Source organism: Burkholderia sp. Ap-955, assembly GCF_011753045.1.
In the GTDB taxonomy this organism is placed as follows: domain Bacteria; phylum Pseudomonadota; class Gammaproteobacteria; order Burkholderiales; family Burkholderiaceae; genus Burkholderia; species Burkholderia lata_D.
Genome location: NZ_VWWH01000017.1, coordinates 57,672 through 112,206, shown reverse-complemented (window position 1 = coordinate 112,206; position 54,535 = coordinate 57,672). Strand labels below are relative to the sequence as shown.

The window sequence follows — 54,535 nt, the reverse complement described above, 5'->3', positions numbered from 1 at the left end:
CACGCACGGCGCCGCCCGTCGGCAAGGATCGCGCCCACAGGCGGATTCGGTCGGCAAGGCGCCGCGGTAACGGAAAGTTGGTTGAAAAGAATTTGATCGGCAGCCCGACGGCGCGAAGTGCGTCCGCGCAGGCTGCCGGTTGCGAAAATTACGGCGTTGCGCCCGATTTGGCCCCGCGAAGCGTGCGGGGCCTGGCGACGTCAAACCAGGGAAGTACACCCCAGGCGGGAAAGTCGGGCTGGATTCGATACTCCCCGCTGCGGCCCGAGCCGCAGCATCTGCCGCCCGTTGGCACGCGCGTCGCACGACGACGCGCCCCGCGGCAGTGCCCGGCCTCAGGCTTAGCGCGCTTTGACAGCGTGCGGTGTGTGGACGCCGTGCTTTGAAGCCGTGTTCGCAGGTGCCCTATGGCCGCCGGCCCCGTCTTTCGGGCCCAAGCGCCTCTTCAGGCAATTCTCCCCGCCATCGTTCCCGCTCCAGCGTGCTCGTGACAACACAACAAGGCGCGGCCTGCCGTCGTTCCCGCCCTCGCGACTGACAACCGCGAGGCGCCGCCAGCAGAGCCGCCTGGAGTCGTTCATGAAACGCATGCTGTTCAATGCGACGCAGCAGGAGGAGCTGCGCGTCGCCATCGTCGATGGGCAAAAGCTCATCGACATCGACATCGAAACCGCCGGGCGCGAACAGCGCAAAGGCAATATCTACAAAGGTGTCATTACCCGCATCGAGCCGTCGCTCGAAGCGTGCTTCGTCAACTACGGCGAAGACCGCCACGGCTTCCTGCCGTTCAAGGAAGTCGCCCGCCAGTACTTCAAGGACGGCATCGACATGCGCTCCGCGCGCATTCAGGATGCGCTGCGCGAAGGCCAGGAGCTGATCGTCCAGGTCGAGAAGGAAGAGCGCGGCAACAAGGGCGCTGCCCTCACCACGTTCATCTCGCTCGCCGGCCGCTATCTGGTGCTGATGCCGAACAATCCGCGCGGCGGTGGCGTGTCGCGCCGGATCGAAGGCGACGAGCGTCAGGAACTGCGCGAAACGATGGCGCAACTGCAGATCCCGGACGGCATGAGCATGATCGCCCGTACCGCGGGCATCGGCCGCAGCGCCGAGGAACTGCAGTGGGACCTGAACTACCTGCTGCAACTGTGGCGCGCGATCGAAGCGGCGTCGCAAAGCGGCAACCCCGGCCAGCCGATGCTGATCTATCTGGAATCGAGCCTCGTGATCCGCGCGATCCGGGACTATTTCCAGCCCGATATCGGCGAAATCCTGATCGACACGAACGAAATCCACGATCAGGCCCGCGCATTCATGGACATCGTGATGCCGGACAACGTCGCGAAGGTGAAGCGCTACCACGACGACGTGCCGCTGTTCTCCCGCTTCCAGATCGAACACCAGATCGAAACCGCGTACTCGCGCACGGTGCCGCTGCCGTCGGGCGGCGCGATCGTGATCGACCACACCGAAGCGCTCGTCGCGATCGACGTGAACTCGGCGCGTGCGACCAAGGGCGCGGACATCGAGGAAACGGCGACCCGCACGAACCTCGAAGCGGCCGACGAAGTCGCCCGCCAGCTCCGCCTGCGCGACCTGGGCGGCCTGATCGTGATCGATTTCATCGACATGGAATCGGCGAAGAGCCAGCGCGAAGTCGAGCAGCGCCTGAAAGACGCGCTCAAGCATGACCGCGCGCGCGTCCAGATGGGCAAGATCTCCCGTTTCGGCCTGATGGAACTGTCGCGCCAGCGCCTGCGTCCGGCCCTGTCGGAAGGCAGCCACGTGACCTGCCCGCGTTGTAACGGCACCGGTCACATCCGCGATACCGAATCGTCCGCGCTGCAGGTCCTGCGGATCATTCAGGAAGAAGCGATGAAGGAAAACACCGCGGCGATCCACTGCCAGGTGCCGGTCGAGGTGACCGCCTTCCTGCTCAACGAAAAGCGTCAGGAAATCAACAAGATCGAGTCGCGCTTCAAGGTCGGCATCGTGCTGATCCCGAACAAGCACCTCGATACGCCGCACTACAAGCTCGAGCGCCTGCGCCACGACGACGCCCGTCTCGACGATCCGCGCGCGTCCTGGAAGATGGCCGAGGAAGCCGCCCGCGAACTCGAGTCGGAAACCGGCTACAGCAAGCGCGCGGCGGAAGTGAAGCCGAAGCAGGAAGCCGCGGTCAAGGGCATCACGCCCGAGCGTCCGGCCCCGAGCGCGGCACCGCAACGCCCGGTCGAACCGGTTGCAGCGCCCGCGCCCGTCGCGCAGGCCAGCGGCGGCTTCATCGGCTGGCTGAAAGGTCTGTTCGGCGTATCGCCGGCGCCCGCACCCGCACCGGTTGCTCCGGCCCCGGCGAAGGAGCAGGCAGCCCGTCCGGCTCGCGGCGAACGCACCGAGAAGTCCGAGCAACGCGGCGAACGCGGCGGCGATCGCAACCGCAACCGTCGCGGCGGCGCCCAGCAGGCGCAAGGCGGCCGCGACCAGGTCGCGGCAGGCCGTGGCCAGCCGCAACGCCAGGAGCGCGAAGGCAAGGAAGTGCGCGAACCGCGTGAGGCTCGTGAGCCGCGTGAAGGCCGCGAACCGCGCGAGGGTCGTGAACCGCGTGAAGGTCGCGAGAACCGCGAAGGTCGCGAGGGCCGTAGCCCGCGCGAAGGCCGCGAGCCGCGTGAAAACCGTGAGCCGCGCGAACCGCGTGAGAGCCGCGAACCGCGTGAACCGCGTGAACCGCGCGAGCGTGTCGAGCAGCCGGAAGGCGTCGAAGCAGCAGGTCGTGGCGAGCGCCAGGAACGTCGCGAACGCGGCGAGCGCCGCAAGCCGACCCAGCATGCGGCAACGCTGGAAACCGTCACCCGTGGCGAAACCCATCCGGAACAGGAAGCCGACAAGGCCGTCGCAGAAGCCCTGCCCGGCGCCGAACTGGCAGCCGATGCGGAAGCCGGCGCGCGTGATGGCGAGGAACGTCGCCGTCGCCGTCGCGGCCGCCGCGGCGGTCGTCGCGAGCGCGAGGAAGACGGCGCAGTCGTCGACCACGCCGAGCAAGGCGCAGAAGGCGAAGTGACGGTGCAAGCAGTGACGCCGGAAGCACCGGCTGCTGCCGAACCGGCCCACACGGCCGCACCGGCAGTCGTCGTGGCAGCCGCCGCGGCAAGCGCCGTCGTCACCGAAGCCGTGGTCGAACGCCACGCCGAACCGGCAGCACCGACCGCTGTCGAGCCGCAGCCGGCACCGGTACACGTCGAAGCAGCGCCGGTCGAAGCAGCAGTGGTCGTCCAGGCGGCAGAACCGGCACCGGTCGCACCGGCCGTCGATACGGAAGCCGGTCCGGCTCCGGTCGCGGTTTCGCCGACCGACGCGTTCGAAGTGCCGGCGGCACCTGTCGCCGTCGCGGCGCCGCAGCAGGCACCCGTCGAGCAGGCCGCGCCGGCTGTGACGACCGAAGCCGCTCCGGTGGCTGCGGAGCCGGCCCATGTCGAAGCGGCGCCGGTCGAGGCCGCCGCCGCACCGGCACCGGCACCGGCTCCGGCCCAACCGGCAGCCGAGCCCGCTTCGGCGAGCCTGGATACCGTGCTGGAGCAGGCCGGTCTCGTCTGGGTGAACACGGACGCAGGCAAGTTCGCCGCTGCGCAGGAAGCCGCGTCGCGCCTCCCGCGTCCGGCTCGCGTGCCGCGCGAACGCAAGGCGCTGCCGCCGGTCGATCCGGCCCCGATGCAGCAGGTCGAAACGACGCATCACTGATCGACGCATCGTCCGACCAGGAAAAGCCCGCCTCCGGCGGGCTTTTTCATGTCCGCGCTGCGGGTTTCCGCCCACCGGACCGACCCGCCGCTTGCGGCTAAAATAGAGGTCTGGTTCGCACTTCTTTCAACATGTCCCGACGCATCATTCCCCTCGCCGACGTCAGCGGGATGCCGGACGTCTCCGGCGTCGCGCACGCCCCGGACGGCACGCTGGCCGACACGTTCGCCAGGCCGCTGCGCGACCTGCGCATTTCGGTGACGGATCGCTGCAACTTCCGCTGCGTGTACTGCATGCCGCGCGCCGTCTTCGACAAGGACTACCCGTTCCTGCCGCACAGCGCGCTGCTCACGCACGAGGAAATCGAACGCGTGGCGCGACTCTTTGTCGCACATGGCGTCGAGAAGATCCGCATCACGGGTGGCGAGCCGCTGCTGCGCAAAAATCTCGAATTCCTGATCGAGCGCCTCGCCCGCCTGACTACGTATGACGGCCGCCCGCTCGACCTGACGCTCACGACCAACGGTTCGCTGCTCGCACGCAAGGCGCGCGCGCTGAAGGACGCCGGGCTCACGCGCGTGACGGTCAGCCTCGACGCGCTCGACGATACGTTGTTCAAGCGCATGAACGATGCCGAGTTCGCGAGCGCCGACGTGCTCGACGGCATCTTCGCGGCCCAGGCCGTGGGCCTCGCGCCGGTCAAGGTCAACATGGTCGTGAAGCGCGGCACCAACGACAGCGAAATCCTGCCGATGGCCGAGCGTTTCCGCGGTACCGGCGTGATCCTGCGCTTCATCGAATACATGGACGTCGGTACATCGAACGGCTGGAACATGACCGAGGTGCTGCCATCGGCCGACGTCATCGCACGGATCGCCGAACACTTCCCGCTCGTGCCGCTCGATCCGCACACGGCGGCAGAAACCGCGCAGCGCTGGGGCTATGCGGACGGCGGCGGCGAGATCGGCGTGATTTCGAGCGTCACGCAGGCCTTCTGCGGCGACTGCACGCGCGCGCGGCTGTCGACCGAAGGCAAGCTGTATCTGTGCCTGTTCGCGTCGACCGGCCACGACCTGCGCGCACTCGTGCGCGGCGGTGCGAGCGACGCCGAGATCGCGACCGCGATCGCCCGCATCTGGCAGGCCCGCACCGACCGTTATTCGCAGCTGCGCGGCAGCGCGTCGGCCGACGCCGCGCCCGACGGCGCCGGCAAGCGGGTCGAGATGTCGTATATCGGCGGCTGACGCACGCTGCCCTTCCCGCCCGCTTACCATGCCCGCTTCCGCCTCTCCCTCGATCGCCGGCCTGCTGCTCGCAGGCGGGCGCGCCACACGCATGGACGGCGTCGACAAGGGTCTGCAGTTGCTCGACGGCACGCCGCTCGCGTTGCACGTGCTGCGCCGGCTCTCGCCGCAGGTCGACGAGACGCTGATCAGCGCGAATCGCCATGCCGATCGCTATGCCGAACTCGGTGCGCCATTCGACGCGCGCATCGTCGCGGACGAAACCCCCGATTTCCCCGGCCCGCTCGCGGGCCTGCTCGCCGGCATGCGGGCGGCACGCGCGCCGCTCGTCGCGTGCTCGCCATGCGATACGCCCTATCTGCCGGCCGACCTCGTCGCACGGTTGCAGGCGGCGCTCGACGCGCAGCAGGCCGACATCGCCATGGCGGTGACCGTCGACGCACAACACGTGCGCTCGCCGCAGCCGACGTTCGCGCTGCTGCGCACGTCGCTGGCCGACGATCTCGCCGTCCGGCTCGCCGCCGGCGACCGCAAGGTGCGTGCGTGGTACGCACGCCACAAGACGGTCGAAGTCGAGTTTCACGACGAGCGTGCGTTTTACAATGCCAACTCCTGGCAGGAACTCGCCGCACTGGCCCGCCGCTGACGGCACCCGTGCGGTTCCCGCCCGCCGCACGCGAAACCCGCGCCCAGGCACCCTCCTCGCGCCACCGGCCACGAACCCGATACGCCTTGCGGCGCAGTCCGACTGATGATCACGCAATCCTCGCCCGCCCCCCGATCCGCACCCGATTCCGATGCCCCGCTGTCGCTCGCCGAAGCGCAGGCGCTCGCGTGCCGCTTCGCGATGCCGGTCGACGCGTGTGACACGGTGACGCTGCGCGATGCGCTCGACCGCGTGCTCGCGTCCGACGTGAACGCCCCGTTCGACATTCCCGCGTACGACAACTCGGCGATGGATGGCTATGCGTTCGACGGGAGCACCGGCTCGCACGCATCGCAGCAAGCGGAGGTCGCGCTGACGGTCGCCGGCATCGCGCTCGCGGGCCATCCGTTCGACGGCGCGGTGGCGGCCGGATCATGCGTGCGCATCATGACGGGCGCGCCGATGCCGGCCGGCTGCGACACGGTGATTCCGCAGGAACGCGTGCGCGTCGACGGCGACACGATCCACTTCGCCGCGCACGACATCGCGCGCGGCGCGAACTGCCGCAAGGCCGGCGAGGATCTCGCGCGCGGCGCGTGCGCGCTTGCCGCAGGCCGCATCCTGCGGCCGTCCGATCTCGGCCTGCTCGCGTCGTTCGGTGTCACCGAGGTTTCGGTGCGCCGGCGCGTGCGCGTCGCCGTGTTCTCCACCGGCGACGAACTGCGCGAGCCCGGCGAGCCGCTCGGCCCCGGCGCACTGTACGACAGCAACCGCGGGATGCTGATCGCGATGCTCGAAAGGCTGCATGTCGACGCGGTCGATCTCGGGATCGTCCGTGACGACTCGGCCGCGCTCGAAGCCGCATTGCGCGGCGCGGTCGCCGCGCAGGCCGACGCGGTGATCACGTCAGGCGGCGTATCGGTCGGCGAAGCCGACTTCACGCGCGACGTCATGGCACGGCTCGGCGACGTGACGTTCGCCAGCCTCGCGCTGCGTCCCGGCCGGCCGCTCGCGTGCGGCACGCTCACGCGCGCGGCCGAAGGCGCCGGTCACGCACTGTTCTTCGGGCTGCCCGGCAACCCGGTCGCGTCTGCCGTGACGTTCTACGCGATCGTGCGCCCCGCGCTGCTGACGCTGGCCGGCGCGCAGGCCCAGCCGCCGGCGATGCATACGGCACTCAGCACGCAAGCGCTGAAGAAGCGCCCGGGCCGCACCGACTACCTGCGCGGCATCGCGACGCGCGCCGCCGACGGCCGCTGGCACGTCGCACCGGCCGGCTCGCAGAGTTCCGCGTCGCTGAGCGGCCTCTCGGCCGCCAACTGTTTCATCGTCCTGGGCCACGATACCGCGGCAGTCGACGCGGGCACCCCGGTCGACATCCTGCCGCTCGACGGCCTGATCTGAATTCCACACTATCGGTATATTTCTACGGGGGCAATCCGCACATGAAGAAACAAATTTCATCGATCGCCGCGGGGCAGACCGCAAAAGCGCTGATCCTCGTCTACCTGACGTTCAGCGTGCCGATCGTGTTGCTCGGCATTCTCGTCGCGTACGTCCGCTATGGGATGGTCGAACTGAGCACGATCCTGAGCGCGCTGCTGCTGAACGCCATCCTCGGCTTCGTGCTGCTCTGGATCGCATGCCACGCGTACAACTGGGTCGCATCGCGCTTCGGCGGCATCGAGATCGTGCTGTCCGACCCGCCGGAAGAAGCGTGAGCGGCACACCGCTGATCCGCGCGGCCCAAGCACGCGACGTCGGCGCGATTCTTGCGCTGATGCGCGAGCTGGCCGAGTTCGAGAAGCTCACGCACCTGTTCGTCGCGACCGAGGCCGATCTCGCCGACGCGCTGTTCGGCGAGCAGCCTGCCGCCGAGGCAAGGGTGGCCGAGCACGACGGCGCGATCGTCGCGTATGCGCTGTTCTTCCACAATTATTCGACGTTCCTCGGCCGTCGCGGCCTCTATCTCGAGGACTTGTACGTGCAGCCGTCGCAGCGCGGCACGGGTCTCGGCACCGCGATGCTGCGTCACCTCGCAGCCTTGGCCGTCGAGCGCCGTTGCGGGCGCTTCGAATGGTCGGTCCTCGACTGGAACCAGCCGGCGATCGATTTCTACGAAAAGATGGGCGCAACCGTGCTGCCCGACTGGCGCATCGTTCGCGTCACGGGCGACGCACTGGACACGCTCGCCGGGCATTGACCGCGAGCCGGCCACGCCGGCCATCGCGTCAAAAGAAAACGGGCGCCGCGGCGCCCGTTTTTGCTTTCCGGCCGATGTCGGCCATGTGCGTCATACGTCGTCCGCATCGGCACCGTCGGCCCCTTCCGCACCGAGCAGCCCTGCCGCCGTATCGCCCGGCAGCGCCTCGACCTGCTTCAGCTTGCGGTTCATCACGCGCGTGCGCTGCTCGGCGGCCTCGATCGAGCGCGTGACCGTTTCGAGCTGCGACTTCGTGCGCGCGAGCACGTCGCCGAACTTGCCGAACTCCGTCTTCACCGCCCCGAGCACCTGCCACACCTCGCTCGACCGTTGCTCGATCGCGAGCGTGCGGAAACCCATCTGCAGGCTGTTCAACAGTGCGGTGAGCGTCGTCGGGCCGGCGACCGTCACGCGATAGTCGCGCTGCAGCAGGTCGGTCAGCCCCGGGCGACGCAGGATCTCCGCATAGAGCCCTTCGGTCGGCAGGAACAGCAGCGCGAAATCGGTCGTGTGCGGCGGCGCGACGTACTTCTCGGCGATCGTGCGCGCCTCCAGCCGCACGCGTGCTTCGAGCGCGCGGGCCGCGTCCTCGACCGCCACCGCATCGGCACGCTCCTGCGCGTCGATCAGCCGCTCGTAGTCTTCACGCGGGAATTTCGCGTCGATCGGCAGCCACACGGGCGGCGCGTCGCGCGTGCCGGCTTCGCGCCCCGGCAGCCGGATCGCAAACTCGACGCGCTCGCTGCTCTTCGGCACCGTCGCGACGTTCTTCGCGTACTGCTCGGGCGTCAGCATCTGTTCGAGCAGCGCCTCGAGCTGCACTTCGCCCCAGGTGCCGCGCGTCTTCACGTTGGTCAGCACCTTCTTCAGGTCGCCCACGCCTGCCGCGAGCGTCTGCATCTCGCCGAGCCCGCGATGCACCTGCTCGAGCCGGTCCGACACGAGCTTGAACGATTCGCCGAGTCGCTGCTCGAGCGTCGCATGCAGCTTCTCGTCGACGGTGCGGCGCATCTCCTCGAGCTTCGCCGCGTTGTTCGTCTCGATTTCCTTCAGCCGCTGTTCGAGCGTCGCGCGCACCTCGCCTATCCGGCGGTCGTTCGCTTCGGTCAGTTGCGTGAGCTGCCGGTTCAACGTGTCGCCGAACAGCCTGAGCGCGCCCGTCTGCTCCTCGCGCGCCTGCTGCGCCTGGCGCTGCACGCTTTCGCGCATCGCGTCAAACTGCTGCGCATTGCCGGCGACGAGCTTGCCGAGCTGCTGTGCAAAACCCTCGATCTGGTTGTTCTGCACAGTGGCCACGCTCGTCAGTTGCGCGGCGAGCGTCTGCTGAAGCTGCGCGAAGCTGCCGGCCAGCTCGGTGCGCGAACCGCGCGCGTTCTCGACGATCTCGCCGCGCAATTCGCGTTCGAGCCGCTCGACCGCGCGCGCCTGCGCATGCGCGGCGTCCTCGATCTGGTCGCCCAGTATCGCCGCATCGTCGTGGCGGCCACCGCCACGCATGAGCGCGACGATCGCCACCGCAAGCGCGACGGCCAGCACGACGACCGCCGCAAGCAACAACGTCATCGTCATGCGCGCGGCTTCCCGATCACGTCAGGGTTGATCGGATTCGGCGGCTGCCCCGCGCGCGGCCCCTCGCCCAGCGCGGCGATCAGGTTGTCGGCGGCGAGGTTCGCCATCGCGCGGCGCGTCTTTTCGGTCGCGCTCGCGATATGCGGCGTCAGCACGACGTTCGGCACCTCGAGCAGCGCCGGATGGACCGTCGGCTCGCCTTCGTACACGTCGAGGCCGGCCGCGGCGATCGTCCCGTTGCGCAGCGCGACGGCCAGCGCTGCGTCGTCGACGATCCCGCCGCGCGCGATGTTGGTCAGCGTCGCGGTGGGCTTCATCTTCGCGAGCTCGGCCGCGCCGATCGTGTGATGGTTCTCCTTCGTGTACGGCAGCACGAGCACGACGTGATCGGCGCGGGCGAGCAGCGCGTCCTTCGACACGTATTCGGCATTCAGCTCCGCCTCGATCTCGGGCGCGACCCGCGACCGGTTGTGATAGATCACCTGCATCCCGAAGCCGCGCGCGCGGCGCGCGAGCGCCTGGCCGATGCGCCCCATCCCGATGACGCCGAGCGTCGAGCCGTAGATGTCGTTGCCCAGGAAACCGTCGTACGCCCACTTCTGCCAGTGGCCGGCGCGCAGCCAGTGCTCGGACTCGGCGATCCGGCGGGCCGCGGCCATCATCAGCGCCCAGCCGAAATCGGCGGTCGACTCGTTCAGCACGTCGGGCGTGTTGGTGCCGAGCACGTTCGCTGCGTTGAACGCGGCCATGTCGAAATTGTTGTAGCCGACCGCCATGTTCGCCACGACGCGCAGGCGCGGCGCTGCCGCGAGCTCGGCCGCGCCGACCGGATCGCCGGCCGTCAGCGCGCCGTCCTTGTCGGCCAGACGCGCGGCAAGCGCGTCGGGAGCGAGTGCGTCGCCGTTGTTCCAGTCGACGTCGAAATACTGCTTGAGCCGCTCGATCACGTCCGGAAAGATCGGACGCGCGACCAGGATCTTCTGCATCGCCATCTCCGCATGCCGCGGGCGGATCGCAGCGCGCCGTGCGCCACTGGAACCACCCGCTCTAGGTTGAAAATCGTCAGCTTACGCCGTGAAGAAGATCCACGACGTGAGCAGGAATACCGGTATCAGCACGACCAGCGCCCAGCCGAGATACGCGAAGAAGCTCGGCATCTTCACGCCGCGCGATTCGGCGATCGCCTTCACCATGAAGTTCGGCGCGTTGCCGATATAGCTGTTCGCGCCCATGAACACCGCGCCCGCGGAAATCGCGGCGAGCGTCGACGCGCCGGTCGTCATCAGCGACTGCGCATCGCCGCCCGCGAGGTTGAAGAACACGAGATAGGTCGGCGCATTGTCGAGGAACGACGACAGGATGCCCGTCGCCCAGAAGTACATCGCGTCGATCGGCTTGCCGTCCGGCCCCGTGACGAGATGGACGATCTGCGCGAATGCGCCGTCGGCACCGGCGCGCAGGATCACGATCACCGGCGCGATCGTCACGAAGATCCCCGCGAACAACTTCGCGACTTCCTCGATCGGCGCCCAGTTGAACGCGTTGCCCTCGCGCGCGGAACGCGGCGTCAGCGCGAGCGACGCGAGCGTCACGCCCACGAGCGCGACGTCGCGCACGAGATTCTGCAACGCGACGTGCGTGCCCCACACGTCGAACGCGATGCCCGGCTTCCAGATACCGCTCATCAGCACCAGGCCGATCACGGCCGCGAGCAGGACGAAATTGATCTTGCCGTCGATCGACAATCGCTCGCTGTCGGGCGTCGGGTCGAGCACGGCCGGCTGCTCCTCGCCGCCCTTCCGGTAGAAGTACGTATCGAGCGCGAAGAACAGCGTCAGCAGCACGACGCAGATGAACAGCATCGGCAGTGCGAGGTGCGTGGTCGTCCAGAAGAAGCTCACGCCATTCAGGAAACCGAGGAACAGCGGCGGATCGCCGAGCGGCGACAGCGAGCCGCCCGCGTTCGCGACGAGGAAGATGAAGAAGATCACGACGTGCACGACATGCTTGCGGTTGTCGTTGGCGCGCAGCAGCGGCCGGATCAGCAGCATCGCGGCGCCCGTCGTGCCCATCACGCTTGCGAGCAGCGTGCCGAGCGCGAGGATCGCGGTGTTCAGCTTCGGCGTGCCGTGCAGGTTGCCGTTCACGCAGATACCGCCCGCGACCGTATAAAGCGCGGTGAGCAGCACGATGAACGGAATGTATTCCTCGAGCAGCGCATGCACGAGCGTGCCGAACGCGGTGCCCGCGCCGAATGCGAACGCGAACGGGATCAGGAACACGACCGCCCACCCGGCCGCAATCTTGCCGAAGTGGTGATGCCAGAACACGGGGGCGACGAGCGGGAACAGCGCGATGGACAGCAGGATCCCGGCGAACGGGATGCCCCAGAGAGCGGACAGCGTGGCACCGTCGAGCGTTGCGGCCGATGCAAGCGCGGGGACGGCGCCAAGCGCGATCCCCGACGCCATGCCCGCCCAGGCGGCATGTCGTTTCATGCAGAACTTCCTTGTTCGAGTGGTAGTGGATGCAGCGGGCGCGTCATGCGCCCCGGACGACGATCACGTGAACGCGGTACGGGCCGTGCGCGCCCAGTACGATGGTCTGCTCGATATCGCCCGTGCGCGACGGGCCCGATACGAAGTTGACCGCGCGCGGTAATTCGCCGCGCTCCGAGCGCATCAGCGCAAAGGCGTCTTCATGACCGGCGACGATCCGCGACGCGGGAACGATCGCGATGTGCGTTTCCGGCAGCAGGCCGGCCGACGCATAGGTGTCGGGGCCGGACAGCAGCACCAGCGAGCCCGTTTCGGCAGTCGCGCAAAAGCAGCCGGTGAGGCCAACCAGATCGCCGTCGCGCGGCTTGCGGCATTCGACCGACAGGCCCGCACCCGCCCAGTCGAAATCGGCCAGCGTGCGCCACGCGATAGCCTGCGTCGGCAAGCCGTGAGCGGAAAGGTAACGAGCCGCGGCGGCCGGTACGTCGGCAAGCGTCGCGACTTCGTCGATCGTCGTCGACAGGCGTACCGCTTCGTCGACGAATGCAGCGACGAGATCGGCCGGCGCCGGCGGACGCGGGCCCTCCGGATGACGGGCGAGATAGTCGGCAACGCCGTCGCGCTCGGCCGCATCGGGTTCGGCCGCACGCCCCTGCGCCGCGCGAATGCGCGCGAGGATCTGGCGACGGGCAGCGGAAGTGTCCATGAACGGTCCTCGTGACGTTGGCGGGCGATACCGTCGGATTATACCGGCCGCCCCCGCCGCCACGCAGCTTTGGCCGTTCGGCCGACGCTTACTTCGACGCGTCTTCCTCGACCGGCTGCGCGATGCCGAACACCTGGCGCAGGTACGCGAGATACGCCTTGTCGTCGCACATGCTCTTGCCCGGCGAATCCGACAGCTTCGCGACCGGCTGGCCGTTGCAGCGGACCATCTTGATCACGATCTGCAGCGGCACGTAGCCGAGATCGTTGGTGAGGTTCGTGCCGACGCCGAACGCAAGCTTGCAGCGGCCGCGGAACCGTTCGTACAACTGCATGACCCTCGGGATGTCGAGTGCGTCCGAGAACACGAGCACCTTGGTCCGCGGGTCGCAACGGTTCGTCTCGTAATGACGCAGCATCCGCTCGCCCCATTCGAACGGATCGCCCGAATCGTGGCGCGCGCCGTCGAACAGCTTGCAGAAGTACATGTCGAAGTCGTTCAGGAATGCATCCATCCCGTAGACGTCCGACAGCGCGATCCCGAGGTCGCCGCGGTATTCCTTCGCCCACATCTCGAAGCCGTAGATCTGCGAATCGCGCAGCCGCGGGCCGAGCGCCTGGCAGGCCTGCAGGTACTCGTGCGCCATCGTGCCGAGCGGCGTGATGCCGTGCTTCATCGCATACAGCACGTTGCTGGTGCCCGCGAACTGCGGGCCGAGGCCGTCGCGCAGCGTGAGCGCGACTTCCTCGTGCCAGACCTTCGAGAAGCGCCGGCGCGTGCCGTAGTCGGCGATCTTGCAGTCGGCGAATTCGGGCTTCGCACCGAGCAGCTTGATCTTCTCGCGCAGCCGCTCGCGGCCTTCGCGATAGTCGGGCTCGCGCTGGGTATTGCGGAAATACACTTCGTTGACGATCGCGAGCACCGGGATCTCGAACAGGATCGTGTGCAGCCACGGCCCCTCGATTACGACGTCGATCTCGCCATTGCCCTTCGGCGACGGCGTGATCGAGATGTACTTCTCGTTCAGGTGGAACAGCGCGAGGAAGTCGACGAAATCGCTCTTGATGAAGCGCATCCGCCGCAGGTAGTCGAGTTCGACGTCGGAAAAGCGCAGCGAACAAAGGCCGCGCACCTCGTCGCGAATCTCATCGATGTACGGCACGAGATCGACGCCCGGCGTGCGGCACCGGAAACGGTATTCGACGTTTGCAGCGGGGAAGTGATGCAGGACGACCTGCATCATCGTGAACTTGTAGAGATCCGTGTCGAGCAGCGAAGTGATGATCATGATGACGGCAGCGCCAATATCGTGACCGGCGCCGGCGCACCGCGCGCCGCCCGGTCTGTGGGTCATGTTACCCGAATGCGGGCCGGACCATCGTGAAACCGCCTGCCGCCCCGCTCCGGTCGCACCGCCCGTTCCGGCGTACGCGCGACACGCACTGCCGCTGGTGTGCCCCTTCAGCGCCCCCTGGGCGGCCCCCATAAACTAATCACGAAACGATATAAGCCGGATAGCCGACCACGCCATGCGGGTTTTGCGCTTCAGTTACAATGCCGGTTTTGGCGCAACCGCCACCCCATATATACCGCCAAGCAGGAGCGTTTTAATGACTCACGTTGTGACCGAAGGCTGCATCAAGTGCAAATACACGGACTGCGTGGATGTGTGCCCGGTGGATTGCTTCCGTGAAGGTCCCAACTTTCTCGCCATCGATCCGGACGAGTGCATCGACTGCGCCGTGTGCGTCGCCGAGTGCCCGACCAATGCGATCTATGCCGAAGAAGACGTTCCGGGCGACCAGCAGCAGTTCACCGCGCTGAACGCCGAGCTGGCGAAGGACTGGCCGTCGATCACGAAGACGAAGCCGGCACCGGCCGACGCGGACGAGTGGAAGGACGTGCAGGACAAGCTGCACCTGCTCGAGCGCTGATCGCGCAGCGGCCGCAGAAATTTTTTTGTGCGCCGCGGCTCAAAAGTGTTGACGACCTGATCAACGCTCCATATAATCTCGTTTCTCTGCTGTTGTTGTTTGTTCCCCGATAGCTCAGTCGGTAGAGCGCCGGACTGTTAATCCGTAGGTCCCTGGTTCGAGCCCAGGTCGGGGAGCCAAAAACGCAAAGGCCCGTTGAAAGTGGACGGGCTTTTTGCTGGTAGACAAACAAGCATGCAGATGTACCGATTTATTCCCCGATAGCTCAGTCGGTAGAGCGCCGGACTGTTAATCCGTAGGTCCCTGGTTCGAGCCCAGGTCGGGGAGCCAAATAGCGAAAGGCCCGTCATTCGACGGGCCTTTTGTTTTTCCGGCCCACCATTCCGCTTTCATCGCCCGGTCGCGCGCATGCTAGAGTCTCTGTCCCGCATTCGCATCCGGTTCCGTCGATGAAGCACCGCCTCCTCCGCTCAGCCCCCTTCGCCCTCCTGCTTTCCGCATTCGCCGCGGCACCGCTCGCGCACGCGGAGGAAGTCGGCAGCGTCAACACCCATTTCCGTGTCACGGGCTCCGATCGCGTGGTCGTCGAGGCGTATGACGATCCGATCGTGAACGGCGTGACCTGCTACGTGTCGCGCGCCCGCACCGGTGGAATCAAGGGCACGCTCGGCGTCGCCGAGGATCCGAGCGAAGCGTCGATCGCATGCCGGCAGGTCGGCCCGATCAGCTTCAAGGAGCCGCTCAAGCAGCAGACCGACGTGTTCAGCGAGCGCATGTCGTTCATCTTCAAGACCCTGCACGTCGTGCGCGTGGTCGACGCCAAGCGCAATACGATCGTCTACCTGACCTACAGCGACCGCATCGTCAGCGGCAGCCCGAAGAACGCCGTCACCGCGGTACCGATGCCGGCCGGCACGACGATTCCGGTCAAGTAAAGCCCGCGCCTGCCGGGCGCGCGAGCGATACACTGTCGATTCGACCGCTTCCGCGCCCGATCATGTCCGCCACCCGCCTTCCCGACTCCGCACGCTACTGGCGCACGCCGCTGCTGCCGGACGCGGATCTCCTCACGGCCACCTATCGCGATCACACGTTCGCACCCCACTGGCACGACGCGTACACGATCCCCGTGATTCTCGAAGGTGCGGAACGCTACACGTATCGCGGCAGCGGCTATGTCGCCGAAACCGGCTCCGTGCCCGTCATCAATCCCGGCGAGGTGCATACGGGGTCACGCGCGGCCGATGAAGGCTGGTGCTATCGCGTCAGCTACATGCCGGTCGAATTCATTCGCGAACTCACCTGTTCGATCGCCGGCCGCCCGCAGGATGCCCCATGGTTTGCGCCCGACGTGATTCGCGACGCCGATCTTGCGGCCCGGCTCACGCTGGCGCACCGGATGATGGAGGCCGGCAGCGAGCGCGCATTGCCCTTGCAGACGCACCGGCAGCCGGCTCATGATCCGGCGAGCGGCGCACCGCGCATCTACGATCCGCTCGCCGCCGAAACGGCGATGCTCGACGCGTTGTCGACGCTGATCGTGCGCCATGCCGACGCACTGCCGCGACCGGCGCCGCTCGCAGCGGACGAACCGCGCGTCGACGCGATGCGCGAGCGTCTCGCCGCCGACCTCGTGTGCACGGTGACGCTCGACGAAGTCGCGCAGGCAGTCGGCCTGTCACCGTTCCACGCGGCGCGCCTGTTCACCCGCACGACCGGCATGCCGCCGCATGCGTGGCGCAACCAGTTGCGCTTGCAGCGCGCGCTCGCGCCGCTGCGCGCGGGCGTGCCCGTCGCCGACGTCGCGGCGGCCAGCGGCTTCGTCGACCAAAGCCACTTCACACGGCATTTCAAACGCATGTTCGGCGTGCCGCCCGGGCGCTGGCAGGCGAGCTGACGCGCAGCGTCCGACCCGCCATCGCGAGCCGGCATCGCCCCATCCGGCGAGCGCAAGAACATACAAGCCGGCACACCCCCTGCCCGCTATCCTCCAGCTCATGGAGGAGCATCCTTTGAATCCGATACCCGCATCGCCTGCCCGCCGTCCATTGAACGAATGGCTCGACGGTGCGCGCGACACGATCCCGATGATGATCGGCGCCGCCCCGTTCGGCGTGATTTTCGGCACGCTCGTGGGCGGCGGCCCGCTCGCCGCATGGCATGGCGCGCTGATGTCGCTCGCCGTGTTCGCGGGCTCCGCGCAGTTCATTGCGCTCGGCCTGATCGCGGGCAGCGCGAGCTTCGTCGTCGTGCTCGCGACCACGCTGATCGTGAACCTGCGTCATCTGCTGTACAGCGCGACGCTCGCGCCCTATGTCGCACACCTGCCGCTGCGCTGGCGTGCGACGCTCGGCGCACTGATGACCGACGAGGTGTTCGCGGTCGCCTATGCGCACTACCGGCATTTCCCGCCGGGCGCGATCGGCCCCCACTACTTCTTCGGCTCGGGGCTCGCGATGTACCTGAACTGGCAGGTCTGGACGCTCGCGGGCATCGGCTTCGGCGCGGCATTCCCGGGCCTGCAGTCGCTTGGCCTCGATTTCGCGATGGCGGCGACCTTCATCGCGATCGTCGTCCCGCAACTCGGCACGCTGCGCTATTTCGCGGCAGCCGTGACGGCCGGCACGCTCGCGTACTTCTGGCAGGGCTGGCCGTACAAGCTCGGGCTGCTCGGCGCGGTCGCGGCCGGCGTCGCGATCGGTGTCGCGCTCACGTTGCTGCACGAACGCACGCGCGCCGGCTCGCGCACGGAGACCGCATCGTGAGCTACGCGCTGCTGATTCTCGGGATGGCCGTCATCACGTACGCGATCCGCTCGACGCTGTTCCTGTTCGGCGAACGGCTGACCTTCCCGCCGCTCGTGCGGACCGCGCTCGGCTTCGTGCCCGTCACCGTGCTGACCGCGATCATCGTGCCGATGGCCGTCTCGCCGCACGGCGGCGCGGCCGAGCTGACCTGGCGCAATCCACAGCTCGTCGGCGCGCTCGCCGCCGTGCTCGTGTCGGCCGCCACCCGCCGCCCGCTCGTGACGATCGCGGCAGGGCTCGCGGTGTTCTTTTTCTGGCAAGGGGTCGTGCTGCCCCACTGGCTGCCCGCCTGAGCAAACGCTCGGTCACGCGCGCTCAAGTTTCCGCCCGGCACGCCGATAAAGGGAATGAATACCCGCCACCGGCCTCGGCGCGCACGGTCAGTCGACGCTGCGCCCGTCCCGGTGCGCCGTGCCGGCCGCCGGCTTGCACGGGCCGCCATCGAGACGATTCATGGGCCAGATCACCCTTTCCCTCAAGGACGACACGCTCGAGTCCCTGCGCAAGGACTACGACGCGTTCGTCCGCGTGTCGCTGAAACTCGACCCGCAGTTCGCGACGCCGTCGTTCGAGGATTTCCTGCGCGCCAAGCTGCTCGACAACATGGTGCCGCTGACCGAACACGCGGTGCAGCGGATGCTGCAGGGCGGTCAGTACGCGTGGGCAAAACGCACGCTCGACAAGGAATTTCCGGACGTCGTCGCGATCCTGATGCGACAAGCCGGCGAATTCGGCTTCGGCTTCGCGTCGCGCTCCGAATGGACCCCCGACGAACTCGCGAAGGCTTGCCGCGACTGGGCGAAAGCGATCGTCGCCGAAGCGCAGGGCGACCCGTCGCTGATCGATCCGCTCGCCTCGCAGATCAAGGGGGCGGCGCAAGACATCCAGACGCTCGAGGAGCTGATGCAGACGCCTGCGTGGCGGCTCGCGGAATCGCTGCGACAACGGGTCTACGAGGCCAAGCTCGCGTGCGAGATGAGCGTCGGCAGCACCGCGCGCGACAAGCTCGGCGAACTACGCGGGCTGCTGCGGCTCGGGCTCGCGCACGGCTCGTTCCAGAAGCAGGAAGCGCAGCAGATCATGGAGTACCTGCGGCTGCTGAAGCCGGAGATCTTCGTCGAGGAACCGTACGACGTCTTCGCCCGGCTCGCCGCGTGGCTGCGCAGCGTATTCACCCCGACGGCCGCACGGCCGGCGCAGGGTCAGCAGGGCCAGGGGCAAAGCCAACGGCGGCCGTAACGGCGCGCCCGATCGCATCGACAGATGAAAGCGGCCCGGTTCGCGCCACGCGAACCGGGCCGTCGGATGGCCACCGTCGCGACGCGCCGTCGAGGACGAGCGTCGCGCGGCGCCGGCCACCGCTTACTGCGTGGCGCCCTGGGCCGATGCACCGCCTTCCGCGCCGACCGACGCACCGCCTTCGGTCGCTTCGCCAGCCTTCGCCTTGGCCGAACCGACATGGCTCTTGGCCGACTTCGCGGCATGCTTCGTGTGCTTCTTGGCCGAGTGGACGGCCGACGACGCCGACTCCTTCGCGCCATCGGCTGCCGCGCCGACTGCATCGGTTGCGCCGCCTGCCGCATTGCCCGACGCGTTCGCGCCCGCGCCGCCCTGCATGCCGGCACCGGCACCGGCACCTGCCGCCGGCGTCTGCGCCTGTACGCCGGCACCGGCTGCACCCTGCACCGCCGTGCCCGTCTGGGCAAATGCGGCCGAAGTGGCGAACGCCGTCAACGCGGCACCGATCAGCATCGTACGAATCTTGGACATGGCAATTCTCCTCAGGAAGTTGTGAGCCCGAACCGCAGCGATGCGGTCCGTTGCGTCCCCCGCCGCAACACGCAGCAGGTACGACAGAAGACCCTCGGCCCGCGCGGCCGGTTCTCGAATCTCTCAGACTGTTACCCACCGTTTCATTTGCTGACGAATGGCTCACACTCCCTAACAACTGCGGGCGGCGGCCGACCGCGCTCGCGCGCCGGCCCGTGGTGCCGTATGATGCGAGGCGATTCCTCCCGCGCTTTGCGCACCTTCTTCGTCATGCCCAATCTGGATTTCACGCTGACCGGCGAATACGTCGAGCTGCACAACCTTCTCAAGATCACCGGCCTCGCGGACAGCGGCGGCACCGCGAAGCTGATCGTCGCGTCCGGCGCGGTGAAAGTCGACGGCGCGGTCGAGCTGCGCAAGACCTGCAAGATCCGCGCGGGCCAGGTCGTCCTGCTCGGCGACACGCGCATTGCCGTGCGCGAAGCCTAGGGCCGACGGTTCCCCCTGCCTGCGACATGGCCATCGGCGCGCGCGTTCGACACCGTTCGAATAAAGCCGTAAGCTAACCGTCTCTCAAAATAAATACATATAGCGCGGGCCCGCACCCGCGCGAGCGCCCATTCCATGTCGCATTCCGGTCTTACGCGGACGGCCGCCGCGCCGCCGTCCCTGTCCAGTCATGCCGCCGATACCGCGCGCCTCGCCGCGCCGCTCGCGATCGCGCAGCTCTCGCAGATGGCGATGAGCGTCACCGACACGGTGCTGCTCGGCTCGCTCGGCCCCGATTCGCTCGCGGCGGGCGGGCTCGGCGCGAACTTCTTCTTCGTCATCGTGACGGTGCTGCAAGGCGTGCTGTCGTCGGTCAGCGTCAGCGTCGCGCATGCGCGCGGCGCCAAGGCCGACGAGCGCGTCCCGCACATCTACTGGACCGGCTTCGCGCTGTCCGTGCTGCTCGCGATTCCGGCCATCATCGCGCTGTCGCTGTCCGAACCGATCCTGCTGATGTTCCACGAGCCGCCGCTGCTCGCGCATCACGTCGGCGAATACACCGGTATCCTGCGTTTCGCCGCGCTCGGCAGCCTGATCGGCGTCGGGCTGATGCGCGCGTTCCTGCCGGCAATCGGCGCGGCGCGCCGGCTGCTGTGGGTGTCGATCGGCGGTGTCGGCGTGAACGGCGTGCTGAACTACGGGCTGATCCACGGCGCGTTCGGGCTGCCGCGCCTCGGCTTCCTCGGTTCGGCCGTCGCAACGACGATCACGATCTGGCTCACCGCATTCGCCCTGATCTGGCTGCTCCACGGCCGGCAGCGCTTCCGCCATTTCGTCACGGCCGCACGCCCGAAGCTGCCGATGATGGGCGAACTGATCGGCATCGGCTGGCCCGTCGCGATCACATACGGAGTCGAGTCGACGCTGTTCCTCGCCACCGGCCTGACGGTCGGCGTGCTCGGCGCGACGTCGCTGGCCGCCCACCAGATCGCGCTGAACGTCGCGTCGGTGGCGTTCATGGTGCCACTCGCGATCGGCCAGGCCGCCAACGTCCGGGTCGGTTACTGGGTCGGCGCAGGGGCACCCGTCGCCGCGCGGCATGCCGGCTTCGTCGCACTCGGCCTCGGTGTCGCGTTCATGACGCTGTCGGGCATCGTGCTGATCGTCGCGCCGCATGCGATCGTCGGCCTGTACCTGAACCTCGATGATCCGGCCAACGCGGCCACCGTGTCGCTCGCCGCGTCGCTGCTCGGCATCGCCGCGGTGTTCCAGATCGTCGACGGCGCGCAGACCGTCGGGTCGGGTGCGCTGCGCGGCCTGAAGGACACGCGCATCCCGATGCTCGCGGCGACCCTCGGCTACTGGGGCATCGGCTTTCCGACCGGCTACTGGTTCGCGTTCCACGTGGGCCTCGGCGCCCGCGGCCTCTGGTGGGGCCTCGCGGCCGGCCTCGCCAGCGTGGCCGTGCTGATGGCGTGGCGCTTCCATCTGAAGAGCGCGTCGCTCGTGACGTCGTCGCACTGAGCGCGACAAGACGCGAATTCCGGGCCGGCGCTATGCTAGTCGGCTGAAGACCTCGAGACGCCGCGCAAGCGGCGCGACTGCCTCACGATACGTCTGATTGCGTCTGATGCCGCGCGACCACGCGCGGCCTTTCCCCTTTTCTGGAGGAGTGGATCATGAACGAAGCAGTTCGGATGGAACGCGATACGTTCGGCGAGATCGCCGTGCCGGCCGACCGGCTCTGGGGCGCACAGACCGAGCGCTCGCTGCAGAATTTCCGGATCTCGACCGAGAAGCAGTCGCCCGAGCTGATCCACGCGCTCGCGATCGTCAAGCGCGCGGCGGCGGCCGTGAACCAGTCGCTCGGCGTGCTGGCTGACGACAAGGCGCGCGCGATCATCGACGCGGCCGACGAGATCATCGCCGGCAAGCATCCGCGCGAATTCCCGCTCGCCGTGTGGCAGACGGGCTCCGGCACGCAGACCAACATGAACCTCAACGAGGTGATCGCGAATCGCGCGAGCGAACTGATGGGCGGCGAGCGCGGCGAAGCGCGCAAGGTTCATCCGAACGACGACGTGAACCGCGGCCAGTCGTCGAACGACGTCTTCCCCACCGCGATGCACGTCGCGGCCGCGTACGCGATCGTCAACCACCTGCTGCCGGCGCTGCGCACGCTGCGCACGACGCTCGATGCGAAGTCGAAGGCGTTCGCCGACATCGTGAAGATCGGCCGCACGCACTTGCAGGACGCCACGCCGCTCACGCTTGGCCAGGAGTTTTCCGGCTACGTTGCGCAGCTCGACCAGGGCATCCGTCACGTCGAATCGGCGCTGCCGCACCTGTACGAACTCGCGCTCGGCGGCACCGCGGTCGGCACGGGGCTGAACGCGCATCCGGAGTTCGCGGTGCGCGTCGCCGATGAAATCGGCCGGCTCGCGAAGCTGCCGTTCGTGACGGCGCCGAGCAAGTTCGAGGTGATGGCGGCGGCCGACGCGCTGGTGTTCGCACACGGCGCGCTGAAGACGGTCGCGGCCGGCCTGATGAAGATCGCGAACGATGTCCGCTGGCTCGCGAGCGGGCCGCGCTGCGGGCTCGGCGAGCTGTCGATTCCGGAAAACGAGCCGGGCAGCTCGATCATGCCGGGCAAGGTGAACCCGACGCAGTCCGAAGCCGTGACGATGCTGTGCTGCCAGGTGTTCGGCAACGACGTAGCAGTCAACGTCGGCGGCGCGAGCGGTAACTTCGAGCTGAACGTGTTTCGGCCGATGATCGCGCACAACGTGCTGCAGTCGGTGCGGCTGCTCGCCGACGGCGCGCAGAGCTTCAACGACCACTGCGCAGTGGGCATCGAGCCGAACCGCTCGCGGATCGACCTGCTGCTGAACGAATCGCTGATGCTCGTGACGGCGCTCAATCCGCACATCGGCTACGACAAGTCGGCGCAGATCGCGAAAAAGGCGCACAAGGAAGGCACGACGCTGAAGGCGGCCGCGCTCGCGCTCGGCTACCTGACCGAGGCGGAATTCGATGCGTGGGTACGTCCCGAGCAGATGATCGGGTCGCAGTAACGGCAAGAAGAAGCAGGACGACGGGCGCGGCGCGATGCGCGGCGCCCGCAGCGGTCAGACCGCGCCCTTCGCGACCTCTTCCGGTTTCATCTCGACGATCTTGTCGAGCGCGGCCCGCACGTCGGCCGCATATTTCGCGAGCACCTTCTGCTCGTCGGTCTCGGGCACGAACGGCGGCACCGGCACCGGGTTGCCGTTCTCGTCGACCGCGACGAACACGACGAGGCAATCGGTCGTCTGGCGCAGCATGCCGCCCTTCGGATCGCCGGCATGCACGGACACATGGATGTGCATGCTGGTGCGGCCCGTCGCGACGACGCGCGCCTTCAGCTCGACCAGATTGCCGACCATGATCGGACGCTGGAAACGGATGTTGCCGACGCTGACCGTCACGCAATAGCGGCTCGACCAGACGGCCGCGCACGCATACGCGACCTCGTCGATCCACTTCATCAGCGCGCCGCCATGCACCTTGCCGCCGAAGTTCACGGACGACGGCTCGGCGAGGAAGCGGAATACGGTTTCGGTGCGGTCGAGGGCGGCCGGTACGGGGGACGGTTGGGACATCTTGTTGGCTCCAGGCGGCAGGGGCGCTGTAAACGGGCCATTATACGTTGCGCTGCGGCAACGCGTCGCGGGGCGCCCCGTGTGGCGCGGCTGCCGGGGATTGGCCCGGCGCGCGCACGGCCGGCACCGGTCAGCGGCGCACCGTGATGCCCTGATCGATCGTTCCGTACATCTCGATGCTGCCGCCGCGCTCGCCGGACGCGCCCGCACCGCCCTGCGCACAGGCCGCGCAGACGAGCGCGGCCGCCAGCAAACAGAAAATCGTCTTCATCGTTGCATCGTGTCACGTGCGGCCGCCCGCTGCAGCCGCTTTCGGCCATCATTCTACGCGCGCCCTGCAAGCGGCCGCAGCCCGGTTCCGCCGCGTCGACGACGCCCGCGCCCGTGCATCCGATATTTCAGCCCAAAGCGAAACATCGAATGCGCGCGCCCGCTACACTGAAGATCATCCCGCCTGACGAGACACGACGATGACCGACCAAGACGACCACCACTTTCCGGGCCTGAGCCGCATCGGCTCGCTGATCGCCGACCCGGGGCGCGCCGCGATGCTGTGGGTGCTGATGGACGGCAGCGCAAGACCGGCAGGCGAGCTGACGATGATCGCGGGGCTGTCGCCGTCCGCTGCAAGCGCCCACCTCGCGCGCTTGACCGAGGGCGGCCTGCTCGCGCTCGACGTGCGCGGCCGGCACCGCTACTACCGGATCGCATCGGCCGACATCGCCGCCTCGCTCGAGGCGCTCGCGAACGTCGCGCGTGCAGCCGCGCCGCATCGCCCGGTTCCGGCGCCGTCCCGCACGGTCCCGGCCGAATTGCGCTATGCACGCACCTGCTACGACCACATGGCCGGCGAACTCGCGGTGCGCATCTTCGACGGGCTCACCGCCCGCGGCTGGCTGCTTGCCGACGGCGATGCGATCGAAACCACCGAACTCGGCACCCAGGCGCTCGCGCAATGGGGCATCGACGTCGCGCAGCAACGCACGCGCCGGCGCCGCTTCGCATGCGGCTGCCTCGACTGGAGCGAACGGCGCTCGCATCTCGGCGGCGCACTCGGTGCGGCGCTGCTCGAGAGCTTCTGCGCGCACGGCTGGATCGAGCGCGCCGCACGGCCGCGTGTGCTGCGCGTCACGGTGCCCGGACAGCAGGTTTTCGACGGGTGGCTTACGTCCGCTTGACGCCTGGATTGCGTCTGCACGACAACGGCGCGCGATCGACAGGTTTTGTTACATCGCGTGCCATTCGACTTACAAAACACCGAGCATTGAAACAGGCCGAGCGGATATTGTGAACTCAACGGCACGAATCGACGCGCCGCGATAATGACGAAGACGCTCACCATGGCCACCCTGTTCACGCTCAAGCGAACCGCCCGCTGCACGCTGGTCGCGTTCATCGCGCTTGCGGCACTGCCCCCCGCATTCGCGCAATCGGCCGGCGCCCCGCCCTATGCGGCGGCGGCACGGCAACCGGGCGGCGATCCGCCCGGTCGTGTCGCGCGGCTCAATTACCTGTCGGGCGCCGTGACGACCGAACCGGCCGGCACCGATACGTGGTCGTATGCCGCCGTGAACCGGCCGCTGACGACCGGCGACCAGCTCTGGAACGATGCCGGTGCGCGCTCGGAACTGCACATTGGCTCGACCGCGGTGCGGCTCGGTGAATCGACGAGTGTGTCGGTGCTGAACCTCGACGACACGACGACCCAGCTGAAAGTGGGGCTCGGCACCGTATCGACGCACGTACGCGACCTGCCGGCCGGCGGATCATACGAAATCGACACGCCCAACCTCGCGCTCGGCATCACGGGCCCCGGCGACTATCGCGTCGACGTCGCGCCGAACGGCGCGAGCACGACGGTCACGGTGCGCAGCGGCAGTGCGACCGTCTACGGCAGCAATGGCCAGTACCCGCTGTCGCCCGGGCAGCAGGTCGTGTTCACGGGCACCGACCTGCAGGTCGCACAGCAATCCGCCGCCCCGGGCCCCGATCCGCTCGACCAGTGGGCCGCCAGCCGCGACGCGGCCGAGGAGCGCTCGGTGTCGGCTCGCTATGTGTCCCGCGACATGCCCGGCTACCAGGATCTCGACGCGAACGGCACATGGCGCGAAACGCCGAATTACGGCCAGGTATGGGTGCCGAACGACACGCCGGCCGACTGGGCGCCGTATCACGACGGCCACTGGATCTGGCAGGCACCGTGGGGCTGGACGTGGGTCGACGACGCGCCCTGGGGTTTCGCGCCGTATCACTACGGCCGCTGGGCATACGTGGACGATAGCTGGGCCTGGGTACCGGGCCCGCTGGTCGTCAGCCAGCCGCCGGTCTATGCGCCGGCACTGGTCGCGTTCGTGGGCGGGGGCGGCGGCCCCGACTGGAGCGTCGCGCTCACGGTGGGCGGCGTCGCCGCGGCCGGCTGCGCGTGGTTCGCGCTCGGCCCGGGCGAACCATGGCATCCGGGCTGGGGCGGCTGGAGCCCGCACTACTACGACCGTGTGAACCGCAACATCGTGGTGAACAACGTCAACGTGAACAAGACCGTGAACGTGACGAACATCACCAATATCACCAACATCAACAAGACGTACGTGAACTTCCGCGCGCCGCACGCGATCACGGCCGTACCGGCCTCCGCGTTCGTGCACGGCCAGCCGGTCGCGCACTTCTCGCAGCACGTCGATCCGCAACAATGGCGCAACGCGCACGTCACGCCGGGGACACCGGGCATTGCGCCGGTGCGCCAGAGCTTCACGGGCGGGCTGCGCAATGCGAGCTACCGTCCGCCTGCAGCGATTGCCCAGCATCCGTACGTCGCGACGCGCAATCCCGCCGTGCCGGCCGCGTATCTCGACCACGCGGCAGCCCATCTCGCGCAGCAAGGCGCGCGCGTACCGGGTGCCGGCGCACCTGTCGTGAAGACGAACGTGCCGGCCGACTATACGGCTCGCCCGGTCCGCGTTCCGGGCAAGCCGGACGGCGGCGCATGGGCGATGCACAACGTGCAGCTCGTGAATCCGCACGGCCCCGTCGTGCAACCGGCTCGCGCGCCTCGCGAAGGCCAGCCGGCCGCCGTGCAGGCCGGGCGGCCGGGCACACCGATACCGGGCATGCCGATACCGGGCACGCCGAATGTCGCGCGGCCGGCGAACGGCGAAACCCCCAACGCACCGCGTTTCGCCAACGGCGGCATGCCGCAGGCGCCCGGCAACCCGGTGCCGCATCAGGCATTCGGGTCCGGCAACGGCGTCCCGCATCCGCCGGTCGCGAACAACGGTCCGGCTGGCATCGGCAATGCACATGCGGCCGAGACGCCGTCACCCGCGTGGATGCAGCCGCACACACCGATGGAACGTCAACGCCCTGCTCCGCCGACCGCGCTCCACGCGGCGGGACAGAATGCGCTGCCGCCCGTGCGCAGCGCGGCGGTGCCGCATCCGGAAGGCGTGCCGACGCCGCAGGGCACGCAGCCCGACAGCCGGAACGAAGCGCCTCGCGCCCTGCCGCAACCGCGGCTCGACAGCACGGCGCAGATTCCGCAGCCGCGTCCGCGCCCCGATTTCCAGTCGCCGGCCCAGCATGGGCAATCGCAACCGGAACGGGCGGCAGCTGCGCCGCAACCGCACCCCGAATTCGCACAACCGGCGCCGCACCGCGAAGTCGCGCCGCCCCGTGTGAACGAGTACCGTCCGCCGGCCCCCGCCGTGCATGACATGCCGCGCCCGCAACCGCAGGCGCCGCGCATGGAGCCGCGGCCACAGCCCGCGCCGCGTATGGAGCCGCGACCGCAGCCGGCGCCACGCATGGAACCGCGCCCGTCGATGCCCGCACCGCGCATGGAACCGCGGCCGCAACCGGCACCGCACGTCGAGGCGCCCCACCCGAGCAACCCGCCGCCGCAAGGCGGTCACGAAGAGCGGCATCGCCAGTAAGCGCCGCAAACGTGAAACAAAAAGGCCCGACCGGGATCAGCCGGTCGGGCCTTTTTTCTACGGGCGCGGCTCGATGCATCCGCGCGGCCCGGCTTGCTCGATCAGACCGCCATCGGCGCGGTCAGCGGCTCATGGTGGCGGTAGCCGACGAGCGAGAAATCGGACGGCTCGATCTGTTCCAGCCACTCGGGCGCGTAGACGCCCGTCTTCGCGTATTCCGGCACGCGCTCGGCAATCTCGAGCCGCGGGCTCTCGTAAGGCTCGCGCGTGAGCTGGCGCTGCAGCATGTCGAGCTGGTTCTCGTAGATGTGCGCGTCGCCGATGAAGTACGTGAACCAGCGCGGCGTGTAGCCCGTCAGCCGGCCAACGAGTTCCAGCAGTGCGGCCCCTTCCGTCAGGTTGAACGGCGTGCCGAGGCCGACGTCGTTGCTGCGGATGTACAGGCACAGCGAGATTTCGCGCTTCGTCGCATTCGGCAGGAACTGGTACAGCAGGTGGCACGCGGGCAGCGCGATCTGGTCGAGCACGGCCGGATTCCACGCGTGAAACAGGATGCGACGGTCGGACGGATTCTCCATGATCGTGTCCAGGCACTGGCGCAACTGGTCGATCGCCTTGTACAGCAGCACCTTCGGCGCGCCGTCTTCGTCGAAACGCGTGACGATCCGGAAGCCGCGGCGCGTCGCATCGGCGATCTGCGCGTCGGCGCCCGCGTCGAGCACCTTGTAGCCCGGCCACTGGCGCCATTGCACGCCGTACACGTCGCCGAGATCGTCGACGCCCTGGCGATACGGGTTCGCGAGCCATTGCGCGTTCTCGTTCGCGTTCGCATCCCACACCTTGCAGCCGAGCGCGCGGAAATCGGCCGCGCTGCGCGTCGCGCGCAGGAAGCCGACCAGTTCGCCGATCGCCGACTTGAATGCCAGCTTCTTGGTCGTCACGGCCGGGAAGCCTTGCTGCAGGTCGAAGCGCAGCATCGCGCCCGGCATGCTGATGGTGCGGATCCCCGTGCGGTTCTCCTGCCAGGTGCCGGTATCGAGAATGGTACGAACGAGATCGAGATACTGTTTCATGCGGGTTCCTTCGGCCGCGAGGGCGGCCGTACCCGCCAATTTTAGCAAGCGTGGCGAGGAAGCTCCGGCGACGGCGCCGAAAACCCTGCCAGCGTGTCGCCGCGATCGCGCATGCCGTGTGCGCACATCAGCCGGTAGAGCGTGACGCGCGACACGCCGAGTTCGCGCGCGGCATCCGCGAAACGGCCGCGATGGCGCAACAGCGCCTGCTCGATCGCCTGCCGTTCGGCCGCCTCGCGCGCCTCCAGCAGCGATACGGGCGCGAGCGTCGCGAAGTCGTTCAGCTCGAGATCGGCTGCAGTGATCATCCGGCCTTCCGACATGACGATCGCGCGGCGCACGCGATTGATCAGCTCGCGCACGTTGCCCGGCCACGAATAGCCGTACAGCGACGCGACCGCGTCAGGGGAAAAGCCGCGCAGGCGACGATGCGCGTCGCCCTTGAAACGCTCGAGCATGTGGCGCGCGAGCACCTCGATGTCCTTGCCGCGCGCGCGCAGCGGCGGCTCCTCGATCTTCAGCACGCACAGGCGATGGAACAGGTCCTCGCGGAACCGCCCTTCGCGCAGCGCCGCTTCCATGTCCACATGCGTCGCGCAAATCACGCGCACGTCGACGGGCACCGACACGTGCGCACCCAACCGCTCGATCTTGCCTTCCTGCAGGAAGCGCAGCAGGCTCGCCTGGCTTTCGAGCGGCAAGTCGCCGATCTCGTCGAGAAACAGCGTGCCGCCGTTGGCGGCCTCGACGCGGCCGATCTTGCGCTGGTTCGCGCCGGTGAACGCGCCGCGCTCATAGCCGAACAGTTCGGCCTGCAACAGCGTCGACGGAATCGCACCGCAATTGATCGCGATGAAAGGCGCCTGCGCGCGCGACGAACGTTCGTGAATCGCGACCGCCGTCAGTTCCTTGCCCGTACCCGATTCGCCGGAGATGAACACCGGCGCGTCGGTCGCCGCGACGCGGCGTATCGTCCTGAAGAGCCCGAGCATCGCATCGCAGGTCCCGACCATTTCGCCTTCGCTGCGTCCGGCACCGACGGGCGGCGCAACGGTTTCCGTCAGCGCGATCATCCCGTGTGCATGGCCGACGGTCTCGACGATCCGCGCCGTCTCGTACGGCATCGTCACGTAGTCGAAACAGTAGTCGCGAATGAGATGGCGCAGCGTAGCGTCCTGCAACTGGCCGCGGCGCGTCGCCGCGATCCAGCCGATGTGCTGAATGCTCAGACAGGATTCGAGTTCGCGCAGGTCGGAAGGCTTGAAGCCCGGCGAAAAATCGAGCAGCCCGGCCGTTGCGATACCATGCTGCACGACGCGTCGTACGTCTCGCACGGTCTCCGCGAGATCGACACGCCAACCGCATTCGTCGAAATGGCCGCGCAACGCGTCGTTCGGTTCGCGCGAATAGTAGACCACGTGCCGCTGATCGGCGCCCATATGCTCACCCCGTTCATCAACCGTCTAACGATTGCCGCGCACGCCACGTCGCGTGCGAAAAGGATCGAATCGGTCAGCCGAAGGCGGCTCGATTCGCCATGCCGATGCGTGGCGACGACAAAGCCTCGCATGATGGCGCTTATCTCGCGTCCAGTTATTTTGATCAAGACAGCTTAGTTGTAGGCACTGAATACGACAATCCGGTTTCAGCGCGGTGGGCGATGCGGCCGTATCGCTCAGGAGGTCGATGCATGTCAATCGTCTGCACATAGCCCCCGGCGCAGCGATCGCTCTGTCATCAACACTTGCGACGATTTTCATCCTTGAAGCGTGTCGATTGAATCCGCAGTATTCCCGAGCCCCCTCGTTTCAGGCCTGAAACATTTTCAGCCGTTTTCCGACGCGATTCGCAACGCTTGAGCACGAATCGCAGTCTCGACAACGGTCCCGGCGCAATGGCATGCATTTCGCTAAACATGGAAACCGTCGGAGACAGCGACCATGCGAAAACATCTTTTACTTTCTTTCGTGTCGATGACCATTGCGGTCGCGGCCGCCGGCCCGCCCGCACGCGCAGACGAAAGCACGATTCCGGATCGCGCCATGCTGCTTGCGGCCAACGCGCCGGGCATGCAACACGGCAACGGGCTCGGCATCGTGACCGTGTCGTCACCGCAACCGCTGCCGGCCGGCAGGACGTCGGTGACCCTGTGGGACGAGATCCCGCCACCGCCTCAATTGCCGATGCCACTTCCCGCACCGCATCCGGGCGACTGGCAGCACGCGATGGAAGGCACCACGCAAGGCAGTACGCATCAGTGATGTACGAGTCGATCCATTTGATCAGGATTCCGTATTGATTTGATCGAGCCGGCCAGCATTGACCCGATGCCGGTATCGTCACGCTCGCAACACGATGCGGTTTTTGTGCTCCGTCCCCCGGCGGGCACTCTTTTTATTCATTCCGTCGCCGCGACGCCTTGCCTCGGGCGTCGCGGCGCGCAGTGCAGAAAGGCGGATGTGCGCCCCCGGAACCGGCGCGTGCCGCCGTTCCGGTAAAATCGGCGCCATTCCGGTTTTCCTTTCCCCGACCTTCATGACGACGTTGACCCTGATCGTCGCGCGTGCCCGCAACGGCATCATCGGCCGCGACAACCAGTTGCCCTGGAAACTTCCCGAGGATCTGGCCTTCTTCAAGCGCACGACGATGGGCGCACCGATCGTGATGGGCCGCAAGACCCACGAGTCGATCGGCCGGCCGCTGCCGGGCCGCCGCAATATCGTGGTCACGCGCGACGCGACGCGACGCTTCGACGGCTGCGACACGGTCACGTCGCTCGCCGATGCGCTCGCGCTCGCCGCACGCGACGGCGTGCCCGAGGCGTTCCTGATCGGCGGCGCGCAACTCTACACCGAAGGGCTCGCACTCGCCGACAAGCTGGTCGTCACCGAGATCGATGCCGACTTCGACGGTGACGCCTCGTTCCCGGCACCCGACGCCGCGCAGTGGCAGGAAGTGTCGCGCGATGCGCACCAGGCGGCCGCGCCGAATACGTTCGGCTATGCGTTCGTCGTCTACAAGCGCAAGCGCGGCTGACGCGTCACGCACCATGAAAAAAGCCCGACCGGCTCGCGCCGGTCGGGCTTTTTCGTTTGATGGCGACCGATGCCGCGCGCCGCTTACTGCCCGGCGATCGTCATCTGCTCGATCAGCACCGAGCCCGTTTCCTTCGTACCGCGCACGATCGAATCGGCACCGATCGCGACGATATGCCGGAACATTTCCTGCAGCGTGCTCGCGACGGTGATTTCCTCGACCGGATACTGGATCACGCCGTTCTCGACCCAGAAGCCCGCCGCACCGCGCGAATAGTCACCCGTCACGTAGTTCACGCCCTGCCCCATCAGCTCGGTCAGCAACAGGCCCGTGCCGAGCTTCTTGAGCATCGCGTCGAAATCGTCGCCCGCCTGCGTGTTCGAGCTGCGCAGCGCGAGGTTGTGCGAGCCGCCCGCGTTGCCGGTGGTCTGCGTGCCGAGCTTGCGCGCCGAATAGGTCGACAGGAAATAGCCTTCGACGACGCCGTCCTTGACGACGCTGCGCGCACGCGTGCGCACGCCTTCCTCGTCGAACGGCGCGCTGCCCATCGCGCGCGGCACGTGCGGATCCTCGACGACCTGGATATGCGGCGCGAACACCGGCTTGCCGAGGCTGTCGACGAGGAACGACGTCTTGCGGTACAGCGCACCGCCGCTCACCGCCTGCACGAATGCGCCGAGCAGGCCGGCCGCGAGCGGCGCCTCGAACAGCACGGGCACCTTGCGGGTATCGAGGCGGCGCGCGCCCATCCGCGCAAGCGCACGCTCGGCCGCGTAACGGCCCACCGCTTCGGGTGCCGCGAGATCGATCGCACTGCGCTTCGACGAATACCAGTCGTCGCGCTGCATGTGACGGCCGCTGCCCGCGATCGGCGCGCATGCGATGTAATGACGCGAGTACGGGTAGCCGGACAGGAAACCGCGCGACGTGGCCAGCACGAACTGCGAATGCTGGGCCGACACGCTCGCGCCTTCCGAGTTGCGAATCTGCGGGCTGACCGCGAATGCGGCGTCTTCCGCACGGCGGGCAAGTTCGACGGCCTCGTCGGCCGACAGCGCCCACGGGTGGTAGAGGTCGAGGTCACGCGGGTCGGTTTCGAGCAGCTCGGCTTCGGCGAGGCCGGCCGCCTCGTCCTCGGCAGTGAAGCGCGCGATGTTGTACGCGGCGGCGACGGTATCCTTGATCGCGCCCGGCGAGAAATCCGATGTGCTCGCGTTGCCGCGCTTCTTGCCGATGAACACGGTCACGCCGACCATTTTGTCGCGGTTGTGCTCGATCGTTTCGACTTCGCCGCGGCGCACCGACACCGACAGGCCGTCGCCCTCGGAGATTTCGGTCGCGGCGTCCGTCGCGCCGAGCGCCTTCGCATGGCGAAGGATGTCCGAGGCGATTTCTTTGAGCTGGTCCTGCGTGTGCGGGAAATAGCGCGCTTGTACGTCGAGATTGGCTGCCATCGTCTTGGTATCCGGTGGCGGGCGGGCGCCCGCATGTTCAAAATATTACGTATCCCGCGATCATAGCAAGGTCCGGGGCCGGACACCGACAAGCTTGGGGTGTCCGCGGCGCGATACAATGCCGTCCATGACACGCAAAACCCGAATCCAGCCGATCGAGCATGCCGCCGAAGAGGACGACAATGGCTACGATCGCCCCAGCAAATCCCAGTTGAAGCGCGAGATGCACGAGCTGCAAGTGCTCGGCCAAGCACTCGTCGATCTGCCGAAAGACGCGCTGAAACGCATGCCGATGCCCGAAAGCCTCGGCGACGCCGTGCGCGAGGCGCGCCGGATCACCGATCACGAAGGCAAGCGCCGCCAGCTCCAGTACGTCGGCCGCGTGATGCGCTCGCTGACCGACGACGAGACGGCCGCGCTGCGCACCGCGCTCGACGCGCAGCGCGGCGTGAACAAGGCCGCGACGGCCCGCCTGCACTGGATCGAACGCACCCGCGAACAGTTGCTCGCGAGCGACGACGCACTGACCGAATTCCTGCGTCAGCACCCGGAAGCCGACATCCAGGAAGGCCGCACGCTGATCCGCAACGCACGCAAGGAAGCGCAGCAAGGCAAGCCGCCGCGCTATTTCCGCGAGCTGTTCCAGTGGATCAAGACCGCCGGCGGCACGTCCCATGCGGACGACGAAGCGGCGGACGACGCCGGAGACGACCATGACGACGACGAAGCGTAACCACCCGGACGAGCTCGTGGTCGGCCTCGTGTCGATCAGCGACCGCGCGAGCACGGGCGTCTACGAAGACAAGGGCATTCCGGCGCTGCAGGAGTGGCTCGCCGGCGCGCTGGTGTCGCCGTGGCGCGCCGAAACGCGCCTGATCCAGGACGACGCGCCGACGATCTCCGCCACCCTCGCCGAGCTCGTCGACGTCGCGGGGTGCGACCTCGTGCTGACGACGGGCGGCACGGGCCCGGCGCGCCGCGACGTGACGCCGGAGGCCACGCTGGCCGTGGCGACGAAGGAAATGCCGGGATTCGGCGAACAGATGCGGCAGATCAGCCTGAATTTCGTGCCGACCGCGATCCTGTCGCGGCAGGTCGCGGTGATCCGCGAGACGGCCGACCATGCGGCCCTGATCATCAACCTGCCCGGCCAGCCGAAGTCGATCCGGGAAACGCTCGAAGGGCTGCGTGATGCCGACGGCAAGTCGACCGTGCCCGGCATCTTCGCCGCGGTGCCCTACTGCATCGACCTGATCGGCGGCCCTTACATCGAGACCGACGCCGCGGTGGTCGCGGCATTCCGGCCGAAAAGCGCTCAGCGCGCGCCGCGCTAGGCGCGTGCCGGCCCGCTCAGGCGGCCGGCGCGGACTCGCCTGCCGAAGCCGACGCGGCCGGAATCAGGAAATGCTCGCGGTAGTACTTCAGCTCGTCGATCGACTCGTGGATGTCCGCGAGCGCCGTGTGCATCGCCCGCTTCTGGAAGCCCTTGTAGATCGCGGGCTGCCAGCGTCGGCACAGCTCCTTGAGCGTGCTGACGTCGAGGTTGCGGTAGTGGAAGAACCGCTCGAATTCGGGCATCCAGCGCGCCATGAAGCGGCGGTCCTGACAGATCGAGTTGCCGCACATCGGCGACTTGCCGGGCGACACGTACTGCGCGAGGAAAGCCTGCAATTGCTCGGCGGCTTCCGCCTCGGTCACGGTCGACGCGCGCACGCGGTCGATCAGGCCCGAACGGCCGTGCGTCGACTTGTTCCAGTCGTCCATCTTCGCGAGCGTTTCGTCGCTCTGGTGGATCGCGAACACGGGGCCTTCGACGGCGATGTCGAGCGTGGAATTGGTCACGACGACCGCGATCTCGATGATGCGGTCGTTATCCGGGTCGAGGCCCGTCATCTCCATGTCGAGCCAGACGAGGTTCAACTCGTTGCGCACGAGCGCGGGCTGGCTGGTGGAAGCGGCGGTATCGGTCATGAGTCATCCTGGAAAATGGCGGACGGCGCGCGGCGCCGCCCGGGCGGCCGGCATCGCATCAGCGGGGCCGGTCCGCAAGAACATATAATTCTCGCATAGAACCCTTTGGCGCCTTCGATGTCACCCTTTTCGTTCACCCTGCTGTTCGCGCTCGCCGTGCTCGCGATGGTCGTCACCAAGCTGTGGCTCGCGTCGCGGCAGATCCGCTTCGTCGCGGCGCACCGCAACGGCGTCCCCGCGCAGTTCAGCGCAACCATCCCGCTGACCGCCCACCAGCGCGCGGCCGACTATACGGTCGAGCGCACCCGGCTGACGATGCTCGAAATCGTCGTCAGCGCGGCCGTGCTGGTCGGCCTCACGCTGCTCGGCGGCGTCGGCGCACTCGATACGCTGCTCACCGGCTGGCTCGGCCGCGGCTACGGGCAGCAGGTCGCGCTTGTCGCGGCGGTGCTCGTGATCACGGGCGTCATCGACGTCCCGTTCGAGTATTACCGCCAGTTCGGGATCGAACAGCGTTTCGGCTTCAACCGGATGACGAAGCGGCTGTTCTTCACCGACATGCTGAAAAACTCGCTGCTCGGCGCCGCGCTCGGCCTGCCGCTGCTGTTCGTCGTGCTGTGGCTGATGAACCAGGCCGGCAGCCTGTGGTGGCTGTGGACCTGGATCGTGTGGGTCGCGTTCCAGATGCTCGTGCTGCTGATCTACCCCACCTTCATCGCACCGATCTTCAACAAGTTCGAGCCGCTGAAGGACGACGCGCTGCGCGCGCGCATCGAGTCGCTGATGAAGCGCTGCGGCTTTGCGGCGAAGGGGCTGTTCGTGATGGACGGCAGCCGCCGCTCCGCGCACGGCAACGCGTACTTCACGGGCTTCGGCGCGTCGAAGCGGATCGTGTTCTTCGACACGCTGCTCGCGCGCCTGTCCGGCCAGGAAATCGAAGCCGTGCTCGCGCACGAACTCGGCCACTTCAAGCGCCGCCACGTGATGAAGCGGATGCTCGTGTCGTTCGTGCTGAGCCTCGTGCTGCTTGCGCTGCTCGGCTGGCTGGCGCAACGCACGTGGTTCTACACGGGGCTCGGCGTCACGCCGTCGCTCGACACGAGCAACGCAGGTGCCGCGCTCGTGCTGTTCTTCCTCGCGATTCCCGTGTTCCTGTTCTTCGCGACGCCGTTCAGCAGCCTCACGTCGCGCAAGCACGAATTCGAAGCCGACGCATTCGCGGCCAGCCAGACCGACGCACAGGATCTCGTCAGCGCGCTCGTGAAGCTCTATGAGGACAACGCGTCGACACTGACGCCCGACCCCGTCTACACGGCCTTCTACTACTCGCATCCGCCCGCGTCGCAGCGGATCGACCGCCTGATGCAGCACGCATGAGCCGGCCGACCTCCCGCAAGCCGGCCCCGCGCGCGTTGGGCGCGCAACGTGCCGAAGGCCGCGTGATCGCGGCACACGGGCGCCACTACATCGTCGCGCCCGACGACGGCGGCCCGATGCTGCAGTGCTTCCCGCGCGGCAAGAAGAGCGAGATCGCGGTCGGCGACCGTGTCGCGTACGAACTCGCGTCGGCCGACCAGGGCGTCATCGTCGAGATCGGCGAACGGCGCAACCTGCTGTACCGTTCCGACCAGTTCAAGTCGAAGCTGTTCGCGGCCAATCTCGATCAATTGCTGATCGTGCTCGCGACCGAGCCCTACTTCAGCGAGGACCTGCTCGGCCGCGCGCTGATCGCCGCCGAGGCGAACGAGCTGAAGCCGCTCGTCGTGCTGAACAAGATCGACGTCGAAGCCGCGCTGCCGGTCGCGCGCGAGCGCCTCGCGCCCTACCGCGCCCTCGGCTACGACGTGCTCGAGCTGTCGGTGAAGGGCTCGCCCGACGACGCGCGCGCGCAACTGATGCCGCACCTCGCCGGGCACTCGACGATCCTGCTCGGCCAGTCCGGGATGGGCAAGTCGACGCTCGTGAACCTGCTCGTTCCCGATGCCGAAGCCGCCACGCGCGAGATTTCGGCCGCGCTCAACAGCGGCCGTCACACGACGACGTTCACGCGCCTCTACCCATTGGCGGGCGGCGGCGCGCTAATCGATTCGCCGGGCTTCCAGGAATTCGGCCTCTACCACCTGACGGAAGGCCGTCTCGAGCGCGCCTTTCCGGAGTTCCGGCCGCTGCTGGCCGACTGCCGTTTCTATAATTGCCATCATCTGCACGAACCCGGCTGCGCGATTCTCGACGCTGTCGCCGACGGCCGCATCGCACCGTCGCGGCATGCGCTGTATGCGCAGCTCGTGCACGAGGCGAGCCAGATCGTCCGCTGACCGCGCGGCGCGCGCGCGGCGGCCAGCCGGTGCCATGCGGGCCGGCTTTCACCGACAGGAGCCGCGATGCGTTTCAAGGCACCCGATCTCGCGACGGCGCAGCATTGGGCCAACGTGCTTCAGGTGGCCGGCATCGGTTGCGAGCTGCATAACTGCTACGCGACCGGCGCGCTCGGCGGCCTGCCCGCCGACGCGTGCACGCCCGAACTGTGGCTCGACGACGAACGCGACGACGCACTCGCGCGCCGGCTCCTCGATGCCGCGTCGCATGGCCCGTCGGCCGGCGCCGCGCCGTGGCGCTGCCGGCAGTGCGGCGAGGCGCTCGAAGCCCAGTTCACTGCGTGCTGGCAATGCGGCACCGTGCGCGATCCGCTGAACGACTGACCCACAGCAAAAAGGCCGGCTTCAAGCCGGCCTTCTGCCTTTCATCGGGTACCGCACTGCCCCGTCACGACACCCAGACGGCGAGCGTCAGCATCAGCAGCAGAATCATCCACAGGATCACCGCACGCCAGACGAGGCCCACCGCGGATTGCAGCGTGCGCGGCGTGCAATCGTCACCGACCGTCAGCGGGCCGCTGTCGCCGACTGCCAGCGCGTCGAGGCTCGACGGTTCCGCGAGCGGCCCCGCGAGGCGGGCGCCGAGTGCTCCGCTGCCGGCTGCCAGCAGGACGCCATCGTTCGGATCGGGCCACTGGCGCGTGTGGTTGCGCCACGCATAGATCGCGTCCTCGAAATTGCCGACGATCGCGAAGCCGAGCGCGGTCAGTCGTGAGGGAATCCAGTCGATCACGAAGAACGCGCGCTGCGCGAACGTCGAGAAGGCCGCCGTGCGGTCGTCGCCCGGCGTCGACCAGCTGCGCGCGAGGTATTCGGAAATCCGGTACAGCACGGCACCGGCCGGGCCGATCGGCAGCACGTACCAGAAGAACACGCCGAACACGTGGCGATGCGATGCGACCACGGCGTGAATCAGCGTATGGCGGACGATTTCGCCGACCGGCATGTCGACCGTGTCGATGCCCGTCCACTCGTGCAGGATTTCGCGCGCACGCGGCACGTCGTCGTTATTGAGCGCGAGGTGGATGTCGGTGAAGTAATGGCTGAACTGACGGAAGCCGAGCGTGAAATACACGACGACGACGTTCCAGATGAATGCGAGCACGAAGCTCACCTTGTACAGCAGGAAATAGATCAGCGCGACGATCAGCACCCACGGCAGTACGACCGCGAGCCAGGCGAGGATGCCGTGCTTCTGCTTGCCCGCGTCGAGACCATGCGCGACGGTTTCCGCATGAAACTGAAAGAGCGCGAACACCGGATTGTTCGGCGACAACGCGCGGACCTGTTCGATGATGAGAGCGAGGAGAACCGAAAAGAAAGTCATGCGTGGCGCCGTCTTCGGAGTTATGTCATTTTTTGCATAACGATAGCACAGCGTAAGCACCGGATGGCTGCCGGTGCAGTCGCCCGCCAGCCGGCCACGCGCGCCGACAGCCGTACACGCCTAGCCGGCGGCCAAGAAGCGGTACAGATTGCGCAACATGCCGGCAGTTGCGCCCCAGATGAAGTAATGCCCGCCGGGTTCGCCATTCGGATAGGGCATCGCAAAAAAACGACGCTCGCCGCCTTCCCAGCGGAACACACGGACCTGATGGTTCGCGGGATTCATCAGGAACGCGAGCGGGACCTCGAAAATCTCGGCCACTTCGAACGTGTCGGCCTGCACGGTGAACGGCGGATGCACGAGGCCGACCACCGGTGTCACGCAAAAGCCCGTACCGGTCAGGTAGTCGGGTAGCGCGCCGAGGATCTCGACACGCTCGTCTACCAGACCGATCTCTTCCTTCGCCTCGCGCAACGCGGTGGCGGTTGCATCGCGATCGAACGGTTCGCGGCGACCGCCGGGGAAGCTGATCTGCCCGGCGTGGTCGTTCAGGTGGTCGGCGCGCTGGGTCAGCAGCATGGTGAGGCCGGACTCGCGGACGACGAGCGGCACGAGGACGGCCGCGCTGCGTGGATCGACGCCCTCCTGCAGCCTCGCCTCGCCGGGCTCGACGCTCCATTCGAGCGTGCGCGCGAAACGGTCGCGCAGGCCGGCCGGCGTCATCAGGCGGGAATCGATGGCCGGCAGGCCGGCGCCGGTGCCTTCGACCGGCAGGACTTCGGGATCGATGATGGGGCGGCGATTCAATGGGGCTCTCGGGTTCGTGTCGTATCGAGCATATTCTCGCGCCAGAATGAAAAAAGCACCCGGTTGGGTGCTTTTTCCTTACAGCTCTTACTCTTGGGAAGCTGCTGCGGCGCGATCCTTCGACACCAGCTTTTCCTTGATACGAGCCGACTTGCCCGAACGCTCGCGCAGGTAGTACAGCTTCGCACGACGCACATCGCCGCGACGCTTCACGACGATGCTTGCCAGCAGCGGCGAGTACGTCTGGAACGTACGCTCGACGCCTTCGCCCGACGAGATCTTGCGGACGATGAAGTTCGAGTTCAGACCACGATTGCGAATCGCGATCACGACGCCTTCGTAAGCCTGAACGCGCTTGCGGTTACCTTCAACCACGTTCACGTTCACGATCACCGTGTCGCCCGGGGCGAATTCGGGGATCGTCTTGCCGGCGAGCGCGCGCTCGATTTCTTCCTGCTCAAGTTTTGCGATCAGATTCATTACTGACTCCTTATGCCATCGTGTCGGCGTTCACACCCGCCTGCTTCCAGGCCTGGCCCCGATAGAGGATGGATTCACATCAGGCGCCGCACACGCATGTACGGCACCGCCAATTCCCGCTCGCGCAGCCGCCTCAGGAGGCGTCCTTCGCTTCGCGTGCGAGGTTCGCGAGCCACGCCTCGTCGGCGCGGCTCAACAACTTCTCGCGGCGCGCCCGGACGATCAGATCCGGCCGCTTCCGCAACGTATTCCTCAATGCTTCCTGACGCCGCCACTTCTCGATCTCGGCATGATGCCCGCCGAGCAGCACGTCCGGTACGCGCACGCCGTCGTATTCCTCGGGGCGCGTGTAGTGCGGACAATCGAGCAGGCCATCGGCGAAGCTGTCCTGCACGGCCGACAGCGAATCGTTCAGCACGCCGGGCAGCAACCGCACGACTGCATCCATCATCGCCATCGCCGGCAATTCGCCGCCCGACAGCACGAAATCGCCGAGGCTGATTTCCTCGTCGACGCAACGGTCGAGCAGGCGCTGGTCGATCGCTTCGTAGCGACCGCACAGCACGACGACGCCGGGTTCCTGCGCCATCCGCACCGCACGATCATGCGTGAGCGGCGCGCCTTGCGGCGACATCATCACGACGCGCGTGCTCGCGATGCCCTGCTCCGCCTGTGCCGCTTTCGCGGCATCGATCGCGGCTTCGAGCGGCCTGGCCAGCATCACCATGCCCGGACCACCGCCGTACGGACGATCGTCGACCGTGCGGTAGTTGTCCGTCGTGAAATCACGCGGATTCCAGGTGCGCAGCCCGAAGCGCCCTTGCTTGACGGCCCGGCTGGTGATCCCCCAGTCGGTCAGTGCACGGAACATCTCGGGAAAGAGCGTGACGACGTCGAACTGCACCGCGCTCTCGGTAACCTGGTTCATTTCAGTAATCGGCTTCCCAGTCGACGACGATGCGACGCGCCGCCTGATCCACCGTTTTGACGTATACGCCGACGAACGGAATCAGCCGCTCGTCGGTGGTCGGCTGACCGTCTTTACCGGTCGCCGGATACTCGACACGCATGATCGAATGCACGCCATTGTCGATCATCCCGCTCACCTTCCCGAGTGCCACCGATTGCTCGTTGACGACGTCGAGACCGATCAGGTCGACCCAATAGAATTCGTCCGCGGCCAATGCCGGGAAATCTTCCCGGCGCACGAACACGCGAAAGCCGCGCATCGCGTACGCGGCATCGCGGTCGCTGACGCCCGCGGGTTGCGCAACGACGGTGTCGCTGTGCGCCTTCGACTGCATGATGCGGACGGAAAACCGCTCCGCACCGCGTTCCAGCCACCAGTGGCGCGCCTTGAGCAGCGCATCGCCACCGCGGCCGGCGTCGGCATGCGTCGCCACCTTGACCCAACCCTTCAGGCCATAGGCGTCGACCACCGCGCCGACCTCGACGGCATCGTCGGGCCAGGCTTGCGCCACTTCGAGACTGCCCTGCTCGGCAGCCTGACCGGCGTTCGCGACAGCGTCGCGCTCGACCGGCTTGCGGACGAATGCGCCAAACGACGCACGCCCGCGCCTTGCATTACCGGAATCGTGACCCGCCATCAATGCACCTCACAGCCGGCACGACCGGCACACCGTGCCATGTTAGGCAGCCGGTTGCGCCTTTTGCGCTTCCTTCACGAGACGCTGGACGGTCGGCGACAGTTGCGCGCCAACACCTTGCCAGTACGTCAGGCGATCCTGAGCGATACGCAGCGATTCGCCCTTCGTAGCGACCGGGTTGTAGAAGCCGACGCGCTCGATGAAGCGGCCGTCACGACGGTTGCGCGAATCGGTAGCAACGATGTTGTAGAACGGGCGCTTCTTCGAGCCGCCACGAGCCAGACGGATGATAACCATATGATGTCCTTCGGGAAAACCGGGTTCGAAACTACTGAAACACGCGATTATAGCCGGAAACCAGAGGCACAACAAACACTTACGCGTAAAAAATCCGGAGGCGGCCTGTCCGCCGGGCATACAATCATCGTGTCCGGGACGTTCCACACCGTCATGCCGCCCCTTCGCGCCGCCTCGATGCGCCGCGCGCAGCACCGTTTCGCGGCGCTGCTTGCCGGCCTTGCCTGCCTCGCGTCCGCACTGGCGTTTGCCGCGCCGTTGCCGGTGGGCGAACTCGTCGTGCCGCCCGGCTTCCACGTCGAAGTGCTGGCCGACGCGGTACCGACCGCGCGCGAAATGGCGTGGTCGCCGCGCGGCATCCTGTATGTCGGCACCCGGGAAGGCCGCGTTCACGCGTTCGTCATGCACGAGGGCCGGATCAGCGCGCGCTATGTTGTAGCGTCCGGGCTCGACATGCCGGTCGGCGTCGCCTACCGCGGCGGCGCACTCTATATATCCGCCGTCTCGCGCATTCTGCGCCTCGATCGTATCGACGACCGGCTGGCCAAGCCGCCCGCACCTGCCGTCGTCACCGACGCGCTGCCGACCGAACACCATCATGGGTGGAAATTCATCGCGTTCGGCCCCGACGGCAAGCTGTATGTACCGACCGGCGCACCGTGCAACGTCTGTCTCGCCGATCGCAGCCGCTATGCGATCATCGCACGCATGAAGGCGGACGGCAGCGGGAATGAGGTTGTTGTCCGCGGCGTACGCAATACGGTCGGCTTCGCGTGGCACCCCGATTCGGGCGAGCTTTGGTTTACCGACAACGGGCGCGACATGATGGGTGACGACGTGCCCGACGACAAATTGAACCGCGCACCGCGCGCCGGCCTCGACTTCGGTTTCCCATACTGCCATGGCGGCGACACGCCCGACCCCGAATTCGGCAGCGCCGACGTATGCCGCCGCTATGTGCCGCCCGTATTGAAACTCGGTGCGCACGTCGCAGCACTCGGCATGCGCTTCTATACAGGGTCGATGTTTCCGGCGTCGTATCGCAATAACGTCTTCATCGCCGAACACGGCTCATGGAATCGCAGCACGAAGGTCGGCTACCGCGTGATGCGCGTCGTCGTCTCGGCGGATGGCAGCCAGGCGCGCCAGACCCCGTTCGTCACGGGCTGGCTGCGACCCGACGGCACGGTGTGGGGACGCCCCGCCGACGTACTGCCGCTGCCGGACGGCTCGCTGCTCGTCAGCGACGACTACGCGGGCGCGATCTACCGCGTGACCTATGCGGCACCTTGACGCAGGACAGGGATGACCGGGCTCGACCGGGCATCGTAGAATGCGTGCCGGGCCGCGTGCCCGCGCCGGCCCGCCGGCCGCCCATGCCAACGACAATACGCCGCCATCCATGTCCAGCAGCACCGCACCGTCCCGCCGCTTTCGCTCCAAGACGCTCACCGCCGCCCTCGCGTTCCTGTTCGGATCGCTCGGCGCGCACCGCTTCTATCTGTATGGCTTCCGCGACGTGTTCGGCTGGGCGCACCTGCTCGCGACGATCGTCGGCATCCCGGGCTTCCTCCTGCTCGCCGCAACCCAGCGCAGCGCGGGCCTCGGCTGGTGGCTTGCAGTTCCCGGCGCGATCTCGCTGCTGGCAGCGTTTCTCGCCGCGCTCGTCTACGGGCTGCGCCCCGACGAAAAATGGGACGCGCAATTCAACGCAGAGACGGGTAAGCACAGCAAGTCGGGCTGGACCGTGATCTTCGTGGTGATCTTCTCGCTGCTGATCGGTGCATTCCTGCTGATGACCGCACTCGCGCTGTCGTTCCAGACGTACTTCGAGTCACAGGTCGAAGCAGCCAAGCAGATTTCGCAGTAAGCGTAACGGCCGCTACGCACCGGCGCTCTGCGCCGGTTTGGCACGCCGGTCAGAACAGGTTCAATTGCGTGTCGTCACGCGACTGCGTCGACCGCGTCGCGGCTGAACGAACGGCAACGCGCGGCGCCGCGGTGGCCGGCGCACCGCGAAACTGCGACAGATCGAGAATCCCGTTCGTGCGCTCGTTCAGCCCGAGCCGCTTGACGACCTGGCGGAAACGCTGCCGCAGCAGGTCGGCCCAGATCCCCTCGCCCTTCATCCGTTTCGAGAAATCCGAGTCGTAGTCCTTCCCGCCGCGCATGTCGCGCACGCGGTTCATCACGCGCTCCGCGCGATCGGGAAAATGCGCGGTAAGCCAGTTCTTGAACAGCGGCGCGACTTCCCACGGCAGCCTCAGGATGATGTAGCTCGCATGCGTCGCGCCGGCTTCCGCGCATGCCTCGAGCACGCGCTCCATGTCAGGCTCGGTGACGAACGGAATCATCGGGGCAATGCTCACGCCGACCGGCACGCCCGCCTCGCTCAGCGCCCGAATCGTACGCAACCGGCGCGCCGGCGTTGCCGCGCGCGGCTCGAGCGTGCGCGCGAGATCGGCATCGAGCGTCGTGATTGTGACCGCCGCCATCACCTGCCCCCGTTCGGCCATCGGCGCGAGCAGGTCGAGATCGCGCTCGATCAGCGACGACTTCGTGATCGCGGCGAACGGCAACCCGCGATCGTGCATTACTTGGATCACGCTGCGCGTGATGCGCAGGTCGCGCTCGACCGGCTGGTAGGCATCGGTGTTGACGCCGAGCGCGATCGGCTCCGGCACGTAGCGCTTGCGTGAAATCTCGCGCTCGAGCAGTTCGGCCGCATTGACCTTCGCATAGATGCGGCTTTCGAAATCGAGCCCCGGCGACAGGCCGAGATAACTGTGCGTCGGCCGCGCGAAGCAATAGATGCAACCGTGCTCGCAGCCGCGATACGGATTGAGCGATACGCTGAATGGAATGTCGGGCGACTGGTTGTGCGTCAGGATGCTCTTCGCACGCTCCTCGAAGACCTGCGTGCGAAGCGGCGCGGGGAAATCGGTATCGTCCGACTCGTGTGCCCAGCCGTCGTCGACCGCTTCGCGCTGCGCGATCTCATATCGCCCCTGCAGGTTGTCGACCGCACCGCGCCCCTTGCGGGGCACGGGCGGCGCTATCGGAAATTCGTTGTCGGATCGATCGTCCATGTGCCCACCCATTCGCCTGCACCCAATACTGTATATTTATACAGTATTGGGTGCAGCATGCCAAGGGCGGGATAAAGGGCCCGACGGCCCGCCGCAGGCGCGTCAGTCGCCCACCGCGATCGTCAGCGTCTCCTTGATTTCTTCCATCACGACATAGCTCTTCGACTGCACGGCGCCGGGCAGCTGCAGCAAGATGTCGCCGAGCAGCTTCCGGTAGTCGGCCATCTCGCCGATCCGCGCCTTGATCAGGTAGTCAAAATCACCGGACACGAGATGGCACTCGAGCACCTCGTCGATCTTCATCACTTCGCGGCGGAATTGCTCGAACATGTTGCCGCCCTTGTGGCCAAGCGTGATCTCGACGAACACCAGCAGCGCGGCATCCAGCTGGTGCGGGTCGACCCGTGCGTGATAACCGGTGATCACGCCATCCCGCTCCATGCGCCGCACGCGCTCGATACACGGTGTCACGGTCAGTCCAACCTGTTCCGCAAGGTCTTTCATCGCCATCCGGCCGTCGTCCTGGAGCAGTTTCAGGATGCGTCGGTCGAGCTTGTCGAGCGAGCGTACGGGCTGACGTTGCGTTCTCATTTGTTTATGCTGAAAACCTGAAAAATACGATAACAAAACCTACACATTCGACAATACCATAGCGCAAAAAACTAGATCAGCTAGAGGTTACACGGAGACGCAGGTGCGCCCGGCCTCGATCTGGTCCCTTCCATCTGGAGCAGCTATGCGAGTCGTCATTCTGGGCAGCGGTGTGGTGGGCGTGGCAAGCGCGTATTACCTCGCGCGCGCCGGCCATGAAGTCACGGTGATCGACCGGGAAGCCGGCCCGGCGCTCGAGACGAGCTTCGCGAACGCAGGCCAGATCTCCCCCGGCTATGCCGCGCCGTGGGCCGCACCCGGCGTGCCGCTGAAGGCCGTCAAGTGGATGTTCGAAAAGCACGCGCCGCTCGCAATCCGCCTCGACGGCACGCGCTTCCAGCTCCAGTGGATGTATCAGATGCTGCGCAACTGCACGGCCGAGCGCTACGCGGTCAACAAGGGCCGCATGGTTCGCCTCGCCGAATACAGCCGCGACTGCCTGCAGGCATTGCGCGCCGATACCGGCATCCAGTACGAAGGCCGCACGGGCGGCACGCTGCAACTGTTCCGCACGCAGCAGCAACTCGACGGCGCGGCGAAGGACATCGCCGTCCTGCAGGAAGCGAACGTGCCGTTCGAACTGCTTTCCCCGGCCGACCTGAAGAAAGCCGAACCGGCGCTTGCCGCCGTCTCGCACAAGCTGACGGGCGGCCTGCGCCTGCCGGGTGACGAAACGGGCGACTGCCAGCTGTTCACGACGCGCCTTGCCGCGCTCGCCGAATCGCTTGGCGTAAAGTTCCGCTACAACACGCCGATCGATGCGCTCGCGATCGCGGGCGGCAAGATCGCCGGCGTGCAGTGCGGCAGCGAGACGGTGCGCGCGGACGCGTACGTCGTCGCGCTCGGCTCGTACTCGACCCGCTTCATCTCGAACCTGATGAAGATCCCCGTCTATCCGCTGAAGGGCTATTCGATCACCGCGCCGATCGTCAACGAAGCGGCCGCGCCCGTGTCGACCGTGCTCGACGAGACCTACAAGATCGCGATCACGCGTTTCGACCAGCGCATCCGCGTCGGCGGCATGGCGGAAATCGTCGGCTTCGACAAGAAGCTGCGCACCGCGCGCCGCGAAACGCTTGAAATGTGCGTGAACGACCTGTTCCCGGGCGGCGGCGACACGTCGAAGGCAACGTTCTGGACGGGCCTGCGCCCGATGACGCCGGACGGCACGCCGATCGTCGGCCGCACGCCGGTGTCGAACCTGTTCCTGAACACCGGCCACGGCACGCTCGGCTGGACGATGTCGTGTGGCTCGGGCCAGCTGCTCGCGGACCTGATCTCGGGCAAGATGCCGGCGATCCAGGCCGACGACCTGTCGGTGCATCGTTACCTGAAGGACGTGGCCGGCCAGACGCGCCCGGCATACGCATAAGCCGCGCCGCCCGCAGCCAAGCGGGCCCGGCTGGCATCGAAAAGAAAGGCGCCCCTCGGGGCGCCTTTTTCACTTCATCGAACCGTCAGCCGGTCAGAACTGGTCTTCCGTCAACGCGAGCACGCCCTCGTTGCCCTTCGTGCCGACAACAGCATGTCCTTGACGGGGGCGTGATAGCTCATGGCGCGTCTCCTCTCTCTTCTGTCGATGGCGAAAAAAAAGGGGCGCTCGTCGCGCCCCCTCTTCTCGTGTGCTTACCGCCGAAGCGTCACACGGCTTTAGCCGAGCTCGGCCACGAGCTCCGGCACGAGCGCGAACAGATCACCGACGAGGCCGTAGTCGGCCACGCTGAAGATCGGCGCTTCCGGGTCCTTGTTGATCGCAACGATCACCTTCGAATCCTTCATGCCTGCCAGATGCTGAATTGCACCCGAGATACCGACCGCGATGTACAGCTGCGGTGCGACGATCTTGCCGGTCTGGCCGACCTGATAGTCGTTCGGCACGTAGCCGGCGTCGACTGCCGCGCGCGATGCACCCAGTGCCGCGCTCAGCTTGTCCGCCAGCGGCTCCAGCACCTTCGTGTAGTTCTCGCCGCTGCCGAGGCCACGGCCGCCCGACACGATGATGCTTGCCGACGTCAGTTCCGGACGGTCCAGCTTCGTCACTTCACGGCTCACGAACTGCGACTTGCCGGCGTCCGCCGCCGCTTCGATCTTCTCGACCGCTGCGCTGCCGCCTTCCGCTGCCACCGGATCGAAACCCGTTGCACGCACCGTGATGACCTTGATCGGATCGCTCGACTGCACCGTCGCGATCGCGTTGCCTGCGTAGATCGGGCGTTCGAACGTGTCGGCCGAATCGACCGCCGTGATATCGGAGATCTGCGCGACATCCAGCTTCGCGGCGATACGCGGCGCGATGTTCTTGCCGTAGGCGGTAGCCGGCGCGAGGATGTGCGAGTAATCCTTCGCGATGTTCAGCGCGGTCGCCTCGACGTTTTCCGCGAGGCCCGCTTCGAGTTGCGGCGCGTCGGCCAGGAGGACCTTCGACACACCCGCGATCTTCGCTGCTGCGTCCGCGGCCGCTTGCGCATTGTGGCCCGCGACCAGCACGTGAATGTCGCCGCCGATCTTCGCTGCCGCCGCAACCGTGTTCAACGTCGCGGCCTTGATCGACGCGTTGTCGTGTTCTGCAATCACCAGAATCGTCATTTCTTTCCGCTCCCTCTTACAGCACCTTGGCTTCGGTCTTCAGCTTCTCGACCAGCGTCTTCACGTCCGGCACCTTCACGCCGGCTGCGCGCTTCGGCGGCTCGACCACCTTCAGCGTCTTCAGACGCGGCGCGACGTCGACACCCAGGTCTTCCGGCTTCACGGTTTCCAGCGGCTTCTTCTTCGCCTTCATGATGTTCGGCAGCGTCACGTAACGCGGCTCGTTCAGGCGCAGATCGGTCGTGATCACGGCCGGCAGCGACAGCGACAGCGTTTCCGCGCCGCCGTCGACTTCGCGTGCGACCGTTGCCTTGCCGTCGGCCACCGTGACCTTCGATGCGAACGTCGCTTGCGGGAGGCCTGCCAGCGCAGCCAGCATCTGGCCCGTCTGGTTCGAATCGTCGTCGATCGCCTGCTTGCCGAGGATCACCAGTTGCGGCTGTTCCTTGTCGACCAGCGCCTTCAGGATCTTCGCGACGCCCAGCGGCTCGACGCCGTCGTTCGATTCGACGAGGATCGCGCGATCCGCGCCGATCGCCAGCGCCGTACGCAGCGTTTCCTGCGCTTGCGCGACACCCACCGACACGGCGATCACTTCGGTCGCCACGCCCGCTTCCTTCAGGCGCACGGCTTCTTCAACCGCGATTTCGTCGAACGGGTTCATCGACATCTTCACGTTCGCGATGTCGACACCCGTGTTGTCCGACTTCACGCGGACCTTCACGTTGTAATCGACCACTCTTTTCACTGGCACCAGGATTTTCATGCACACGCTCCAAAGTTACGAATACGACCAGAGGCCATTCTATAGCGAGGCCTCATGACTGCGCGGCCAAGCGGACCCAACCTTCGTGGTTGTCGAGGATACCGCTTCTTGGCGACGCGCCAATGATAGCGAACGGTCGTTCTATTTTAAAAGAGAAAAAACCCGGACGCAAAGCCCGGGTTTTCGATCATCGACTCTAATCACGCCGGGCGCCCCGTGCTTCGCCTGTTACCAGGCGGCAATGACCGCGCCGCCGAACTTCCCTTCGATGAACTGCTTCACCTCGGCCGAATGGTAGGCCGCGACCAGTTTCGCGACCCACGGCTTGCTCCGGTCCGCCTCGCGGATCGCGAGGATGTTCGCGTACGGGCCGTTGGGACCCTCGATCGCGATCGCGTCCTGTTTCGGTTTCAACCCCGCTTCCATCGCGTAGTTGGTATTGATCGCGGCCGCGTCGACGTCACCGAGCGAGCGCGGAATCTGCGCCGCATCGAGTTCGACGATCTTCAGCTTGCGCGGATTGTCGACGATATCGAGCGGCGTCGCCTTCAGCCCCGCGTCCGCGCGCAGCTTCAGCAGGCCCTGCTTTTGCAGCAACAGCAGCGCACGGCCGCCGTTGGTCGGATCGTTCGGGACCGCAATGCGCGCGCCCGGCTTCAGCTCGGCCAGCGACTTCACGCGCTTCGAATAGATGCCCATCGGGAACGTGACGGTATCCGCGACCTTGACCAGCTTGTAGCCGCGATCCTTCACCTGCGCCTGCAGATACGGATCGTGCTGGTAGCTGTTCGCGTCGAGGTCGCCCGACGCAAGCGCGGCGTTCGGCTGCACGTAATCGGAGAATTCGACGATGCGGATGTCGAGGCCGCTCTTCGCCGCGACCTTCTTCACCGCCTCCATGATCTGCGCGTGCGGCCCGCCCGTCACGCCCACCTTGATGGTTTCGGCCTGCGCGTGCGCGCCCGCGAACAGCGCGGCCGCGCCCAGTGCCGCCGCGAATTTCAGCATGAAGCGTCGTTGCATCGAGTGTCCCCTGACGGATCAATCTTGTTTTACTTGTGGCTCAGCCGGCGGACGAGCCAGTCGCCGAACGACTGCACGATCTGCACGAACACGATCAGGATCGCGACCACCGTCCACATCACTTCGGGCAGATAGCGCTGGTAGCCGTAGCGGATCCCGAGATCGCCGAGACCGCCACCGCCGATCGCGCCCGCCATCGCCGAATAGCCGACCAGCGACACGAACGTGATCGTCAGGCCCGCGACGACGCCCGGCAGCGATTCGGGCAGCAGCACCTTGAAGACGATCTGCGACGTGGTCGCGCCCATCGATTGCGCGGCCTCGATCAGCCCGCGGTCGACTTCGCGCAACGCCGTCTCGACGAGACGCGCGATGAACGGCGCGGCCGCGAGCGTCAGCGGCACGACCGCCGCGGCCGTGCCGATCGACGACCCCGTGACGAGCCGCGTAAACGGAATCACCGCGACCAGCAGGATGATGAACGGTGTCGAGCGGACGGCATTCACGACGCCGCCGAGCACGCGGTTCACCGCGAGGTTCTGCAGCACGCCCTGGCGGTCTGTCAGGTAGAGCAGCACGCCGAGCGGCAGGCCGACGAGCGCGCCGACCACTCCGGAGATGCCGACCATGATCAGCGTCTCCCAGAACGACTGCACGAACATATCGAACATCTCACTCAACATACGAAAGCTCCTCTACCACCACACCTTGCTCGCGCAGGAACGCGAGCGCCTGCCCGACCTTGCCCGGCTCGCCACCCGCGAGCACCGCGAGCGAACCGAATGCCTGCCCCTGGATCTCGTCGATCTGGCCGTGCAGGATGTTGAAATCGAGTTCGTACCGGCGGATCGTCTCGGACAGGATCGGCTGGTCGACACCCGAGCCCGTGAACGCAAGCCGCAGCAAATGCCCGCTACCCGTCTTCAGCCGCTCGGCCACGCGCACCTTCAGCGCGGGCGGCAATTCCTGCGCGATCACGTCGCCGATCAGCGCGCGCGTCACTTCGTGATGCGGCTGCAGGAACACGTCGATCACGCGGCCTTCCTCGACCACGCGCCCCGCATCGAGCACCGCGACGCGATCGCACACCTGCTTGATCACTTCCATCTGGTGCGTGATCAGCACGATCGTCAGCCCGAGTTCGCGGTTGATGCGCTTCAGCAGGTCGAGGATCGAACGCGTGGTCTCGGGATCGAGCGCGGACGTCGCTTCGTCCGACAGCAGCACCTTTGGCTGGCTCGCGAGCGCGCGGGCGATGCCGACGCGCTGCTTCTGCCCGCCGCTGATCTGCGACGGATAGCGATCCTTCTGCGCGGACAGCCCGACGAGGTCGAGCAGCGGCAGCACGGCGGCCTCGATCTCGGCGCGGCTTGCGCCGGCCAGTTCGAGCGGCAGCGCGACGTTGTCGAACACCGTGCGCGACGACAGCAGGTTGAAGTGCTGGAAGATCATGCCGATCTCGCGGCGCGCCTCGCGCAGCGCGCCAGCCGGCAGCAGCGTGAGATCGCGCCCGCCGACGACGACATTGCCTTCGGTCGGCCGCGTGAGCAGGTTGATGGTGCGCACGAGCGTGCTCTTGCCGGCGCCGCTTCGGCCGATGATGCCGAACACCTCACCCTGCGGGATCGTCAGGTTGATGTTGCGCAGCGCCTCGACCCAGCCACCCGGCCCGGGAAATCGCTGCGAAAGATTGCGTAATTCGATCATGTAAACAAAACGGCGGCCCGGCTGGCGAGTTGGCCCGCCAGTCGGCCGCCGATGCATCTGGAATAGCCGTCGATTTTACCGCAAACCCCTCATTCCCCTTAATAATCGATTTCGATCTTTTCATAACCGCACGAAATTAGAGGAGCACCGCTGGCGCGCCGCGACGGTGCCGCGACTATGATCCGGAACACACATGCCAACCGACAGGGGACACGCCAGATGACCGCCACCACTACGCCGGCCGCCGCACCCGCCACCGCCGGACCGGCGCCTTCGTCGCCGCGCGCGCCGACCATGGGCCGGCTGCGTACCGCGGACGGGATCGAACTGGCGTCGTACCGGTGGCCCGCCGGCGAAGGCACCGCGCCGCCGCGCGCGACGATCGCGCTCGTGCACGGTCTGGCCGAACACGCGGGCCGCTATGCCGTGCTCGCCAGCCGGCTGAATGCGGCCGGCATCGACGTGCTCGCGATCGACCTGCGCGGACACGGCCAGTCACCCGGCAAGCGCGCCTGGGTCGAACGCTTCGACGGCTACCTGAACGATGCGGATGCGCTTGTCGCCGAAGCCGCGCGCGGCAATTCGCCGCTGTTCCTGATGGGGCACAGCATGGGTGGCGCGGTCGCGGCGCTGTACGCGATCGAACGCGCGCCGACGTGCGGCCACGCGCTGACGGGCCTCGTGTTGTCGAGCCCGGCGCTCGCGCCGGGGCGCGACGTGCCGCGCTGGATGCTCGCGGTGAGCCGCGTCATCAGCCGCGTATGGCCGACCTTCCCTGCCATCAGGATCGATGCGGCGCTGCTGTCGCGCGATCCGGCCATCGTTGCGGCCAATCGTGCCGATCCGCTCGTGCATCACGGCGCGGTGCCCGCGCGCACCGGGGCGGAGATTCTCGACGCGATGGCGCGCATCGAAAGCGGCCGCGGTGGGCTCCGCGTTCCGGTGCTCGTCTATCACGGCACCGAGGACAAGCTGACCGAGCCCGACGGCAGCCGGGCGTTCGGCGCGCGCGTCGGTTCGCCCGATCGCACGCTGACGCTATACGAAGGCGGCTTTCACGAAACGATGAACGATCTCGAACGCGATCGCGTGATCGACGCGCTGATCGCGTGGATTCACGCGCGCGTGCCGGCGCGCTGAGCGTCCGGCACGGCCGGTCGATCGATCGTCAGATACCGGCCAGCACGCGCAGGTGCGCGACGACGCTGCGCCCGAGTGCGGACAGGTTGTAGCCGCCTTCGAGGCAGCTCACGATGCGGCCCTGCGCATGCCGGCGCGCCACGTCGACGATCTGCGCGGTCAGCCATTCGAAATCGGCCTCGACGAGGCCGAGGTTGCCGATATCGTCCTCGCGATGCGCATCGAACCCCGCCGACACGAACAGCATCTGCGGCTTGAACGCATCGAGGCGCGGCAGCCAGAACATGTCGACCGCCTCGCGGATCGCCATCCCGTTGCTGCGCGCGGGCATCGGCAGGTTGACCATGTTCGGCGCCTGGTGATCGACGCCCGAGAACGGGTACAGCGGATGCTGGAAGAAGCTGCACATCAGCACGCGCTCGTCATTCGCGAATGCGGCCTCCGTACCGTTACCGTGATGCACGTCGAAATCGATGATCGCGACACGCTCCAGACCGTGTACGTCGAGCGCATGCCGCGCGGCGATCGCGACGTTGTTGAAGAAGCAAAAGCCCATCGCGCGCGCGGGCTCCGCATGGTGGCCGGGCGGTCGCACGCCGCAGAACGCATTCGCATAGCGGCCTTCGATCACCGCGTCGGTCGCCGCGATCGCGGCGCCGGCCGCGCGCAGCGCCGCGCGCCACGTATCGCGGTTCATCAGCGTATCGGGATCGATCTCCACGTGGCCGTCGACCGGCGTCATGCTCCGGATGTAGTCGATGTGCGCCTGCGTATGCACCCGGCCCAGCGCCACCTCGCTCGCGAACGGTGCGGTTTCGTGCACGATCAGGTCGTCGATACGGCTCGCGATCATCTGATCCTGGATCGCCGACAGGCGGGCCGGGCATTCCGGATGCCACTCCCCCATCTCGTGCAGCATGCAGTCGGGGTGCGTATAGAAAGCGGTTGCCATAAGCTGTCATCCGCGGCGCACGGTGCGCCGCAGGTCTCCATCAATGATGTCCATCGTCTGCCGCGAATTCGCCGCTAACTTACCACAACGGGGGCCCGCCACGCCCCGGCGCGCCGGATCCGTCGGGTATACTGCGCCGAACCCAATCGCCTTGTCCGCCCGCTTCGACATGAATTCCAGCAAGCCTGCCGCCCTTCTCTCCGCGCTGTTCCGTGTTCGCGTGCCGCTCGTCGCGGCCGCTGTGGTCGCGGCCCTCGGCACCGCGCCTGCCGGCGCGCAGACGCAACCCGCGAAGTCCGCGGGCAAGCTCGTCGCACAGGCCCAGCCGCAGCAGCCGACGCCGCCAGGCCAGACCTTCGAAGAGGAAATTGTTCCGCAGCGTTACGCGAACAACGCGAAGATCGATGCGTTCATCGACGAGATGGTAAGCCGCAACGGCTTCGACTCCGCGAGCCTGCATGCGCTGTTCTCGCGCGTCAGCTATTCGGCGACGGCCGTCAAGCTCGTGAAGCCGGCCCCGTCGCCGACGGTCAAGAACTGGCGCGTCTATCGCTCGCGCTTCATCGAGCCGATCCGCATCAACGCGGGCGTGAAATTCTGGAAGGCGAACCAGGCAACGCTGCAGCGCGCGTCCGAGCAGTTCGGCGTGCCGCCCGAGGTGATCGTCGGCATCATCGGCGTCGAGACGATCTACGGTCGCTACATGGGCAATTTCCGCGTGCTCGACGCGCTGACGACGCTCTCGTTCGACTATCCGGATACGCCGAACCGCGACAGCCGCCAGGCGACGTTCCGCAAGAACCTCGAGGATTTCCTGGTCTGGACGCGCGACAACCAACTCGACCCGACCACCGTGCTCGGCTCGTATACGGGCGCGATCGGGATTCCTCAGTTCCTGCCGAGCAGCATCCGCGAATACGCGGTCGACTTCGACGGCACGGGCCATGTCGACCTGCGCAGCAGTCCTGCCGATGCGATCGGCAGCGTCGCGAACTACCTGAAGCAGCACGGCTGGGAAACCGACCG

General features: G+C 67.0%; 55 protein-coding genes and 2 tRNA genes (1 of these 57 running past the window's edge). 31 read left to right on the top strand and 26 right to left on the bottom strand.

Annotated elements, in window-relative coordinates; all coding sequences use genetic code 11:
• The first annotated feature begins 579 nt into the window (after window positions 1–579).
• The 6 genes from F3J15_RS12980 (at window position 580) to F3J15_RS12955 (ending at window position 7,825) form a co-directional block, all read left to right on the top strand.
• On the top strand, window positions 580–3,732 hold the full coding sequence (locus tag F3J15_RS12980) for an Rne/Rng family ribonuclease (RefSeq protein ID WP_166891502.1): 3,153 nt from the start codon (window positions 580–582) through the stop codon (window positions 3,730–3,732).
• Between the two features lie 131 nt (window positions 3,733–3,863).
• The gene (gene moaA, locus F3J15_RS12975; protein ID WP_166891499.1) at window positions 3,864–4,976 is read left to right on the top strand and encodes a GTP 3',8-cyclase MoaA; all 1,113 of its coding nucleotides are present in this window, start codon (window positions 3,864–3,866) and stop codon (window positions 4,974–4,976) included.
• A 28-nt stretch (window positions 4,977–5,004) separates the two neighbouring features.
• Window positions 5,005–5,622 carry a molybdenum cofactor guanylyltransferase MobA gene (gene mobA, locus F3J15_RS12970; protein WP_166891496.1) on the top strand — a complete coding sequence of 206 codons (618 nt, stop codon included), beginning with the start codon at window positions 5,005–5,007 and terminating at the stop codon, window positions 5,620–5,622.
• 105 nt (window positions 5,623–5,727) lie between these two features.
• A complete protein-coding gene (gene glp, locus F3J15_RS12965; protein ID WP_166891493.1) occupies window positions 5,728–7,026 on the top strand; it encodes a gephyrin-like molybdotransferase Glp in 1,299 nt (432 codons plus the stop codon).
• A gap of 41 nt (window positions 7,027–7,067) precedes the next feature.
• Window positions 7,068–7,343 (top strand): hypothetical protein, encoded by a 276-nt coding sequence (locus F3J15_RS12960; protein ID WP_006401288.1) that lies wholly within the window; start codon window positions 7,068–7,070, stop codon window positions 7,341–7,343.
• A complete protein-coding gene (locus tag F3J15_RS12955) occupies window positions 7,340–7,825 on the top strand; it encodes a GNAT family N-acetyltransferase (protein WP_089445195.1) in 486 nt (161 codons plus the stop codon). The genes F3J15_RS12960 and F3J15_RS12955 overlap by 4 nt, the downstream gene beginning before the upstream one ends.
• A gap of 90 nt (window positions 7,826–7,915) precedes the next feature.
• On the opposite strand, the gene rmuC is transcribed toward F3J15_RS12955, so the two are convergent.
• The 5 genes from rmuC to pncB all read right to left on the bottom strand — a co-directional run bounded on the left by rmuC (window position 7,916) and on the right by pncB (window position 13,886).
• Window positions 7,916–9,394, bottom strand: coding sequence for a DNA recombination protein RmuC (rmuC, locus tag F3J15_RS12950; protein WP_166891491.1), 1,479 nt, complete (start codon window positions 9,392–9,394; stop codon window positions 7,916–7,918).
• Window positions 9,391–10,380: a D-glycerate dehydrogenase gene (locus F3J15_RS12945; protein WP_069249244.1), complete on the bottom strand. Its 990-nt coding sequence runs from the start codon at window positions 10,378–10,380 to the stop codon at window positions 9,391–9,393. The genes rmuC and F3J15_RS12945 overlap by 4 nt, the downstream gene beginning before the upstream one ends.
• An 81-nt stretch (window positions 10,381–10,461) precedes the next feature.
• A complete protein-coding gene (locus tag F3J15_RS12940; RefSeq protein ID WP_166891488.1) occupies window positions 10,462–11,892 on the bottom strand; it encodes a sodium:proton antiporter in 1,431 nt (476 codons plus the stop codon).
• Between the two features lie 43 nt (window positions 11,893–11,935).
• Window positions 11,936–12,598, bottom strand: a complete 663-nt coding sequence (locus F3J15_RS12935; protein ID WP_166891485.1) for a lactate utilization protein C — start codon at window positions 12,596–12,598, stop codon at window positions 11,936–11,938.
• 88 nt (window positions 12,599–12,686) lie between these two features.
• Window positions 12,687–13,886: a nicotinate phosphoribosyltransferase gene (pncB, locus tag F3J15_RS12930; protein ID WP_166891483.1), complete on the bottom strand. Its 1,200-nt coding sequence runs from the start codon at window positions 13,884–13,886 to the stop codon at window positions 12,687–12,689.
• Window positions 13,887–14,208: 322 nt separating this feature from the next.
• On the opposite strand from pncB, the gene fdxA reads away from it, so the two are divergent.
• The 8 genes from fdxA (at window position 14,209) to F3J15_RS12890 (ending at window position 18,578) form a co-directional block, all read left to right on the top strand.
• Window positions 14,209–14,532, top strand: a complete 324-nt coding sequence (fdxA, locus tag F3J15_RS12925) for a ferredoxin FdxA (RefSeq protein ID WP_011351384.1) — start codon at window positions 14,209–14,211, stop codon at window positions 14,530–14,532.
• A gap of 103 nt (window positions 14,533–14,635) precedes the next feature.
• A tRNA-Asn gene (locus F3J15_RS12920) sits at window positions 14,636–14,711 on the top strand.
• A 75-nt stretch (window positions 14,712–14,786) separates the two neighbouring features.
• Window positions 14,787–14,862 (top strand) — tRNA-Asn (locus F3J15_RS12915).
• Between the two features lie 119 nt (window positions 14,863–14,981).
• Window positions 14,982–15,467 carry a CreA family protein gene (locus F3J15_RS12910; protein WP_166891480.1) on the top strand — a complete coding sequence of 162 codons (486 nt, stop codon included), beginning with the start codon at window positions 14,982–14,984 and terminating at the stop codon, window positions 15,465–15,467.
• A gap of 62 nt (window positions 15,468–15,529) precedes the next feature.
• Window positions 15,530–16,429: an AraC family transcriptional regulator gene (locus F3J15_RS12905; protein ID WP_166891477.1), complete on the top strand. Its 900-nt coding sequence runs from the start codon at window positions 15,530–15,532 to the stop codon at window positions 16,427–16,429.
• A 100-nt stretch (window positions 16,430–16,529) separates the two neighbouring features.
• Window positions 16,530–17,297, top strand: a complete 768-nt coding sequence (locus F3J15_RS12900; RefSeq protein ID WP_089445188.1) for an AzlC family ABC transporter permease — start codon at window positions 16,530–16,532, stop codon at window positions 17,295–17,297.
• Complete coding sequence (locus F3J15_RS12895; protein ID WP_069247459.1) at window positions 17,294–17,632, top strand: AzlD domain-containing protein; 339 nt, start codon at window positions 17,294–17,296, stop codon at window positions 17,630–17,632. The genes F3J15_RS12900 and F3J15_RS12895 overlap by 4 nt, the downstream gene beginning before the upstream one ends.
• A gap of 160 nt (window positions 17,633–17,792) precedes the next feature.
• Entirely contained in the window at window positions 17,793–18,578 is a 786-nt protein-coding gene (locus tag F3J15_RS12890; protein ID WP_089445187.1) for a DUF4088 family protein, read from the top strand.
• A gap of 123 nt (window positions 18,579–18,701) precedes the next feature.
• Here F3J15_RS12890 and F3J15_RS12885 read toward each other — a convergent pair whose 3' ends face one another.
• Entirely contained in the window at window positions 18,702–19,109 is a 408-nt protein-coding gene (locus F3J15_RS12885) for a hypothetical protein (RefSeq protein WP_166891475.1), read from the bottom strand.
• Between the two features lie 270 nt (window positions 19,110–19,379).
• On the opposite strand from F3J15_RS12885, the gene F3J15_RS12880 reads away from it, so the two are divergent.
• From F3J15_RS12880 to fumC, 3 genes are all read left to right on the top strand, one after another.
• Entirely contained in the window at window positions 19,380–19,598 is a 219-nt protein-coding gene (locus tag F3J15_RS12880) for an RNA-binding S4 domain-containing protein (RefSeq protein ID WP_006486208.1), read from the top strand.
• Window positions 19,599–19,733: 135 nt separating this feature from the next.
• Window positions 19,734–21,122, top strand: a complete 1,389-nt coding sequence (gene norM, locus F3J15_RS12875) for a multidrug efflux MATE transporter NorM (protein WP_089445186.1) — start codon at window positions 19,734–19,736, stop codon at window positions 21,120–21,122.
• 155 nt (window positions 21,123–21,277) lie between these two features.
• Window positions 21,278–22,672: a class II fumarate hydratase gene (gene fumC / locus F3J15_RS12870; RefSeq protein WP_047850516.1), complete on the top strand. Its 1,395-nt coding sequence runs from the start codon at window positions 21,278–21,280 to the stop codon at window positions 22,670–22,672.
• Window positions 22,673–22,726: 54 nt separating this feature from the next.
• Here the strand turns inward: fumC and F3J15_RS12865 are convergent, their stop codons facing one another.
• Together F3J15_RS12865 and F3J15_RS12860 are read right to left on the bottom strand one after the other, a co-directional pair.
• Entirely contained in the window at window positions 22,727–23,239 is a 513-nt protein-coding gene (locus F3J15_RS12865; RefSeq protein ID WP_039370920.1) for an acyl-CoA thioesterase, read from the bottom strand.
• A gap of 130 nt (window positions 23,240–23,369) precedes the next feature.
• Window positions 23,370–23,510, bottom strand: a complete 141-nt coding sequence (locus F3J15_RS12860) for a hypothetical protein (protein WP_164991999.1) — start codon at window positions 23,508–23,510, stop codon at window positions 23,370–23,372.
• A gap of 199 nt (window positions 23,511–23,709) precedes the next feature.
• On the opposite strand from F3J15_RS12860, the gene F3J15_RS12855 reads away from it, so the two are divergent.
• Both F3J15_RS12855 and F3J15_RS12850 read left to right on the top strand, forming a co-directional pair.
• A complete protein-coding gene (locus F3J15_RS12855; RefSeq protein ID WP_046545220.1) occupies window positions 23,710–24,417 on the top strand; it encodes a helix-turn-helix transcriptional regulator in 708 nt (235 codons plus the stop codon).
• 162 nt (window positions 24,418–24,579) lie between these two features.
• The gene (locus F3J15_RS12850; RefSeq protein ID WP_166891472.1) at window positions 24,580–27,168 is read left to right on the top strand and encodes a DUF6600 domain-containing protein; all 2,589 of its coding nucleotides are present in this window, start codon (window positions 24,580–24,582) and stop codon (window positions 27,166–27,168) included.
• Between the two features lie 101 nt (window positions 27,169–27,269).
• Here the strand turns inward: F3J15_RS12850 and F3J15_RS12845 are convergent, their stop codons facing one another.
• Window positions 27,270–28,241, bottom strand: coding sequence for a thymidylate synthase (locus F3J15_RS12845; protein WP_089439519.1), 972 nt, complete (start codon window positions 28,239–28,241; stop codon window positions 27,270–27,272).
• Between the two features lie 41 nt (window positions 28,242–28,282).
• Window positions 28,283–29,680 carry a sigma-54 dependent transcriptional regulator gene (locus F3J15_RS12840; RefSeq protein WP_089483562.1) on the bottom strand — a complete coding sequence of 466 codons (1,398 nt, stop codon included), beginning with the start codon at window positions 29,678–29,680 and terminating at the stop codon, window positions 28,283–28,285.
• 501 nt (window positions 29,681–30,181) lie between these two features.
• Between F3J15_RS12840 and F3J15_RS12835 the strand changes: the two genes are divergently transcribed.
• Together F3J15_RS12835 and F3J15_RS12830 are read left to right on the top strand one after the other, a co-directional pair.
• Window positions 30,182–30,502: a hypothetical protein gene (locus tag F3J15_RS12835; RefSeq protein WP_166891469.1), complete on the top strand. Its 321-nt coding sequence runs from the start codon at window positions 30,182–30,184 to the stop codon at window positions 30,500–30,502.
• 274 nt (window positions 30,503–30,776) lie between these two features.
• Window positions 30,777–31,277, top strand: a complete 501-nt coding sequence (locus tag F3J15_RS12830; protein ID WP_166891466.1) for a dihydrofolate reductase — start codon at window positions 30,777–30,779, stop codon at window positions 31,275–31,277.
• 83 nt (window positions 31,278–31,360) lie between these two features.
• On the opposite strand, the gene pmbA is transcribed toward F3J15_RS12830, so the two are convergent.
• A complete protein-coding gene (gene pmbA, locus F3J15_RS12825) occupies window positions 31,361–32,731 on the bottom strand; it encodes a metalloprotease PmbA (RefSeq protein WP_039370934.1) in 1,371 nt (456 codons plus the stop codon).
• 127 nt (window positions 32,732–32,858) lie between these two features.
• Between pmbA and yjgA the strand changes: the two genes are divergently transcribed.
• On the top strand, window positions 32,859–33,464 hold the full coding sequence (gene yjgA / locus F3J15_RS12820; protein WP_272481932.1) for a ribosome biogenesis factor YjgA: 606 nt from the start codon (window positions 32,859–32,861) through the stop codon (window positions 33,462–33,464).
• The gene (mog, locus tag F3J15_RS12815; protein WP_046545213.1) at window positions 33,445–34,065 is read left to right on the top strand and encodes a molybdopterin adenylyltransferase; all 621 of its coding nucleotides are present in this window, start codon (window positions 33,445–33,447) and stop codon (window positions 34,063–34,065) included. Before yjgA ends, mog begins: the two co-directional genes overlap by 20 nt.
• A gap of 16 nt (window positions 34,066–34,081) precedes the next feature.
• Here mog and orn read toward each other — a convergent pair whose 3' ends face one another.
• Window positions 34,082–34,702 carry an oligoribonuclease gene (gene orn, locus F3J15_RS12810; protein ID WP_011351365.1) on the bottom strand — a complete coding sequence of 207 codons (621 nt, stop codon included), beginning with the start codon at window positions 34,700–34,702 and terminating at the stop codon, window positions 34,082–34,084.
• 117 nt (window positions 34,703–34,819) lie between these two features.
• Here orn and F3J15_RS12805 point away from each other — a divergent pair, with 117 nt between their 5' ends.
• The 3 genes from F3J15_RS12805 to F3J15_RS12795 all read left to right on the top strand — a co-directional run bounded on the left by F3J15_RS12805 (window position 34,820) and on the right by F3J15_RS12795 (window position 37,401).
• Entirely contained in the window at window positions 34,820–36,079 is a 1,260-nt protein-coding gene (locus F3J15_RS12805) for a M48 family metallopeptidase (RefSeq protein ID WP_069247450.1), read from the top strand.
• Window positions 36,076–37,017 (top strand): ribosome small subunit-dependent GTPase A, encoded by a 942-nt coding sequence (gene rsgA, locus F3J15_RS12800; protein WP_166891463.1) that lies wholly within the window; start codon window positions 36,076–36,078, stop codon window positions 37,015–37,017. The genes F3J15_RS12805 and rsgA overlap by 4 nt, the downstream gene beginning before the upstream one ends.
• A gap of 66 nt (window positions 37,018–37,083) precedes the next feature.
• Window positions 37,084–37,401, top strand: coding sequence for a DUF2007 domain-containing protein (locus F3J15_RS12795; RefSeq protein ID WP_166891460.1), 318 nt, complete (start codon window positions 37,084–37,086; stop codon window positions 37,399–37,401).
• 64 nt (window positions 37,402–37,465) lie between these two features.
• Here F3J15_RS12795 and F3J15_RS12790 read toward each other — a convergent pair whose 3' ends face one another.
• The 6 genes from F3J15_RS12790 to rpsP all read right to left on the bottom strand — a co-directional run bounded on the left by F3J15_RS12790 (window position 37,466) and on the right by rpsP (window position 41,595).
• A complete protein-coding gene (locus F3J15_RS12790) occupies window positions 37,466–38,404 on the bottom strand; it encodes a CobD/CbiB family protein (protein WP_021159740.1) in 939 nt (312 codons plus the stop codon).
• A 120-nt stretch (window positions 38,405–38,524) separates the two neighbouring features.
• Window positions 38,525–39,211 (bottom strand): CoA pyrophosphatase, encoded by a 687-nt coding sequence (locus F3J15_RS12785; RefSeq protein WP_166891457.1) that lies wholly within the window; start codon window positions 39,209–39,211, stop codon window positions 38,525–38,527.
• Window positions 39,212–39,298: 87 nt separating this feature from the next.
• Window positions 39,299–39,691, bottom strand: coding sequence for a 50S ribosomal protein L19 (gene rplS, locus F3J15_RS12780; RefSeq protein WP_006753174.1), 393 nt, complete (start codon window positions 39,689–39,691; stop codon window positions 39,299–39,301).
• A 133-nt stretch (window positions 39,692–39,824) separates the two neighbouring features.
• Window positions 39,825–40,619, bottom strand: a complete 795-nt coding sequence (trmD, locus tag F3J15_RS12775; protein WP_006476548.1) for a tRNA (guanosine(37)-N1)-methyltransferase TrmD — start codon at window positions 40,617–40,619, stop codon at window positions 39,825–39,827.
• A gap of 1 nt (window position 40,620) precedes the next feature.
• Entirely contained in the window at window positions 40,621–41,298 is a 678-nt protein-coding gene (gene rimM, locus F3J15_RS12770; protein ID WP_166891454.1) for a ribosome maturation factor RimM, read from the bottom strand.
• Window positions 41,299–41,340: 42 nt separating this feature from the next.
• Window positions 41,341–41,595: a 30S ribosomal protein S16 gene (rpsP, locus tag F3J15_RS12765; RefSeq protein ID WP_006476550.1), complete on the bottom strand. Its 255-nt coding sequence runs from the start codon at window positions 41,593–41,595 to the stop codon at window positions 41,341–41,343.
• 153 nt (window positions 41,596–41,748) lie between these two features.
• Here rpsP and F3J15_RS12760 point away from each other — a divergent pair, with 153 nt between their 5' ends.
• Window positions 41,749–42,888: a PQQ-dependent sugar dehydrogenase gene (locus tag F3J15_RS12760; protein WP_166891450.1), complete on the top strand. Its 1,140-nt coding sequence runs from the start codon at window positions 41,749–41,751 to the stop codon at window positions 42,886–42,888.
• Between the two features lie 109 nt (window positions 42,889–42,997).
• A complete protein-coding gene (locus F3J15_RS12755; protein WP_039370986.1) occupies window positions 42,998–43,465 on the top strand; it encodes a TM2 domain-containing protein in 468 nt (155 codons plus the stop codon).
• Between the two features lie 49 nt (window positions 43,466–43,514).
• Here F3J15_RS12755 and F3J15_RS12750 read toward each other — a convergent pair whose 3' ends face one another.
• Both F3J15_RS12750 and F3J15_RS12745 read right to left on the bottom strand, forming a co-directional pair.
• Window positions 43,515–44,696 carry a PA0069 family radical SAM protein gene (locus F3J15_RS12750; RefSeq protein WP_166891447.1) on the bottom strand — a complete coding sequence of 394 codons (1,182 nt, stop codon included), beginning with the start codon at window positions 44,694–44,696 and terminating at the stop codon, window positions 43,515–43,517.
• Window positions 44,697–44,786: 90 nt separating this feature from the next.
• On the bottom strand, window positions 44,787–45,275 hold the full coding sequence (locus tag F3J15_RS12745) for an Lrp/AsnC ligand binding domain-containing protein (RefSeq protein WP_011351353.1): 489 nt from the start codon (window positions 45,273–45,275) through the stop codon (window positions 44,787–44,789).
• A gap of 145 nt (window positions 45,276–45,420) precedes the next feature.
• Between F3J15_RS12745 and F3J15_RS12740 the strand changes: the two genes are divergently transcribed.
• Window positions 45,421–46,707 (top strand): D-amino acid dehydrogenase, encoded by a 1,287-nt coding sequence (locus tag F3J15_RS12740; RefSeq protein WP_166891444.1) that lies wholly within the window; start codon window positions 45,421–45,423, stop codon window positions 46,705–46,707.
• 278 nt (window positions 46,708–46,985) lie between these two features.
• Here the strand turns inward: F3J15_RS12740 and F3J15_RS12735 are convergent, their stop codons facing one another.
• The 5 genes from F3J15_RS12735 to F3J15_RS12715 all read right to left on the bottom strand — a co-directional run bounded on the left by F3J15_RS12735 (window position 46,986) and on the right by F3J15_RS12715 (window position 51,417).
• A complete protein-coding gene (locus F3J15_RS12735; RefSeq protein ID WP_166891441.1) occupies window positions 46,986–47,921 on the bottom strand; it encodes an electron transfer flavoprotein subunit alpha/FixB family protein in 936 nt (311 codons plus the stop codon).
• Between the two features lie 16 nt (window positions 47,922–47,937).
• Window positions 47,938–48,687 (bottom strand): electron transfer flavoprotein subunit beta/FixA family protein, encoded by a 750-nt coding sequence (locus F3J15_RS12730; protein WP_011351349.1) that lies wholly within the window; start codon window positions 48,685–48,687, stop codon window positions 47,938–47,940.
• Window positions 48,688–48,915: 228 nt separating this feature from the next.
• Window positions 48,916–49,710 carry a MetQ/NlpA family ABC transporter substrate-binding protein gene (locus tag F3J15_RS12725; RefSeq protein ID WP_089445174.1) on the bottom strand — a complete coding sequence of 265 codons (795 nt, stop codon included), beginning with the start codon at window positions 49,708–49,710 and terminating at the stop codon, window positions 48,916–48,918.
• A gap of 29 nt (window positions 49,711–49,739) precedes the next feature.
• Complete coding sequence (locus F3J15_RS12720) at window positions 49,740–50,393, bottom strand: methionine ABC transporter permease (protein WP_069249240.1); 654 nt, start codon at window positions 50,391–50,393, stop codon at window positions 49,740–49,742.
• Window positions 50,383–51,417 (bottom strand): methionine ABC transporter ATP-binding protein, encoded by a 1,035-nt coding sequence (locus F3J15_RS12715; RefSeq protein WP_046545198.1) that lies wholly within the window; start codon window positions 51,415–51,417, stop codon window positions 50,383–50,385. The genes F3J15_RS12720 and F3J15_RS12715 overlap by 11 nt, the downstream gene beginning before the upstream one ends.
• Before the next feature lie 219 nt (window positions 51,418–51,636).
• Between F3J15_RS12715 and F3J15_RS12710 the strand changes: the two genes are divergently transcribed.
• Complete coding sequence (locus tag F3J15_RS12710; RefSeq protein WP_166891438.1) at window positions 51,637–52,557, top strand: alpha/beta hydrolase; 921 nt, start codon at window positions 51,637–51,639, stop codon at window positions 52,555–52,557.
• A gap of 28 nt (window positions 52,558–52,585) precedes the next feature.
• Here F3J15_RS12710 and F3J15_RS12705 read toward each other — a convergent pair whose 3' ends face one another.
• Window positions 52,586–53,509, bottom strand: a complete 924-nt coding sequence (locus tag F3J15_RS12705; protein ID WP_089445172.1) for a histone deacetylase family protein — start codon at window positions 53,507–53,509, stop codon at window positions 52,586–52,588.
• Between the two features lie 43 nt (window positions 53,510–53,552).
• Between F3J15_RS12705 and mltB the strand changes: the two genes are divergently transcribed.
• On the top strand, window positions 53,553–54,535 hold the 5' portion of the coding sequence (mltB, locus tag F3J15_RS12700) for a lytic murein transglycosylase B (RefSeq protein ID WP_166891435.1). 361 nt of this gene lie beyond the right edge of the window; only the first 983 of its 1,344 coding nucleotides appear in the window; the start codon lies at window positions 53,553–53,555; its stop codon lies off the right edge, out of view.

What these genes read in the sequence shown, in the direction of transcription:
- F3J15_RS12940 (WP_166891488.1), bottom strand. Translation starts at nt 11,892, where the DNA reads ATGAAACGACATGCCGCCTGGGCGGGCATGGCGTCGGGGATCGCGCTT.
- rimM (WP_166891454.1), bottom strand. Translation starts at nt 41,298, where the DNA reads ATGGCGGGTCACGATTCCGGTAATGCAAGGCGCGGGCGTGCGTCGTTT.
- F3J15_RS12730 (WP_011351349.1), bottom strand. Translation starts at nt 48,687, where the DNA reads ATGAAAATCCTGGTGCCAGTGAAAAGAGTGGTCGATTACAACGTGAAG.
- F3J15_RS12745 (WP_011351353.1), bottom strand. Translation starts at nt 45,275, where the DNA reads ATGAGAACGCAACGTCAGCCCGTACGCTCGCTCGACAAGCTCGACCGA.
- F3J15_RS12840 (WP_089483562.1), bottom strand. Translation starts at nt 29,680, where the DNA reads ATGGGCGCCGATCAGCGGCACGTGGTCTACTATTCGCGCGAACCGAAC.
- fdxA (WP_011351384.1), top strand. Translation starts at nt 14,209, where the DNA reads ATGACTCACGTTGTGACCGAAGGCTGCATCAAGTGCAAATACACGGAC.
- F3J15_RS12805 (WP_069247450.1), top strand. Translation starts at nt 34,820, where the DNA reads ATGTCACCCTTTTCGTTCACCCTGCTGTTCGCGCTCGCCGTGCTCGCG.
- F3J15_RS12855 (WP_046545220.1), top strand. Translation starts at nt 23,710, where the DNA reads ATGACCGACCAAGACGACCACCACTTTCCGGGCCTGAGCCGCATCGGC.
- moaA (WP_166891499.1), top strand. Translation starts at nt 3,864, where the DNA reads ATGTCCCGACGCATCATTCCCCTCGCCGACGTCAGCGGGATGCCGGAC.
- F3J15_RS12795 (WP_166891460.1), top strand. Translation starts at nt 37,084, where the DNA reads ATGCGTTTCAAGGCACCCGATCTCGCGACGGCGCAGCATTGGGCCAAC.
- F3J15_RS12710 (WP_166891438.1), top strand. Translation starts at nt 51,637, where the DNA reads ATGACCGCCACCACTACGCCGGCCGCCGCACCCGCCACCGCCGGACCG.
- trmD (WP_006476548.1), bottom strand. Translation starts at nt 40,619, where the DNA reads ATGAACCAGGTTACCGAGAGCGCGGTGCAGTTCGACGTCGTCACGCTC.
- rsgA (WP_166891463.1), top strand. Translation starts at nt 36,076, where the DNA reads ATGAGCCGGCCGACCTCCCGCAAGCCGGCCCCGCGCGCGTTGGGCGCG.
- F3J15_RS12720 (WP_069249240.1), bottom strand. Translation starts at nt 50,393, where the DNA reads ATGTTGAGTGAGATGTTCGATATGTTCGTGCAGTCGTTCTGGGAGACG.
- F3J15_RS12705 (WP_089445172.1), bottom strand. Translation starts at nt 53,509, where the DNA reads ATGGCAACCGCTTTCTATACGCACCCCGACTGCATGCTGCACGAGATG.
- F3J15_RS12735 (WP_166891441.1), bottom strand. Translation starts at nt 47,921, where the DNA reads ATGACGATTCTGGTGATTGCAGAACACGACAACGCGTCGATCAAGGCC.
- F3J15_RS12960 (WP_006401288.1), top strand. Translation starts at nt 7,068, where the DNA reads ATGAAGAAACAAATTTCATCGATCGCCGCGGGGCAGACCGCAAAAGCG.
- mobA (WP_166891496.1), top strand. Translation starts at nt 5,005, where the DNA reads ATGCCCGCTTCCGCCTCTCCCTCGATCGCCGGCCTGCTGCTCGCAGGC.
- F3J15_RS12860 (WP_164991999.1), bottom strand. Translation starts at nt 23,510, where the DNA reads ATGAAGACGATTTTCTGTTTGCTGGCGGCCGCGCTCGTCTGCGCGGCC.
- rmuC (WP_166891491.1), bottom strand. Translation starts at nt 9,394, where the DNA reads ATGACGATGACGTTGTTGCTTGCGGCGGTCGTCGTGCTGGCCGTCGCG.
- F3J15_RS12850 (WP_166891472.1), top strand. Translation starts at nt 24,580, where the DNA reads ATGGCCACCCTGTTCACGCTCAAGCGAACCGCCCGCTGCACGCTGGTC.
- F3J15_RS12835 (WP_166891469.1), top strand. Translation starts at nt 30,182, where the DNA reads ATGCGAAAACATCTTTTACTTTCTTTCGTGTCGATGACCATTGCGGTC.
- F3J15_RS12755 (WP_039370986.1), top strand. Translation starts at nt 42,998, where the DNA reads ATGTCCAGCAGCACCGCACCGTCCCGCCGCTTTCGCTCCAAGACGCTC.
- fumC (WP_047850516.1), top strand. Translation starts at nt 21,278, where the DNA reads ATGAACGAAGCAGTTCGGATGGAACGCGATACGTTCGGCGAGATCGCC.
- F3J15_RS12910 (WP_166891480.1), top strand. Translation starts at nt 14,982, where the DNA reads ATGAAGCACCGCCTCCTCCGCTCAGCCCCCTTCGCCCTCCTGCTTTCC.
- F3J15_RS12890 (WP_089445187.1), top strand. Translation starts at nt 17,793, where the DNA reads ATGGGCCAGATCACCCTTTCCCTCAAGGACGACACGCTCGAGTCCCTG.
- yjgA (WP_272481932.1), top strand. Translation starts at nt 32,859, where the DNA reads ATGACACGCAAAACCCGAATCCAGCCGATCGAGCATGCCGCCGAAGAG.
- pmbA (WP_039370934.1), bottom strand. Translation starts at nt 32,731, where the DNA reads ATGGCAGCCAATCTCGACGTACAAGCGCGCTATTTCCCGCACACGCAG.
- F3J15_RS12845 (WP_089439519.1), bottom strand. Translation starts at nt 28,241, where the DNA reads ATGAAACAGTATCTCGATCTCGTTCGTACCATTCTCGATACCGGCACC.
- F3J15_RS12830 (WP_166891466.1), top strand. Translation starts at nt 30,777, where the DNA reads ATGACGACGTTGACCCTGATCGTCGCGCGTGCCCGCAACGGCATCATC.
- mog (WP_046545213.1), top strand. Translation starts at nt 33,445, where the DNA reads ATGACGACGACGAAGCGTAACCACCCGGACGAGCTCGTGGTCGGCCTC.
- glp (WP_166891493.1), top strand. Translation starts at nt 5,728, where the DNA reads ATGATCACGCAATCCTCGCCCGCCCCCCGATCCGCACCCGATTCCGAT.
- F3J15_RS12750 (WP_166891447.1), bottom strand. Translation starts at nt 44,696, where the DNA reads ATGGGTGGGCACATGGACGATCGATCCGACAACGAATTTCCGATAGCG.
- F3J15_RS12760 (WP_166891450.1), top strand. Translation starts at nt 41,749, where the DNA reads ATGCCGCCCCTTCGCGCCGCCTCGATGCGCCGCGCGCAGCACCGTTTC.
- F3J15_RS12715 (WP_046545198.1), bottom strand. Translation starts at nt 51,417, where the DNA reads ATGATCGAATTACGCAATCTTTCGCAGCGATTTCCCGGGCCGGGTGGC.
- F3J15_RS12790 (WP_021159740.1), bottom strand. Translation starts at nt 38,404, where the DNA reads ATGACTTTCTTTTCGGTTCTCCTCGCTCTCATCATCGAACAGGTCCGC.
- F3J15_RS12740 (WP_166891444.1), top strand. Translation starts at nt 45,421, where the DNA reads ATGCGAGTCGTCATTCTGGGCAGCGGTGTGGTGGGCGTGGCAAGCGCG.
- orn (WP_011351365.1), bottom strand. Translation starts at nt 34,702, where the DNA reads ATGACCGATACCGCCGCTTCCACCAGCCAGCCCGCGCTCGTGCGCAAC.
- norM (WP_089445186.1), top strand. Translation starts at nt 19,734, where the DNA reads ATGTCGCATTCCGGTCTTACGCGGACGGCCGCCGCGCCGCCGTCCCTG.
- F3J15_RS12865 (WP_039370920.1), bottom strand. Translation starts at nt 23,239, where the DNA reads ATGTCCCAACCGTCCCCCGTACCGGCCGCCCTCGACCGCACCGAAACC.
- rpsP (WP_006476550.1), bottom strand. Translation starts at nt 41,595, where the DNA reads ATGGTTATCATCCGTCTGGCTCGTGGCGGCTCGAAGAAGCGCCCGTTC.
- F3J15_RS12980 (WP_166891502.1), top strand. Translation starts at nt 580, where the DNA reads ATGAAACGCATGCTGTTCAATGCGACGCAGCAGGAGGAGCTGCGCGTC.
- pncB (WP_166891483.1), bottom strand. Translation starts at nt 13,886, where the DNA reads ATGATCATCACTTCGCTGCTCGACACGGATCTCTACAAGTTCACGATG.
- F3J15_RS12880 (WP_006486208.1), top strand. Translation starts at nt 19,380, where the DNA reads ATGCCCAATCTGGATTTCACGCTGACCGGCGAATACGTCGAGCTGCAC.
- F3J15_RS12725 (WP_089445174.1), bottom strand. Translation starts at nt 49,710, where the DNA reads ATGCAACGACGCTTCATGCTGAAATTCGCGGCGGCACTGGGCGCGGCC.
- F3J15_RS12945 (WP_069249244.1), bottom strand. Translation starts at nt 10,380, where the DNA reads ATGCAGAAGATCCTGGTCGCGCGTCCGATCTTTCCGGACGTGATCGAG.
- F3J15_RS12935 (WP_166891485.1), bottom strand. Translation starts at nt 12,598, where the DNA reads ATGGACACTTCCGCTGCCCGTCGCCAGATCCTCGCGCGCATTCGCGCG.
- F3J15_RS12885 (WP_166891475.1), bottom strand. Translation starts at nt 19,109, where the DNA reads ATGTCCAAGATTCGTACGATGCTGATCGGTGCCGCGTTGACGGCGTTC.
- F3J15_RS12905 (WP_166891477.1), top strand. Translation starts at nt 15,530, where the DNA reads ATGTCCGCCACCCGCCTTCCCGACTCCGCACGCTACTGGCGCACGCCG.
- F3J15_RS12900 (WP_089445188.1), top strand. Translation starts at nt 16,530, where the DNA reads ATGGAGGAGCATCCTTTGAATCCGATACCCGCATCGCCTGCCCGCCGT.
- rplS (WP_006753174.1), bottom strand. Translation starts at nt 39,691, where the DNA reads ATGAATCTGATCGCAAAACTTGAGCAGGAAGAAATCGAGCGCGCGCTC.